The sequence below is a fragment of the Vibrio eleionomae genome (genome assembly GCF_009874545.1).
In the GTDB taxonomy this organism is placed as follows: Bacteria; Pseudomonadota; Gammaproteobacteria; order Enterobacterales; family Vibrionaceae; genus Vibrio; species Vibrio nitrifigilis.
In genome coordinates, this window is record NZ_WEKT01000034.1 from 1 (window position 1) to 52,243 (window position 52,243).

At 42.9% G+C, this 52,243-nt stretch carries 47 protein-coding genes and 11 tRNA genes; 12 read left to right on the forward strand and 46 right to left on the reverse strand.

Features of this window, described 5'->3' with window-relative positions; all coding sequences use genetic code 11:
- The 9 genes from F9817_RS15795 to fkpA all read right to left on the reverse strand — a co-directional run.
- Positions 1-150 (reverse strand): GTP-binding protein (locus tag F9817_RS15795; RefSeq protein WP_345789737.1); only part of this gene is annotated, 150 nt, incomplete at its 3' end.
- A 107-nt stretch (positions 151-257) separates the two neighbouring features.
- The gene (fusA, locus tag F9817_RS15800) at positions 258-2,354 is read right to left on the reverse strand and encodes an elongation factor G (protein WP_161157134.1); all 2,097 of its coding nucleotides are present in this window, start codon (positions 2,352-2,354) and stop codon (positions 258-260) included.
- A 78-nt stretch (positions 2,355-2,432) separates the two neighbouring features.
- Positions 2,433-2,903: a 30S ribosomal protein S7 gene (gene rpsG / locus F9817_RS15805; protein ID WP_161157135.1), complete on the reverse strand. Its 471-nt coding sequence runs from the start codon at positions 2,901-2,903 to the stop codon at positions 2,433-2,435.
- Between the two features lie 98 nt (positions 2,904-3,001).
- Positions 3,002-3,376, reverse strand: a complete 375-nt coding sequence (gene rpsL / locus F9817_RS15810; protein WP_004399892.1) for a 30S ribosomal protein S12 — start codon at positions 3,374-3,376, stop codon at positions 3,002-3,004.
- Between the two features lie 170 nt (positions 3,377-3,546).
- Positions 3,547-3,822 carry a sulfurtransferase complex subunit TusB gene (gene tusB, locus F9817_RS15815; protein WP_161157136.1) on the reverse strand — a complete coding sequence of 92 codons (276 nt, stop codon included), beginning with the start codon at positions 3,820-3,822 and terminating at the stop codon, positions 3,547-3,549.
- A gap of 9 nt (positions 3,823-3,831) precedes the next feature.
- On the reverse strand, positions 3,832-4,188 hold the full coding sequence (gene tusC / locus F9817_RS15820) for a sulfurtransferase complex subunit TusC (protein WP_161157137.1): 357 nt from the start codon (positions 4,186-4,188) through the stop codon (positions 3,832-3,834).
- Positions 4,185-4,595, reverse strand: a complete 411-nt coding sequence (gene tusD, locus F9817_RS15825; RefSeq protein ID WP_427916713.1) for a sulfurtransferase complex subunit TusD — start codon at positions 4,593-4,595, stop codon at positions 4,185-4,187. Before tusD ends, tusC begins: the two co-directional genes overlap by 4 nt.
- A complete protein-coding gene (locus F9817_RS15830) occupies positions 4,592-5,314 on the reverse strand; it encodes a helix-turn-helix transcriptional regulator (RefSeq protein ID WP_161157138.1) in 723 nt (240 codons plus the stop codon). The genes tusD and F9817_RS15830 overlap by 4 nt, the downstream gene beginning before the upstream one ends.
- Before the next feature lie 180 nt (positions 5,315-5,494).
- On the reverse strand, positions 5,495-6,292 hold the full coding sequence (gene fkpA, locus F9817_RS15835) for an FKBP-type peptidyl-prolyl cis-trans isomerase (RefSeq protein WP_161157139.1): 798 nt from the start codon (positions 6,290-6,292) through the stop codon (positions 5,495-5,497).
- A gap of 134 nt (positions 6,293-6,426) precedes the next feature.
- On the opposite strand from fkpA, the gene F9817_RS15840 reads away from it, so the two are divergent.
- Together F9817_RS15840 and F9817_RS15845 are read left to right on the forward strand one after the other, a co-directional pair.
- A complete protein-coding gene (locus F9817_RS15840; protein ID WP_161157140.1) occupies positions 6,427-7,410 on the forward strand; it encodes a WD40 repeat domain-containing protein in 984 nt (327 codons plus the stop codon).
- 2 nt (positions 7,411-7,412) lie between these two features.
- A complete protein-coding gene (locus tag F9817_RS15845; RefSeq protein WP_161157141.1) occupies positions 7,413-7,640 on the forward strand; it encodes a SlyX family protein in 228 nt (75 codons plus the stop codon).
- A 15-nt stretch (positions 7,641-7,655) separates the two neighbouring features.
- Here F9817_RS15845 and F9817_RS15850 read toward each other — a convergent pair whose 3' ends face one another.
- From F9817_RS15850 to tsaE, 9 genes are all read right to left on the reverse strand, one after another.
- On the reverse strand, positions 7,656-7,841 hold the full coding sequence (locus tag F9817_RS15850; protein WP_161157142.1) for a DUF2065 domain-containing protein: 186 nt from the start codon (positions 7,839-7,841) through the stop codon (positions 7,656-7,658).
- Positions 7,842-7,921: 80 nt separating this feature from the next.
- A complete protein-coding gene (hflC, locus tag F9817_RS15855; protein WP_161157143.1) occupies positions 7,922-8,905 on the reverse strand; it encodes a protease modulator HflC in 984 nt (327 codons plus the stop codon).
- A gap of 2 nt (positions 8,906-8,907) precedes the next feature.
- Entirely contained in the window at positions 8,908-10,119 is a 1,212-nt protein-coding gene (hflK, locus tag F9817_RS15860; protein ID WP_161157144.1) for an FtsH protease activity modulator HflK, read from the reverse strand.
- A gap of 45 nt (positions 10,120-10,164) precedes the next feature.
- Positions 10,165-11,454 (reverse strand): ribosome rescue GTPase HflX, encoded by a 1,290-nt coding sequence (gene hflX, locus F9817_RS15865; protein ID WP_161157145.1) that lies wholly within the window; start codon positions 11,452-11,454, stop codon positions 10,165-10,167.
- Between the two features lie 39 nt (positions 11,455-11,493).
- Entirely contained in the window at positions 11,494-11,757 is a 264-nt protein-coding gene (gene hfq, locus F9817_RS15870) for an RNA chaperone Hfq (protein WP_161157146.1), read from the reverse strand.
- 194 nt (positions 11,758-11,951) lie between these two features.
- Complete coding sequence (gene miaA / locus F9817_RS15875) at positions 11,952-12,884, reverse strand: tRNA (adenosine(37)-N6)-dimethylallyltransferase MiaA (RefSeq protein WP_161157147.1); 933 nt, start codon at positions 12,882-12,884, stop codon at positions 11,952-11,954.
- On the reverse strand, positions 12,881-14,884 hold the full coding sequence (gene mutL, locus F9817_RS15880; protein WP_161157148.1) for a DNA mismatch repair endonuclease MutL: 2,004 nt from the start codon (positions 14,882-14,884) through the stop codon (positions 12,881-12,883). The genes miaA and mutL overlap by 4 nt, the downstream gene beginning before the upstream one ends.
- A 43-nt stretch (positions 14,885-14,927) precedes the next feature.
- Positions 14,928-16,649 (reverse strand): N-acetylmuramoyl-L-alanine amidase, encoded by a 1,722-nt coding sequence (locus tag F9817_RS15885; RefSeq protein WP_161157149.1) that lies wholly within the window; start codon positions 16,647-16,649, stop codon positions 14,928-14,930.
- A complete protein-coding gene (tsaE, locus tag F9817_RS15890; protein WP_161157150.1) occupies positions 16,643-17,107 on the reverse strand; it encodes a tRNA (adenosine(37)-N6)-threonylcarbamoyltransferase complex ATPase subunit type 1 TsaE in 465 nt (154 codons plus the stop codon). The genes F9817_RS15885 and tsaE overlap by 7 nt, the downstream gene beginning before the upstream one ends.
- A gap of 216 nt (positions 17,108-17,323) precedes the next feature.
- Between tsaE and queG the strand changes: the two genes are divergently transcribed.
- The gene (gene queG / locus F9817_RS15895) at positions 17,324-18,436 is read left to right on the forward strand and encodes a tRNA epoxyqueuosine(34) reductase QueG (RefSeq protein WP_161157151.1); all 1,113 of its coding nucleotides are present in this window, start codon (positions 17,324-17,326) and stop codon (positions 18,434-18,436) included.
- A 550-nt stretch (positions 18,437-18,986) separates the two neighbouring features.
- Here the strand turns inward: queG and F9817_RS15900 are convergent.
- The 8 genes from F9817_RS15900 to orn all read right to left on the reverse strand — a co-directional run bounded on the left by F9817_RS15900 (position 18,987) and on the right by orn (position 20,571).
- A tRNA-Met gene (locus F9817_RS15900) sits at positions 18,987-19,063 on the reverse strand.
- 73 nt (positions 19,064-19,136) lie between these two features.
- Positions 19,137-19,213, reverse strand: a tRNA-Met gene (locus F9817_RS15905).
- A 60-nt stretch (positions 19,214-19,273) separates the two neighbouring features.
- A tRNA-Gly gene (locus tag F9817_RS15910) sits at positions 19,274-19,349 on the reverse strand.
- A 35-nt stretch (positions 19,350-19,384) separates the two neighbouring features.
- Positions 19,385-19,461, reverse strand: a tRNA-Met gene (locus tag F9817_RS15915).
- A 60-nt stretch (positions 19,462-19,521) separates the two neighbouring features.
- Positions 19,522-19,597, reverse strand: a tRNA-Gly gene (locus F9817_RS15920).
- A gap of 35 nt (positions 19,598-19,632) precedes the next feature.
- Positions 19,633-19,709, reverse strand: a tRNA-Met gene (locus tag F9817_RS15925).
- Positions 19,710-19,764: 55 nt separating this feature from the next.
- A tRNA-Gly gene (locus F9817_RS15930) sits at positions 19,765-19,840 on the reverse strand.
- 185 nt (positions 19,841-20,025) lie between these two features.
- Positions 20,026-20,571, reverse strand: a complete 546-nt coding sequence (gene orn, locus F9817_RS15935) for an oligoribonuclease (RefSeq protein ID WP_161157152.1) — start codon at positions 20,569-20,571, stop codon at positions 20,026-20,028.
- 147 nt (positions 20,572-20,718) lie between these two features.
- Here orn and rsgA point away from each other — a divergent pair, with 147 nt between their 5' ends.
- From rsgA to F9817_RS15960, 5 genes are all read left to right on the forward strand, one after another.
- Positions 20,719-21,780: a small ribosomal subunit biogenesis GTPase RsgA gene (gene rsgA / locus F9817_RS15940; RefSeq protein WP_161157153.1), complete on the forward strand. Its 1,062-nt coding sequence runs from the start codon at positions 20,719-20,721 to the stop codon at positions 21,778-21,780.
- Positions 21,781-21,913: 133 nt separating this feature from the next.
- Positions 21,914-22,774: an archaetidylserine decarboxylase gene (gene asd / locus F9817_RS15945; protein ID WP_161157154.1), complete on the forward strand. Its 861-nt coding sequence runs from the start codon at positions 21,914-21,916 to the stop codon at positions 22,772-22,774.
- A 277-nt stretch (positions 22,775-23,051) separates the two neighbouring features.
- On the forward strand, positions 23,052-23,930 hold the full coding sequence (locus F9817_RS15950) for a DMT family transporter (protein ID WP_161157155.1): 879 nt from the start codon (positions 23,052-23,054) through the stop codon (positions 23,928-23,930).
- 173 nt (positions 23,931-24,103) lie between these two features.
- Positions 24,104-25,636, forward strand: a complete 1,533-nt coding sequence (gene gpmM / locus F9817_RS15955) for a 2,3-bisphosphoglycerate-independent phosphoglycerate mutase (protein ID WP_161157156.1) — start codon at positions 24,104-24,106, stop codon at positions 25,634-25,636.
- A gap of 205 nt (positions 25,637-25,841) precedes the next feature.
- Positions 25,842-26,978: a murein hydrolase activator EnvC family protein gene (locus F9817_RS15960; protein ID WP_427916714.1), complete on the forward strand. Its 1,137-nt coding sequence runs from the start codon at positions 25,842-25,844 to the stop codon at positions 26,976-26,978.
- Here the strand turns inward: F9817_RS15960 and F9817_RS15965 are convergent.
- From F9817_RS15965 to nudC, 4 genes are all read right to left on the reverse strand, one after another.
- A complete protein-coding gene (locus F9817_RS15965; RefSeq protein WP_161157157.1) occupies positions 26,975-27,937 on the reverse strand; it encodes a DHH family phosphoesterase in 963 nt (320 codons plus the stop codon). The two genes, F9817_RS15960 and F9817_RS15965, sit on opposite strands and share 4 nt — an antisense overlap.
- Before the next feature lie 131 nt (positions 27,938-28,068).
- Entirely contained in the window at positions 28,069-28,704 is a 636-nt protein-coding gene (locus F9817_RS15970; RefSeq protein WP_161157158.1) for a TetR/AcrR family transcriptional regulator, read from the reverse strand.
- 118 nt (positions 28,705-28,822) lie between these two features.
- Complete coding sequence (gene hemE, locus F9817_RS15975; RefSeq protein WP_161157159.1) at positions 28,823-29,896, reverse strand: uroporphyrinogen decarboxylase; 1,074 nt, start codon at positions 29,894-29,896, stop codon at positions 28,823-28,825.
- A gap of 237 nt (positions 29,897-30,133) precedes the next feature.
- Positions 30,134-30,913, reverse strand: a complete 780-nt coding sequence (gene nudC, locus F9817_RS15980; protein ID WP_161157160.1) for an NAD(+) diphosphatase — start codon at positions 30,911-30,913, stop codon at positions 30,134-30,136.
- A gap of 179 nt (positions 30,914-31,092) precedes the next feature.
- Between nudC and rsd the strand changes: the two genes are divergently transcribed.
- Complete coding sequence (gene rsd, locus F9817_RS15985; protein ID WP_161157176.1) at positions 31,093-31,581, forward strand: sigma D regulator; 489 nt, start codon at positions 31,093-31,095, stop codon at positions 31,579-31,581.
- Positions 31,582-31,717: 136 nt separating this feature from the next.
- On the opposite strand, the gene rpoC is transcribed toward rsd, so the two are convergent.
- From rpoC to F9817_RS16050, 13 genes are all read right to left on the reverse strand, one after another.
- Positions 31,718-35,920, reverse strand: a complete 4,203-nt coding sequence (gene rpoC / locus F9817_RS15990; RefSeq protein ID WP_161157161.1) for a DNA-directed RNA polymerase subunit beta' — start codon at positions 35,918-35,920, stop codon at positions 31,718-31,720.
- Between the two features lie 98 nt (positions 35,921-36,018).
- Positions 36,019-40,047, reverse strand: a complete 4,029-nt coding sequence (rpoB, locus tag F9817_RS15995) for a DNA-directed RNA polymerase subunit beta (protein WP_161157162.1) — start codon at positions 40,045-40,047, stop codon at positions 36,019-36,021.
- Between the two features lie 247 nt (positions 40,048-40,294).
- The gene (gene rplL, locus F9817_RS16000) at positions 40,295-40,663 is read right to left on the reverse strand and encodes a 50S ribosomal protein L7/L12 (RefSeq protein WP_161157163.1); all 369 of its coding nucleotides are present in this window, start codon (positions 40,661-40,663) and stop codon (positions 40,295-40,297) included.
- A 63-nt stretch (positions 40,664-40,726) separates the two neighbouring features.
- A complete protein-coding gene (gene rplJ, locus F9817_RS16005) occupies positions 40,727-41,218 on the reverse strand; it encodes a 50S ribosomal protein L10 (RefSeq protein ID WP_161157164.1) in 492 nt (163 codons plus the stop codon).
- Positions 41,219-41,488: 270 nt separating this feature from the next.
- Positions 41,489-42,190 (reverse strand): 50S ribosomal protein L1, encoded by a 702-nt coding sequence (gene rplA, locus F9817_RS16010; RefSeq protein ID WP_161157165.1) that lies wholly within the window; start codon positions 42,188-42,190, stop codon positions 41,489-41,491.
- A gap of 4 nt (positions 42,191-42,194) precedes the next feature.
- Entirely contained in the window at positions 42,195-42,623 is a 429-nt protein-coding gene (rplK, locus tag F9817_RS16015) for a 50S ribosomal protein L11 (RefSeq protein WP_161157166.1), read from the reverse strand.
- Positions 42,624-42,753: 130 nt separating this feature from the next.
- Positions 42,754-43,302: a transcription termination/antitermination protein NusG gene (gene nusG / locus F9817_RS16020; RefSeq protein WP_161157167.1), complete on the reverse strand. Its 549-nt coding sequence runs from the start codon at positions 43,300-43,302 to the stop codon at positions 42,754-42,756.
- Positions 43,303-43,321: 19 nt separating this feature from the next.
- Positions 43,322-43,702, reverse strand: a complete 381-nt coding sequence (gene secE, locus F9817_RS16025; RefSeq protein WP_161157177.1) for a preprotein translocase subunit SecE — start codon at positions 43,700-43,702, stop codon at positions 43,322-43,324.
- Positions 43,703-43,933: 231 nt separating this feature from the next.
- Positions 43,934-45,268 carry an elongation factor Tu gene (gene tuf / locus F9817_RS16030; RefSeq protein WP_161157168.1) on the reverse strand — a complete coding sequence of 445 codons (1,335 nt, stop codon included), beginning with the start codon at positions 45,266-45,268 and terminating at the stop codon, positions 43,934-43,936.
- A gap of 105 nt (positions 45,269-45,373) precedes the next feature.
- A tRNA-Thr gene (locus F9817_RS16035) sits at positions 45,374-45,449 on the reverse strand.
- A 13-nt stretch (positions 45,450-45,462) separates the two neighbouring features.
- Positions 45,463-45,537 (reverse strand) — tRNA-Gly (locus F9817_RS16040).
- Positions 45,538-45,572: 35 nt separating this feature from the next.
- Positions 45,573-45,657: transfer RNA gene (locus F9817_RS16045), tRNA-Tyr, on the reverse strand.
- Between the two features lie 37 nt (positions 45,658-45,694).
- Positions 45,695-45,770 (reverse strand) — tRNA-Thr (locus tag F9817_RS16050).
- 208 nt (positions 45,771-45,978) lie between these two features.
- On the opposite strand from F9817_RS16050, the gene coaA reads away from it, so the two are divergent.
- A complete protein-coding gene (gene coaA / locus F9817_RS16055) occupies positions 45,979-46,902 on the forward strand; it encodes a type I pantothenate kinase (protein ID WP_161157169.1) in 924 nt (307 codons plus the stop codon).
- Positions 46,903-46,965: 63 nt separating this feature from the next.
- Here the strand turns inward: coaA and birA are convergent, their stop codons facing one another.
- Complete coding sequence (gene birA / locus F9817_RS16060; RefSeq protein ID WP_161157170.1) at positions 46,966-47,928, reverse strand: bifunctional biotin--[acetyl-CoA-carboxylase] ligase/biotin operon repressor BirA; 963 nt, start codon at positions 47,926-47,928, stop codon at positions 46,966-46,968.
- Between the two features lies 1 nt (position 47,929).
- Positions 47,930-48,970, reverse strand: coding sequence for a UDP-N-acetylmuramate dehydrogenase (murB, locus tag F9817_RS16065; protein ID WP_161157171.1), 1,041 nt, complete (start codon positions 48,968-48,970; stop codon positions 47,930-47,932).
- A 65-nt stretch (positions 48,971-49,035) separates the two neighbouring features.
- Between murB and F9817_RS16070 the strand changes: the two genes are divergently transcribed.
- Together F9817_RS16070 and pssA are read left to right on the forward strand one after the other, a co-directional pair.
- The gene (locus tag F9817_RS16070; protein ID WP_161157178.1) at positions 49,036-49,467 is read left to right on the forward strand and encodes a GNAT family N-acetyltransferase; all 432 of its coding nucleotides are present in this window, start codon (positions 49,036-49,038) and stop codon (positions 49,465-49,467) included.
- A gap of 90 nt (positions 49,468-49,557) precedes the next feature.
- Positions 49,558-50,898 carry a CDP-diacylglycerol--serine O-phosphatidyltransferase gene (pssA, locus tag F9817_RS16075; RefSeq protein WP_161157172.1) on the forward strand — a complete coding sequence of 447 codons (1,341 nt, stop codon included), beginning with the start codon at positions 49,558-49,560 and terminating at the stop codon, positions 50,896-50,898.
- 266 nt (positions 50,899-51,164) lie between these two features.
- Here the strand turns inward: pssA and F9817_RS16080 are convergent.
- Positions 51,165-52,191, reverse strand: a protein-coding gene (locus F9817_RS16080) for an IS630 family transposase (RefSeq protein WP_161157173.1) whose coding sequence is annotated in 2 segments (ribosomal slippage) — positions 51,165-51,740 and positions 51,742-52,191 — 1,026 coding nt in all. Because the reading frame shifts where the segments join, the coding sequence is not laid out codon by codon here.
- Positions 52,192-52,243 lie beyond the last annotated feature (52 nt).

Sequence of the window (52,243 nt, forward strand, 5' to 3'; positions counted from 1 at the left end):
GATTGACGCAAAGTCACGTGCTGAACCGCCGTATACTTTAGACAGTACAGTACAGATAGCTGCAGTTAGAGTTGTTTTACCGTGGTCAACGTGGCCGATAGTACCAACGTTTACGTGCGGTTTCGTACGTTCAAATTTTTCTTTAGACACGATCGTGTTCCTTCCTAGTTATGATTCACCTTGAGTAACGTACACCCAAGGCGCGCCAGAAATTGCTATTTTATGCGCCAACGCTCGTTAGCGCAATAGATTCATTGTTAACCGCGCTCAGCAACGATTGCTTCAGCAACGTTTTTAGGCACTTCACCGTACTCACAAAACTCCATAGAGTATGTTGCACGGCCCTGTGTCGCAGAGCGAAGGTCAGTTGCGTAACCAAACATTTCCGCAAGAGGGACTTTAGCATGAATAATTTTCAGCCCGACAGGCCCTTCATCCATACCATCGATAAGGCCGCGGCGACGGTTAAGATCACCAACAACATCACCCATCCAATCTTCCGGAGTGGTTACTTCAACTTTCATTAGCGGTTCAAGAATAACTGGGTTTGCTTGCAGCGCACCTTTCTTAAACGCCATCGAGCCAGCGATTTTAAACGCCATCTCGTTAGAGTCAACATCGTGGTATGAACCATCGAACAAGGTCGCTTTAACATCCATAACAGGATAGCCAGCAAGAACACCATTGTTCATTTGTTCTTCGATACCTTTCGCTACCGAACTGATGTATTCCTTAGGAACGACACCACCAACGATTTCGTCAACAAAAACAAACCCTTCGTCTGGTTCAGACGGTTCCAGTTTAAGCCAAACATGGCCATACTGACCTCGCCCGCCCGATTGACGAACAAACTTGCCTTCTACTTCGGTGGATCCACGAATAGTCTCGCGGTAAGCAACCTGAGGTTTACCCACGTTACAATCAACACTGAATTCACGTTTTAGGCGATCAACGATGATATCAAGGTGAAGTTCACCCATACCAGAAATCAACGTTTGGCCTGTATCTTCATCCGTTTCAACGCGGAAAGAAGGGTCTTCAGCAGCCAGTTTACCCAGCGCAATACCCATTTTTTCTTGGTCAGCCTTAGAACGAGGCTCTACAGCGATTTGAATAACCGGTGTAGGGAATTCCATACGTTCTAGAATTACTCGATGGTTTGGCTCACAAAGTGTGTCACCCGTAGTCACATCTTTTAGGCCGATTGCCGCAGCAATATCACCTGCGTAAACTTCTTTGATTTCTTCACGTTTGTTAGAGTGCATTTGCACAATACGGCCAAAGCGTTCACGTTTTTGTTTCACTGAGTTGTACACAGCATCGCCTGATTTTACAACACCAGAATAAACACGCATAAACGCCAACGTACCAACAAACGGGTCTGTTGCGATTTTGAATGCTAGTGCAGAGAATGGTTCTTGGTCATCAGCATGACGCTCAAGCACATTACCTGACTCATCTTCACCTTTAATAGAAGGGACATCGATTGGCGATGGCAAGAATTCAATCACTGCATCAAGAGCAGCTTGAACACCTTTGTTTTTAAATGCACTACCACAAGTTGCCAATACAATTTCATTATTAAGCGTACGTTGACGAAGACCTTGTTTGATCTCCTCTTCCGTTAGCTCACCTTCTTCAAGGTATTTATCCATTAACTCGTCGTTTGCTTCTGCCGCAGACTCCACCATGTGGGTGCGCCATTCTTCAGCAAGTTCAACGAGATCTGCTGGAATATCTTCATGGGTATAAGTCATACCCTGATCGGCTTCATTCCAGTTAATGGCTTTCATCTTGATTAGGTCGATGACACCTTTAAACTCATCTTCCGCACCAATGTTTAACTGGATTGGAACTGGGTTTGCACCAAGACGATTTTTAATTTGGTCTACAACGCGTAAGAAATCTGCACCTGCACGGTCCATCTTGTTAACAAACACCATGCGTGGAACGTGGTATTTGTCAGCCTGACGCCATACGGTTTCGGATTGAGGTTCAACGCCCGATGCACCGCAGAAAACAACCATTGCACCATCAAGCACGCGAAGAGAACGCTCTACTTCAATAGTAAAGTCAACGTGTCCTGGGGTATCAATGATGTTGATGCGATGTGGTTCAAACTGTTGGTCCATACCACTCCAGAAGGTAGTAGTCGCAGCCGAGGTAATTGTGATACCACGTTCTTGCTCCTGCTCCATCCAGTCCATGGTTGCTGCACCATCGTGAACTTCACCGATTTTATGAGAAAGGCCAGTGTAGAACAGAATACGCTCAGTTGTGGTTGTTTTTCCTGCGTCTACGTGAGCACAAATACCGATGTTACGATAGCGCTCAATAGGAGTTTTCCTAGCCACGATTGTATCCTCTTACTAAGGTTAACCTTAGGATCTAGAAATGTGCTGCGAGAGAACCTCGCAGCACAGAAGGTATTATTACCAACGGTAATGAGCAAACGCTTTGTTTGCATCTGCCATACGGTGAACGTCTTCACGTTTCTTAACAGCAGTACCTTTGTTTTCAGCCGCGTCTAGCATTTCTGCTGATAGACGTGCAGCCATAGATTTTTCACCACGCTTGCGCGCAGCTTCAACCAACCAACGCATAGCAAGTGCGTTACGGCGAACCGGACGTACTTCTACAGGCACTTGGTAAGTTGAACCACCAACACGGCGAGATTTAACTTCTACCGCAGGGCGTACATTTTCAAGAGCTTCTTCGAATACAGCTAAGTGATCTTTACCAGATTTCTCAGCCATAGTGTCTAGTGCAGTGTAAACAATTTTTTCTGCAGTAGATTTTTTACCGTCAACCATAAGGATGTTAACGAATTTTGCCAGCAGTTCAGATTTGAACTTTGGATCTGGAAGGATCTTACGCTGACCAATAACGCGACGACGTGGCATGGATATTCTCCGTTGTCTTCTTCAGGTTATCCAAAACTTTTCAGTTTCTTCAAAAATTAATAAATAAATTAGTGTTTGGCCTTACTTAACGGAATCCATTAAGACTTAGGACGTTTCACACCGTATTTAGAACGACCTTGTTTACGGTCATTTACGCCTGCACAGTCAAGTGCACCACGTACAGTGTGGTAACGCACACCTGGAAGGTCTTTAACACGACCACCACGGATTAGAACAACTGAGTGCTCTTGAAGGTTGTGACCTTCACCGCCGATGTACGAAGTTACTTCGAAACCGTTAGTCAGACGTACACGACAAACTTTACGAAGTGCTGAGTTAGGTTTTTTAGGTGTAGTAGTGTAAACACGAGTACATACACCACGTTTTTGTGGGCACGCTTCTAGTGCAGGCACGTTGCTTTTAACAACTTGCTTTGCACGTGGCTTACGTACCAACTGGTTAATAGTTGCCATTAAATAGCTCCTGATTTACTTAAAGTAAGCTTTGTGAAAAATCTATCCCTACCTAAATAGGGACGCAAAATTCTATGCAGCAGCAGAGGGAGTGTCAAGAAATATACAGATCTTTTTTGCGTGTTCTTTAAGGCTGAGTGTCAGTTAAACGCAACACCTTAAAAAAAACACTACCAAGTGGCTGAGTTAACATGGGTTACAGTTAAGTCTACAAAGCCCGCCATATCAACGATGTCCAGCGTTTTTGCTACTTTATGTTCCCAGCCTCTAGCCATTAGATCCTCTTGTAAAACATAAACTCCGACACAAGATTTAATACTCGCATAAGCTTGAGATTTCTCATGTGCAGCATAGATGGCACCTTCTACTAATAAGAGAGCATCTTCTTCTCGTAACAGAGAAATAACAAGAGGCAATTTTTCGATGCTTTTGACGATATGTAACATCTGATTACCTTAATAACTTAAAACATTGTCGAATTGACTTAACTTATCAGCCAACTCTTGAGGAGAAAGGCATTCACCATCAATAATCAATTCACTTTGTGCAATGCCCCATTGCTGCAAACTCTCACTGCAAATATAACGTTGCTCAAGGTCATATAAATCTAACAGCTTAAAAGCACTGGAATAATTACGGCTCAAAATATGCTCTGGCTGTTGGTCCTTAAGCAACTGTAAGACACCTTCACCAACAAAAAATAACGCAATATCTTCGCTATAGTTGGATGTAGCAAGGATGGCATCTAACCCTTCTCGCCCCGAAGTCACTTGATGTGGTGCTTGATGAAAGATAAACGCGACTTTATTCAAAATTGCACCACTCTGTCCTGTGTTAATAGCGACTCCGCCAAACTACCTAGCCCTGTTTGTTCAAAACCTTGAGCCAGATTACTGTTGGACAATTGATGTAACTGTTGTTCAGCTTCACTAACAATTCCCCGACGCAATGCTGCTGCCACACATGTTTCGAGCCTTACGTTATGTTTTTGCGCTAACGACTGCCAAGCTGCTACAAGGTCAAACTCATCATTTGCGGGTACGGTCAACGCACTACCATTATTGACTCCATCTTGATAGAAAAACACACCCTTTAAGGTGTGTCCTTTTTCAATCAAAGCGTTGGCAAATAAGTAAGCACTACGTGACGTTTGGGTTCCATAAACCGGACCATTTACCACTAAGCAATAGTTCAGTGATGTCGATGGGCTTTCACTCACTTTTCATCTTCCTCAGTTTTACGCTGACGAATATATAAATAGACAGTGTGTTTAGAGATGTTCAAACGATCAGCGACCCGATTTATTGCATCTTTAATATCGAAAATGCCTTTATCAAATAACTCCATCACAATCTGGCGGTTTTTGGTGTTATTCGATACCGATTTATCCGCATTGATCTCTTCAATTGTACGCTCAACGGTTTGGTCCACCAGCTCTTCAACATCACTAGCAAAGTTAACGTTAGAGGCAGCTTCTTGTGCTTCAGGTGTTGGCAAAAACGAATTCAGAATTTGTGAGAATGGCGCATCTAGGTTTACGTTGACACATAATAAGCCGATCACACGGTTATCCCCATTACGGATGGCTACCGTGATGGACTTCATCAATACGCCACCTTTAGCCCGAGTAAAATAAGAACGCGAAAAGTTTCTTTCCGAACCTTCAATATCCTTTAGCATTTTTAATGCTAAATCAGTGATTGGCGATCCCACCTGACGACCGGTATTTTCACCGTTCGCAATTTTTACCGCAGAGGTATTCAGATCTTCCAGTGAATGCAAAACGATTTCACAAAAAGGACCAATCAGACTGGCGATACCGTCTACCACAGCTTCGTAGGATTTAAGAATCACTTTGTCATGTTCAGAAAAAGGCTTCACATGCACCGATTCCATCTCCAGAAGCAGTTCAGAGTTAATGGTTTCTGTGGTTGTCACTGTTTTTGACCTTAGAACAATAATTCAACAATTTAGGGTAAGTTTATCAGAAAATTTTAATATTTTGCTGCGCTATATTACCAACTAGTGACCTAGAACAATTTTAATGTTCTTATCAAGATAGATAACTATAAAAAAAGGGCTTGATAAACAAGCCCTTTTCTCTATTTTGTCTCTAAATTATTTTTTAGTACTTGGTACTGCTGCTTTGTGCTCTGGCTTAGGGTTGACTTTAAGTAACTCCACTTCAAACACCAACGTAGAATCTGCTGGAATTTTTGGTGTTGCTTGTTTGCCATAAGCCAATTTTGGCGGAATCACAAACTCATATTTAGCGCCTGGTTTCATTAGTTGAACACCTTCAGTCCAACCAGGGATCACGCGATTTAGCGGGAAAGTAGCTGGCTCACCACGGTCATAAGAGCTATCAAATTTCGTTCCGTCAATCAAAGTACCTTTGTATTGAACTTGAACGGTATCCGTTGCTTTAGGTGATGCGCCTTTACCTGGTGTCAGAACTTTATACATCAAACCAGATTTAGTCGTTTTCACGCCGTCTTCTTTTGCAAACTTAGCACGGTAGTCATCACCTTTCTTCTGGTTAGCTGCTGCTTCATCCGCTTGCTTTTTCTTCATTTTTTCAGCAACGCGCTTATCCAGATCTTTAAGCACTTTACGTGTCTCATCATCTTTCATACCCGCTTTACCAGCAAATGTATCTTCGATACCTTGCAGAACGATATCTTTGTTAAGCTCAACACCAATCTCTTTTGGTTTTTCTAAGCTAGAAGATAGGTAGTTAGCAAAAGAAACACCGATAGCGTATGCCGCTTTATCATCGTCTGATTTAAAGTTAACTGCACCTTGCGATTGCTCAGCAGCTGGTTTAGTGTCCGATTTTTTTTGTTCATCTTGCTGGCAGCCAGCTGCTAACATAACGGTAGCGGCAAGCAGTGACACTTTAAATAATGATTTCATTAAATTCTCCAATTTTTCGGCAGTCCTATTGGGATTGTGCACAAAAATGAGGTTTGCAGTGGTGCACAACACACAGTTGTACCAATATAACTTGATGTTATTCGATTGTCTTGATACTTAACGGATTATTAAACTTGAAACAGTTAATTTCTCATTTCATCCTGTATCTGTTTGTCATAGTGACGTTAAATGGATGCTTTTTCACAAGCCACTCTGTCGAAGAGTGGGATCTTGAACCCAATGGTTCGACGGCTTTTGGTCTAAGTCGTGATGGCCGTTTTGCTCTTATTTATTCAAAAGAACATCAGCTATTACTGTGGGATCTTACCCAACGTAAACAGCTAGCCGATTTAGGTGCTCAAGACCAAGAAGCAACCACTGTAACCAATATCCGCATTTCTGATAATGATCGCTATGCCATTACAGCCTCCCAAATCAACTTTGCTGTTTGGGACTTAGGAATGACACAAGCCAAAGGACTTTGGTCTATCTCAGATGGCCTAATTCGTGACGTTGATATCTCAAGTGATGGTCAACAAGTCTTACTCGGTTTATCCAATGGAAAAGCAATCTACGTCGACTTAGTCACCGGGCGCCGCTTAGAGTTCCTTGCTCACCGCGAAAAAGTGAATACTGTCGCTCTATCTCCCAACGGTCACTATGCCTTAACCGGTGGTAACGACCATAATGCGTTCTTATGGGATACCCACACCGGCCAGATCATATTAACCTTTGAACATGAACACAGAGTGAATAGAGTCGCATTGCAGCGTGACGGTTTATATGCCTTCACCTCAGATGATGGTAAAGATGCCTATATCTGGAATTTAAAAACAGGAAAGAAACAAGCTCAATTGAAAAGCTTTTCCCGTCAACTTATTTTCAGCTCAGCTCGTTTTTCTGATGATGGTCGTTACTTAATCACTGGTACACCGTCAAGTCGAGTCGAAATTTGGAATACGCAAACAGGAAAACGCCTCGATAGTTTCGACACAAAACCGAGAAAAGATGCGCGCCCACCAAGGGCGGTAGTGTATGATGCGGCTATTGATAAACAGCAACGCATTATCTCAGCAACATCAGCAGGTATAGCCGAAGCTTGGCAGTTTGAAGAGTAACAATGAAAGACGAACAGATAACTAAACTAGAACAACGTATCGATGATTTGGAATGCCAAATGGCCTTTCAAGAGCAAACGATTAGCGATCTTAACGATGCTTTGACTCAACAACAGTTACTCATCACCAAAATGCAAGATCAGATGAAGTACATGGTTGGTAAAATTAAGTCGATGAGCACCTCGAACTTGGCGGATCCATCTGAAGAGACTCCTCCACCCCATTACTAAATAGTTCTTGCTTCGTTACAGGAAAAAGTGGGCAATCACGATACCGGCAACCACTAAACACCCGCCCATACGACGTAGTTGATGATCGGATTGTTGGCTAATTTGAGCAATCATTTGACGCCAACCGTTGGGCGCAATTAATGGCCCTAGCCCTTCAATAATTAACACGACACCTAAAACCCCAAAGATGGTTGTTGCCATTACTTTCTACCTGTCACAAACAAAAAAGAGAGGCTCCCACAGGAGCCTCTCTTTTTCAACTTAAAACAATGAATACGGTACTATTTCGCAGTAGCGCCTTTCGGATCCTTCATGTATTTGAAGAAATCACTACTTGGATCAAGTACTAACACATCATTCTTATCATTAAACGATTTTTCGTACGCCTGAAGCGAACGCAAGAACGTAAAAAACTCTGGGTCTTCATTGTAAGCTTTAGCATAAATTTTTGCCGCTTTAGCATCTGCTTCACCGCGAGTAACTCGAGCAGTTTTATCCGCCTCAGCTAAGATCGTCGATACTTCAAGTTCTGCTTGAGCACGTATCACTTCCGCTTTTTCACGGCCTTGTGAACGGTGCTTACGTGCAACGGATTCACGTTCAGCTCTCATACGACGATAGATTGATTCACTGATTTCATCAGGTAGGTTGATTTTCTTCATACGGAAATCAACAACATATACACCTAAATCTTTTGCAGCACTCTTACGAGTGTCAGTCAGTACATCAGCCATGATTTGATCACGCTGACCATCAACCTCTAATGCTTCTTTTGCTGCTTCAGTTGTCACTACGTCAGCATCTGAACTTGCAGGAAGCACATCATCATTACGAGGACCTGAAACAATCTGCTTAATTTCACGAGCACCAATTTCAGAACGTAATACGTCCGTTACCTTACGTTCAAGCAACGCTTCTGCAGTTAATGCATTACCGCCGCCTGTTGCTAGGTAATAACGACCAAAGTCTTGGATACGCCATTTTACGTAAGAATCGATGATGACATCTTTTTTCTCTGCCGTAACAAAGCGGTCTGCTCTACCATCCATTGTTTGAATACGAGCATCTAGTGTTTTCACTCGATCGAACAAAGGCAATTTAAAATGAAGTCCAGGATTATAAATTTGCGCAACTGAACTTTCATTTTCTTTAAGCACTTTACCGAATCGAATTACAATGCCTCGTTCACCTTCTGGAATAACGAACATCGACATTAACAGCAACGCTAAAACAACGACAACTGCAGGGATAAGTAATTTACGCATGCTTAGTATCTCCCTTGACGTGTATCGTTACTACGAGATGCGGAATCTGACGCATTCTTCTTACTATCAGAGTGTTGTGACTCAGCTTTTATTTGGTCATAAACAGACGTTGAATCGGTGTTATCCGTTTTCTTCGTTGTTGGTTTGCCCGCATTTTCCATGATCTTATCAATTGGTAAGTACAACATGTTACCACTCGATTTAGAGTCGACCATGACTTTAGAAGTACTTGAGTACACTTTTTCCATCGCGTCTAGGTATAGACGTTCGCGAGTAACTTTAGGTGCAGCTTCATATTCAGGAAGCAATTGTTCAAACTGAGCAACCTGACCAATAGCGCCATTAACAACACGTTCGCTGTAACCCTGAGCTTCCTTCTTCAAACGTTCTGCACGACCGGTTGCCTTAGGTAAGATCTCATTTTTGTATGCTTCAGCTTCACGAATAAAGCGTTCTTCATCTTCTCGAGCAGCAATAGCATCATCAAACGCATCTTTCACCTGCTCAGGTGGACGTGCTGATTGGAAGTTCACATCAACTATCGTGATACCCATATCATAAGTATCGATAATATCGTTGAGTGTCTCTTGAGTGGTTTGACGAATCTGTTGACGTCCACTCGTCAAGATACTATCCATCAATGAGTCACCAATCACTGCACGCAGCGCAGAATCAGTTGCCTGACGCAAACTATCGTCAGCATTGGTCACAACAAATAAGTATTTGTAAGGATCCGAAACTCGATACTGAACATCCATAGAAACGGTCACAACATTCTCATCTTTTGTTAACATCAGTCCTGATGCACGAAGAGAACGAATTGCCTGAACGTTAACTGGAGTCACTTGATCAACAAAGCGCGGACGCCAGTTTAGACCAGGATCGACAATACGATCGTATTTACCGAGCCGCAGGACAACCCCACGTTCAGCTTCACCGATGGTATAAAAGCCAGCAAAGAACCAAATGAGGACAGCGATAAGAGCGATGACACCGATACCGACTGCTCCGCCATTAGAAAACGAAGGTCCTTTACCGCTCCCCTTCTTACCAAACTTGCCCCCGAGCTTTTGACTTAGCTTATTGAACACTTCGTCTAAATCTGGAGGACCTTGTTCACGGCCACCGTTGTTACCACGATTATTGTTACCCCATGGGTCATTATCGCGGCCACCATTGTTGCCGTTGTTATTACCAGGCTCATTCCACGCCATTAGAAAGCTCCATCATTTGATATGACGTTATACTCTAGCAGTCATTTAAGTAACTATAAAGTCAGATAAAACTGCCTGTTCTCTTTTCTCTAGTCTAGACCAATCTGCCTGTTGCATACGAACTGTAATTAACAAATTGCCTTCTGGATCATATTCTTCTGTTTTAATCGAGTTCATTTCGAAGAAAGTGCTACGGATACGCCCTTGATGTTGCGGCGGTATCTTCAAGTCATATTGAACCATTTGTTTTGCTAAACGTTCGCTCAATGCATCGAACAGCAAATCAATGCCATCACCGGCCATGGCAGATACGTACACGGCTTTTGGCACACCTTCCTCATCACGTTCAATACGTGGCTGTTGGTGATCTAAACTATCAATTTTATTCATGACTAATAAAGTTGGAACTTCATTCGCTTCAATCTCTACTAGTACATCATTTACCGCTTCTATGTTCTCACGAAAGCGGTCATCACTGGCATCAACAACATGTAACAAAATGTCAGCTTCTTGCGTTTCTTGTAACGTAGCTTTAAAAGCCGCGACAAGATCATGGGGTAGATGTCGAATAAAACCTACCGTATCAGCCAAAATAGCTGGACCTATTTCATCCAACTCAATTTTACGTAGCGTCGGGTCCAATGTGGCAAACAGTTGGTCTGCTGCATATACCCCAGCTTCTGTGATACGGTTAAATAAAGTCGATTTACCGGCGTTGGTGTATCCCACTAACGAAAGCGTAGGGATCTCTGCTCGGTTTCGTGCTCGACGCCCTTGTTCTCGTTGCTTTGCTACCTTGTCTAAACGACGTAAGATAGCTTTTATACGTTCACGCAGTAAACGTCGGTCAGTTTCTAACTGGGTTTCACCCGGACCACGCAAACCAATACCACCTTTCTGACGCTCCAAGTGCGTCCAACCACGGACAAGGCGAGTCGATAAATGGCGTAATTGAGCCAATTCAACTTGTAATTTACCTTCGTGAGTTCGTGCGCGCTGGGCGAAAATATCAAGGATTAGACCTGTACGGTCAATCACTCGACATTGACATAACATTTCTAAGTTACGTTCTTGAGCGGGAGATAGTGCGTGGTTAAAGATAACAACATCAGATGCAGTACGGTGCACTGCATCTGCGATTTCTTGGGCTTTACCTTCACCAACATAATACTTAGGGTGCGGAGATTGGCGACTACCGGTAACAACCTGCATCACTTCTACTCCGGCAGAAGAAACTAGCATTTCACATTCGCTAAGATCTTCCCATTCACCCTCTTGCGTGAAGTTGATATGAACAAGTACGGCTCGCTCCCCGGCTTCATAACGGTCAAACAAGCGATCAACTCCTTAATGTTTGAAAAGTATTAATATTAATTAGTCTTCTGTTTTGTCAGATGGACGATCCTGTGCAGGACGCTCAGCACTGTGATGACTAACTGGACGAGCAGGTACCACAGTTGAAATTGCGTGTTTGTATACCATTTGATTTACAGTGTTTTTCAGCAAGATCACAAATTGATCAAATGACTCAATCTGACCTTGTAGTTTGATACCGTTCACTAAATAGATTGATACAGGGATACGCTCGCGACGTAGTGCATTTAAGAATGGGTCTTGTAGAGATTGCCCCTTAGCCATTTTTTTTTCCTTATTTTGTATTTTGTAGTAATTATTTAGCTAGTGGTGCACTAAAGTTCTGTGCGGCCTTCACATCTGAGCTAAACGAATGAAAACACCCTAATCCGTTTGTTGGGGCACATAAGGCCGACTTCAAGTAACGGATCCTTTACAGGGCACATTACGCAAAAGCGATCCCATTATACACAGCTTAATCAACTAGATGCTATTGCATTTGAAACAGTTTCTAAAGCTTGATCAATGTTTTCGCTATCTAACCAAGTTAAATCATCCCAGCTGCGTAACCAGGTGATCTGTCGCTTGGCCAATTGACGGGTAGCACAGACACCACGAAAGATCGCTTCGTCTAAACTACCGTTTCCGTCTAAATAATCCCACATCTGACGATAGCCTACACAACGAATCGAAGGTAAGTCTGGGTGAAGATCTTGTCGCTCATGTAGCGCTCTAACTTCTTCTTCAAATCCCGCTTCGATCATTTTTTCAAAACGTAGTTCTATACGACGATGCAGTTCAGCCCTTTCCTTGGGAGCAATTGCAAACTGCTTAACACGATAAGGTATAGCATCTCCTTTCGTTTCAGTCAGTTCAGTTAAAGTTTTACCTGAAATTCGATAAACTTCCAACGCCCGTGACAATCTTTGTGGATCATTTGGATGAATTCTATCCGCTGATACAGGATCGATCGCCTTCAGCTCATCGTGCAAGATCGACCAGCCCTTAGTCAATGCTTCTTGCTCGATTTGTTGACGAATTTTGGGATCTGCTGCGGGTAATGGAGACAAACCTTGTAACAGAGCTTTGTAATAAAGCATGGTTCCGCCCACAAGTAACGGAATTTTTCCTTGGTTTACAATCTTTTCCATTTCATCCAATGCGTCTTGCCGAAAGTCTGCCGCAGAGTAGGAATCTTTTGGATCGAGAATATCAATCAATCGATGCGGGGCTTGCTCTAACTCTTCAGCCGTCGGTTTAGCCGTACCTATATCCATCGTTTTATAGATCAAAGCAGAATCAACACTAATGATCTCAACAGGAAATCGTTGTCTTAACCGAATCGCAAGATCTGTTTTCCCCGATGCGGTCGGTCCCATGAGAAATAATGCTAGAGGTAGTTGTTTGGTCATGAATTCAATGCTGCAATAGTCGCTGAAAAATCTACAGATCGGACAAAATGGCTATCGTGCAAAGGTAATTCACCTTGCCACAACTGCTCAATTTCTGAAATCAACTGAATACCTTCTGATAGAGTGTAGTCAGTTTTATCCAGTTTCACATAATTGCTCAACCAAGTGGCTAAACTATCACGATCTAACCGCTTTTCCGTCTGATCCAGTGTTGAAGAGGCGTAAGATAACAGATCTGGTACTAAATTTTGTAGATTTTGCTGCCTTAATGGTTGAGGGACTCCCATTACCATAATGCTTTGCTTGGAGCGTATTTGAAGATCAATACCGAAAGTCATTAATAACTCATGATAAATCTCAATGGCAGCCGCTTCACTTGGAGACACTTTTACCGCCAACGGAACAAGCAGCGGTTGGCTTTTTAGCGCACCTTGTCCCACATTCAATTGACCACGTGTTTTTAGCCAGTTGGCGTGATTCAATGAAACAAGCACACAACCTTGAGGCGTTCCCATCACCAAATACTGCCCTTTGACAACCGTTATAGCTTTGCCTAATTTTTCGATTGGTAGCGATTGTTCTTGATAATCACTCACAATATTAGACGCCAACTCTTTCAATTGTGGAGTCTGCAATAACTGTTGATAAACACGCACTTCATTTGCTGAAGGTGAATCCGAATTGTACTTTTCGCGCCCCTTTTTCGCCCCACTCGCATTCGGTTGTTTAGAGCTACGATAAGGCATCTCATCGCTAAAACTCTTTGCCGGCGGCTCAGCAATAGATGTATCGGTTACATCTTGCATCTGAACCTGAGGCTTGGACGTTTGGATTGAAGAGTGCTGCTCTTTAGGCTTCTGATAGTCTTTTTGCCCAAGATAAGCTGGGGTTTTATCAGCCTGCCAATGGCGAGGATCGCCTTGTTCACGGGTCGAGTCAGGCATATCAGAGTCATGAGGCTGATAAAACGCAGCTTCATTATGTGCTGGCGCATCGATATGCTGACCTTGAGCTAAGGCACTAGTCAAAGCTTGATAGATAAAATCATGAACTAAGCGGGCTTGATGAAAACGCACTTCATGCTTAGCTGGATGGACATTAACGTCGACCTGATGCGGATCAACCTCAATAAATAGCACATACGTTGCGTATTGATCAGGCTTCAGACTGGTTTCGTAACTTTGTCTAATCGCGTGGTTGATCAGCTTATCTTTCATCATGCGGCCATTCACATAGCAGTACTGTAAATCGCTTTGCTGGCGAGCACCTTCAGGTGTCGTGATCCAACCCGAGAGTTTAAGACCTTGATGCTCTAGATCAATCCGCAGCATATTGCGCACAAATGCATTGCCACAAACCGCCCCAATCCGCTTTTCTTCCTGTAATCGAGTTTTCGTTGCCCGATATTGGCGCACCATTTTTCCGTTATGACGTAGATTCAAGGTAACATCAAACCGGCTAAGGGCAATACGCTTAATTAGCTCATCAATATGAGTAAATTCGGTTTTTTCTGTGCGTAGAAATTTACGCCGCGCTGGCGTATTAAAAAACAGATCGAGAACTTCAACTGACGTTCCAACAGGATGGGCGGCAGGTTGCAACTTGACAGCCATATCACGCCCTTCACTGTACGCAGACCACGCTTCTTCTTGTGTCGTTGTACGAGAAGTTAATGTTAAACGAGCAACAGAGCTAATACTCGCTAACGCCTCCCCGCGAAATCCCAAACTCATAATAGCTTCTAGATCATCAAGATTATGAATCTTCGATGTCGCATGACGACTTAACGCGAGTGATAACTCATCTTTAGGAATACCCGAACCATTATCGCGAATGCGAATAAGCTTAGCGCCTCCTTTTTCAATATCGATGTCGATACGAGTAGCGCCTGAATCCAAACTGTTTTCCACCAGCTCTTTAACGACGGAAGCTGGCCTTTCCACCACCTCTCCAGCAGCGATTTGGTTTGCTAAACGAGCGGGTAAAATTTGAATAGCCATAATGGTTTCTATACTTAAGTTATTTGCAAAGCCTCTAACGACTCTACTTATTCGGAATAATTAATATCTGCCCGATAGCCAATGAGTCTGAACGCAAATGGTTGGCAGTTCGAATACTGTTCACACTCACGTTATATTCATTGGCAATTTTCCCTAAAAAGTCACCACGTGAGACTTTATGTTTACGCAATGGCTTATCTTTCAAGCTCACGGTGATTTTAAGCTTTTGACCCACATTCAAAGAATTACTGCGCAACTGGTTTTCCCGCTTGATATCAGCAACGGATACTTTGTATTTTTGAGCGATTCGACCTAAATACTCGCCACGACTTACAGTATGAATAATGGTTTCAGTCTCAACTGGGTTCTCAACCTGAGGCACTTTTAAAGATGTTTCTCCTCCAGGAATTTTTAAGATTTGCCCAACTGATAAAGTATTGGTTTTTAGTTTATTCTCATTTTTTATTGCCGATACAGACATACCATAACGCTGGGCAATCACTGACAGTGAATCGCCACTTTGTACCCGGTAATTATGTGTTTTATTACGATTAGCAAATAACGTCCCTACTGGAGGATTATCTTTAAAATATTGCACTACCGCTGTCGCAACAGCACGAGCAAGCTTATCTTGGTGACTCCGTTGAAACAGCAATCTCTCTTCAGTAGGATTGGAAATAAAGCCTGTTTCAACCAACACTGATGGAATATCAGGAGATTTCAAAACTGCAAGACTAGCATTTACTGGTTTACTTCGATGTAAATGCGTCACTTGCGCTAAATTGTGAACGATGTCAGAAGCCAATTTATAGCCTTCTTTTTGCGAATGGCTAAATTGTAAATCCAGCAGGGTTTGACTCACATTTCGATCGCGATTGTTTTTCGCTAGCACCGCCCCAGCCCCACCTAATAACTCAGATTGCTCTTCGTGGTTTTCTACCCAACGAGCTATTTCAGTGTTCGCACGACGAGTATTTAACACGAAAACTGATGCACCACGTGGTTTAGGGGAGTTAAATGCATCCGCGTGAATTGAAACGAGTAAATACGCCCCATGTTGGCGAGCAATCTCAGTTCGTTTATTCAAACTGACATAATAATCGCCTTTACGCGTTAGAATCGCTTTCATACCGGGAACACGATCAATTAAGTTGGCTAGCTTTTTGGCAATACTCAGCGTGACATTCTTTTCAAATTTATGTCCCGGACCAATCGAACCAGGATCTTCTCCGCCGTGACCAGGATCCACCGCGACGATAATATCCGCATTGCCCGCTAACTGAGAAGCATCACGACTCACCTTTAACTTTTGAATCGGATTGTTGTTAGATAACGCTTGCTGCTTTTTAGTTTTGTTTGGTAAATCGATGACCAAACGGTGCCCATACTGACCACCAGGCGTTGGAGGAAGCTTAAATATATTAGCTGAAATATGCTTTTTTAATTCCAACACCAGCCGATAGGTCCCTTTCTTTGGTGATGAACTTGACCGTATTTTGGTTAATATTGCGCTATCAGTGACCTTCATTGGCAACTTGGCTTTTAACGACGTATCTTGTAAGTCAACCACCAAACGACTTGGACTGCTTAAAGTAAAATAGCTAAATGTTACTTCGGACTTAACATCCATCACTACTCGAGTCTCATCAGGTGAGGGCCAAACCCTAATACCTTCTAATACATTGGCATACACCGAAGAAGTGAAAACAGTGATAAAAAACGTTATTAATAAAACGATGGTACGGAAACGATTAACAATCAACATAACTCCAACTGGCTTAATAAAGCACATCCATATTCATTGTTTGCCGTAAGTTCGGCCTGACGTTGCTCACCATCATAACGAATATCGATAGTGATATCTGGTTGCGGTAACATCCCCTGACCTTTATCTGGCCATTCCACCAGACAAATAGCATCTGGAGTGAAATAGTCCCGAATCCCCATAAACTCAAGTTCTTCAGGATCGGCCAAGCGGTAAAGATCAAAGTGGTAAACACTCCATTGTTCTAATTGGTATGGCTCCACTAAAGTGTAGGTCGGGCTTTTTACATTGCCGTTGTGCCCTAAAGATTGAATAAAGCCACGACTAAATGTTGTTTTTCCAGCACCAAGATCGCCATAGAGATAGAGAGTGGTTTGTTGAGAACATAAGCGTGACAACGCCGTTCCCAATGCAACTGTGTCTTTTTCATTCTTTAATGTAAAGGTCTTGGTGTTCATGTAATACTTTCTCAAAAAATGCCTAATGGCGGAAAATGCCAAAGAACCAGAATAGTAAACTGTAGTGGAATTGATTAACAAGAGATCTTCTGTAAGCAAACAGAAAAACATCCCTAGTTTCATGTCAAAACGCTATGATCAACTTACTAGATCCTTGATATAGGATCCGTTAAAATCCACGCCCTTTACATTTCCCTATTAACTAGTAGATACCTGATGGACTATCAAGCGCTCGCCAAAAAAATAAAATTTTGGGCTCACGAATTAGGGTTCGCCAAGGCTGGGATCTGCGATGTTGATCTTACAGAGCACGAAGCACCTCTCCAACAATGGCTTGATAAAGGTTATCACGGAGAAATGGATTGGATGGCACGACATGGCATGATGCGCGCAAGACCAGCAGAACTATTACCTGGTACATTACGAGTCATCAGCGTTCGTATGGATTACCTTCCACCGGATGCTCATTTCGCCTCAAACCTCAATAATGCCAGTGAAGCTTATATTAGTCGATATGCTCTGGGACGAGATTACCATAAGCTGGTACGAAATCAGCTCAAAAAGCTGGGGGAAAAAATAAAAGCAGAAACAGGAGAACTGGGTTTTCGACCGTTTGTTGACTCTGCTCCAATATTAGAACGCCCCCTAGCTCAAAAAGCAGGACTAGGATGGACTGGCAAGCACTCATTAATTTTAGACGAAGGTGCTGGCTCATGGTTCTTTCTTGGCGAGTTACTCGTTGATATACCACTACCTATCGATACCCCATCAGAAAACCAATGCGGTAAATGTACTGCTTGTATGACATCCTGCCCAACGAACGCTATCGTCGAGGAAGGAATTGTTGATGCACGACGTTGCATCTCGTATCTGACTATAGAATACAGCGGTGTTATTCCGGAAGAATTTCGACCACTGATGGGTAACCGTATTTATGGCTGTGACGATTGCCAATTAGTCTGCCCGTGGAATAGATTCGCGCACCTAACAGAACAGAGTGATTTCCATCGACGCCAAGCTCTCCATGATCCTGACTTACTCGCATTATTTGCTTGGGATGAAAAAACATTTTTAAAAAATATGGAAGGTTCAGCCATTCGCCGTATTGGGCATGAGCAATGGCGCCGCAATATTATTATTGCAATGGGTAACGCACCGTACAGTCAGCAAATTATTGAAACATTGGAGCAAGCCAAAGGCCATTCAGAGCTATTAGACCCACATATTGATTGGGCACTGACCCAACAACAAGAACAATTGCCATTTAAAGATCGAAAGAAAGCTCGCCTTATTCGTATTGTAGAAAAAGGACTACCGAGAGATGCTTAATAAAGTCGATAATTTTCTCGTTATTTAACTTGACAACAAAAACAAAATCAAAGTGTGGAAAAAGTTTTTATGATGCACGTTTTTCCTACCCCACCAAAAGTTAGTCACAACAGCAGGAAATGATTAGGATCAAGTGTTTTTTAGTTAATGATCGTTTTCTTACAGATTTGAGACAATTAAAAAAACAAATAAATTAATAAAAAACAACAAGTTAAGCAAGAATTCTTCCAATTAAAAAAACTGATATACCAAAAAAGATCCTAGACATACAACCATTTTCCAACACACAAAAACACTTTATACACCAAGTTATCCACAAGGATATTTTGTGGATAAGTCTGTTGATTATACGTATAGAAGTTATGGAAGTTCTGTAAGCACAACGCTTCTAGCAGTGGACTAATTTCTTAGAACTCTGTAGAAGAACTGACTCAAGGGGAATGATGCTTCACAGCATTAAGAAAGAGCATTCACGGTGAGAACTTAAATCTAGCACAACCAGATAGACTGGAAAAATTCTCTTTGTGATCCACATAACAATGTGGGAAGTTGGTTGCGGGGGCCAGATTTGAACTGACGACCTTCGGGTTATGAGCCCGACGAGCTACCAAGCTGCTCCACCCCGCGTCCGTATATTGTGCATCGTTGAAGTACGATGAAGACTCTCTTCTTTTACAAGAAGGAAACTGGAGCGACACANTGGTTGCGGGGGCCAGATTTGAACTGACGACCTTCGGGTTATGAGCCCGACGAGCTACCAAGCTGCTCCACCCCGCGTCCGTATATTGTGCATCGTTGAAGTACGATGAAGACTCTCTTCTTTTACAAGAAGGAAACTGGAGCGACACACGAGGTTCGAACTCGTGACCTCAACCTTGGCAAGGTTGCGCTCTACCAACTGAGCTAGTGTCGCATTCACAACCCGTCTCTCGACAAATCGTTGGAATGTGGTTGCGGGGGCCAGATTTGAACTGACGACCTTCGGGTTATGAGCCCGACGAGCTACCAAGCTGCTCCACCCCGCGTCCGTATATTGTGCATCGTTGAAGTACGATGAANACTCTCTTCTTTNANAAGAAGGAAACTGGAGCGACACACGAGGTTCGAACTCGTGACCTCAACCTTGGCAAGGTTGCGCTCTACCAACTGAGCTAGTGTCGCATTCACAACCTGTCTCTCGACAAATCGTTAGAATGTGGTTGCGGGGGCCGGATTTGAACCAACGACCTTCGGGTTATGAGCCCGACGAGCTACCAAGCTGCTCCACCCCGCGTCCGGTGTCATCGTTAAAGTACGATGAAAACTNTCTTCTTTNANAAGAAGGAAACTGGAGCGACACACGAGGTTCGAACTCGTGACCTCAACCTTGGCAAGGTTGCGCTCTACCAACTGAGCTAGTGTCGCAAAGTAACAACGAGTATTCCCCGTCGTTAGGGCTGCGAATTATAAGAGCATTTTTTTGTGATGCAAGTCCTTACATGCAAAAAAAGAGATTTTTTTTCATAAGTGATGAAAAAGCATACAAAAAAGATTCAATACCAACCTAGCAGCCCAAGGAAACACCCTAAGATTGGATCTTAACGTGATCTTTAAATAGCGAACACGTGCTGACGATAATACTTTAACTCTGCAATGGATTCTCTAATATCATCCAGAGCTAAGTGACTACCTTGTTTAGAAAAGCCATCTAACACTTCAGGTTTCCAGCGACGAGTTAGCTCTTTAATCGTACTCACATCAACATATCGATAATGAAAATACTCTTCGAGTAGTGGCATATGTTTATATAAAAATCGACGGTCTTGGCCAATACTATTGCCACAAATAGGAGATTTACCTTTTGGCACCCATTTTTCTAAAAAGGCAATGGTTTGCTCAACGGCTTGTTCTTCGGTAACAGAACTTGCGCGAATGCGATCAACTAAACCACTTGCTGTATGAGTTGTGGTACACCATTCATCCATCTTCGCCAACTCTAATTCTGGTTGGTGAATAGCAAGTACGGGGCCTTCAGCAAGAATATTCAACTCGCTATCAGTCACGATACTCGCAATTTCAATTATTTTGTGCGTTTCAGGATCGAGGCCTGTCATCTCCAAATCGATCCAGATAAGATTCTGTTCGCTATATGACATAGATAGGTGCCTATATGGGATTATCATTAAAAAAGGTACTATACATAAATTCGAAGTACCAAGATACTGCGCTATCTTGGATTTCACCGCGTCAGCTGTTATACATGCAGCCGACAACATTACATTCTCAAGATAAAGATACGCATAGTGGCAAAAAGAAAAAAGCTGACTAAAGGCCAAGTACGGCGAGTAAGAAGCAATCAACATAAGCGACTCAAACAGGAAGAGACCGTTCAATGGGATGAATCCATGCTAGAGAACGCCAAAAACGGTTTGGTGATTACCCGTTTTGGTCAACATGCGGATATTGAAGATCTCGATACTGGCGAAGTACACCGTTGTAATATGCGACGTGGCATTGAAACATTGGTATCTGGTGACAAGGTAATTTGGCGCCCGGGTATTGAAACCCTAGCTGGAATTTCTGGTGTAGTCGAAGCAGTAGAACCTCGTTCTTCGGTATTAACTCGCCCCGATTATTATGACGGTTTGAAACCCGTTGCCGCTAACGTTGATCAAATGGTGATCATTTCCTCCGTATTACCAGAATTATCACTCAATATTGTAGACCGATACCTAATTGCCTCTGAGACACTGGCTATCGAACCACTTATCGTATTGAATAAGATTGATTTACTTAACGATGAATTGGCTGAACTGTATCAAGAATGGCTAAGCATCTATAAAACGATAGGTTATCGAGTCCTATACGTCAGTAAAGAGACCGGTGAAGGCATTGAAGAATTAGAGTCACTGCTACGTGATAAAATTAACATCTTCGTAGGCCAATCTGGCGTTGGTAAATCGAGTTTGGTGAATGCTCTGATGCCTAATACTGATTGGATAGCCGAAGAAGGTGAAATCTCGGAAAACTCGGGCTTGGGCCAGCATACAACAACGGCGGCTCGTCTATATCATATTCCTTCAGGTGGCGATTTAATCGACTCTCCAGGAGTGCGCGAATTTGGTTTGTGGCACTTAGAGCCTGATGATATTACCGAAGCTTATAAAGAGTTTCGTCCTTATTTAGGCGGCTGTAAATTTCGCGATTGTAAACATGGCGACGACCCTGGCTGCTTAATTCGTCAGGCCGTTGAGGATGGTGAGATCAGCGCGATTCGTTTTGATAATTACCATCGTATTATCGAAAGTATGGATGAAAATAAAGCCAACCGTCAGTACTCAAAAAGCAAAAAAGCTGACCTTTAAGTCGAGCGATTAAGCTTTATTTGAGCGACATTACGATTAATTTTGAAGGGCACGACATAGACAAAGACTGACATTTTTTGGTTTTTTCAGTACTATTTCGCGCCCAGATGACAAGACATTGGAATGACAAGCAATGGATAAAATTAAAGTTGGACTCCAATATTGGATTCCACAACATGGTTTAACCCGTTTAGTCGGCAAGCTTGCTTCAGCAAAAGCAGGACGTCTAACCACCGCAGTAATCCGTTGGTTTATCAAACAATATAATGTGAATATGGATGAAGCATTACATTCAGATCCAAAACACTTCAACACATTTAATGAATTTTTTGTTCGTGAGCTGAAACCAGGTGTACGACCTGTTATTGAAGATGAAGACGTCTTAACTCACCCAGCTGATGGCTGCGTAAGTCAATTTGGTTACATGAACAATGGCAAGCTCATTCAAGCAAAAGGTCATGATTTTTCTGCTCAAGAACTTTTAGGCGGTGATGCCGAATTAGCTAAAGAGTTTATTGATGGTGACTTTGCAACGATTTATTTATCCCCAAGTGACTACCACCGAGTGCACATGCCATGTGCTGGTACATTACGCCAAATGATTTACGTACCAGGCGATCTATTTTCAGTGAACCCACTGACCGCTGAAAATGTCCCAAACCTATTCGCACGCAATGAGCGTGTTGTTTGTATCTTTGATACAGAATTTGGCCCGATGGCACAAGTATTGGTAGGTGCCACTATCGTTGGTAGCATTGAAGTTGTTTGGGCAGGAACCATCACTCCACCTCGCGGTAACAGTGTTTATCGTTGGAATTACCCAACTGAAGGCGAAAAAGCCATTCATCTAGAAAAAGGTCAAGAGATGGGTCGCTTTAAACTGGGATCAACGGTGATAAACTTATTCGCCCGTGATGCTGTTCATTTCGATGAAAGCATGCGAACAGGCAGCACGACTCTAATGGGAACAGCTTACGCCCATAAAGCACAGTAATGCAGTAATAACAAATCTAGAACGATTAGGCTCGAGTATTGCTCGGGCTTTTTTATACCCAAGTAACTTCAAAATGCTGTTTTAGCGAGAATGGTTTCGCTCTTAGGTAAGGCACTGATTTGAAGATATAGTCATCCTACGTTGAAAGTCAGTAACATAGCCTAGGAGCGAATAAAACTCGCTCTTCGGACACTCATCAATAACCCCTACTACTTTATCTTAATAAGTGGCATATTTAGCCTCAATTTCTTCTCTATTCATTGTTATAGGATTCTCTATGGGTTATGAGTGGCTTGCGTTAGCCGCTGCCTTACTATGGGCAATTGCGGGGTTGATGTCTGTTGTTCCTTCTCGTCATCTTGGCTCATTTGCCTATAGCCGCTGGCGTATGGGATGTACATCGCTGATGCTAGGTGGATTTGCACTATTCACAGGAGGGTGGAATAGCGTAGCCAGTAGTGATGTTTTTCCTATGGCATTATCTGGCTTCATTGGCATTTTTATTGGTGACACCGCTTTATTTGCCTGTTTAAATCGAATGGGTCCGAGGCAATCAGGGTTGCTGTTTTCCTGCCATGCTGTCTTTTCGGCCACACTCGGTTATTTTTTATTTGGCGAAAGTATGACAAAACTGGAACTGCTCGGCTCAGTATTGGTTTTTTCTGGTGTCTTAATGGCTATTTTCTTTCGTGGTAAAAAGCATTCTCTTGATACGGTCAGTGGTCATATTGGTATTGGCATCACACTCGGTATTACTTCTGCTATCTGCCAAGCTCTTGGCGGTATTATTGCCAAACCTGTCATGGTAACGGCAATCGACCCCATCGCCGCCTCTGCAATTCGGATGATTGCTGCCTTCGCGGCTCATAGTGCCCTTCGACTTACCGGTTATCGAGCATCTCGCGCCCCTAACCCAATGACTAAGTCTATTTTTGGTATTACTTTAATTAATGGTTTTCTTGCTATGGCTGTGGGAATGACTCTTATCATGTATGCACTAAAAGATGGCAATGTCGGTATGGTCGCTTTATTGTCCTCTACCACACCAATTATGTTATTACCGATTATTTGGCTTTATACCAAACAACGTCCCAATCGATATGCTTGGGTTGGTGCAGCCGTTGCAGTTATAGGAACCGGTATTTTGGTGTATTAAATCCGTAATATCCTTACAACATCAATGGTTAATATTTCGCATTTTTTTGACCGTAAGCTCAGGTTGATTGCATTGATAGATAGAATCATTGATCTTAACCTACAGCTAAGGGTAAAAAGTGTAGTAAAATTACGCTAATTTCAATTCTTTTTGAATTTGACGAGGTCAATATTATGTCTGCTAAAAAGCCTATGGCTCTAGTCATCCTTGATGGATGGGGTCACCGCGACGACAACGCAAGTAACGCAATTAATAATGCAAATACCCCGGTTCTTGATGGGCTAGCTGCAAACAACCCAAATACTCTCATTAATGCTTCGGGCTTAGATGTTGGTCTACCTGATGGCCAAATGGGTAACTCAGAAGTTGGTCACACAAATATTGGTGCTGGTCGTGTCGTATATCAAGATTTGACTCGTATTACCAAAGCAATTTCTGATGGCGAATTCCAAAAAAATGAAGCACTTATCAATGCTATCGACTCTGCAGTAAGTGCAGGTAAAGCAGTACATATCATGGGATTAATGTCACCTGGTGGCGTTCACTCTCACGAAGATCATATCTACGCAGCCGTTGAACTCGCCGCAGCTCAAGGTGCAGAAAAAATTTACCTCCACAGCTTCCTTGATGGACGCGATACTCCACCACGCAGTGCAGAAGCATCACTAAAACGTTTTGATGAACTTTTCGCAAAACTAGGTAAAGGTCGAGTTGCTTCTCTTATCGGTCGTTACTACGCAATGGACCGTGACAACAACTGGGATCGCGTTCAACACGCTTATGACCTTATGGTTGAAGCGAAAGGTGAATACACAGCTGATTCAGCCGTTGCTGGTCTTGAAGCCGCTTACGCTCGTGATGAAAACGATGAGTTTGTTAAAGCAACCGTTGTTTGTGCACAAGGCCAAGAATCATCTGCGATTGAAGATGGCGATGCGGTAATCTTTATGAACTACCGTGCTGACCGTGCGCGTGAAATCACTCGTACTTTTGTACCTGCATTTGAAGGCTTTGAACGTGCTAAGTTCCCTGAAGTGAAGTTTGTTATGCTGACTCAATACGCGGCAGACATTCCTCTCGCTTGTGCCTACCCACCAGCTGAACTTCATAACACTTACGGTGAATGGTTAGCGAAAGCAGGCAAAACTCAATTACGTATTTCTGAAACTGAAAAATATGCTCACGTGACTTTCTTCTTCAATGGCGGTGTTGAAAATGAATTTGATGGCGAAGATCGTCAAATCGTCGCATCACCAAAAGTTGCTACTTATGACCTACAACCAGAGATGAGCTCTGCTGAACTCACTGATAAATTAGTTGCTGCTATTAAATCAGGTAAATACGATGCCATCATCTGTAACTACCCTAACGGCGACATGGTGGGTCACACTGGTGTTTATGAGGCGGCAGTTCAAGCATGTGAAGCTGTTGATGCTTGTATCGGCCGTGTAGTTGAAGCCATCAAAGAAATGGATGGACAACTGCTAATTACAGCCGACCACGGTAACGCAGAAATGATGGTAAACCCTGAAACAGGCGGCACCCATACTGCACACACTAACTTACCAGTACCTCTTATCTACGTAGGTAACAAAGACATTGAATTTAAAGAAGGCGGTAAACTTTCTGATTTAGCACCAACAATGTTGGCTCTAACGGATCAAGAAATCCCTTCAGAAATGACTGGTAACGTTCTTTACAAATAAGCACCGCTATCATCAATCAGATTCGAAGCCTCCTAATTGGAGGCTTTTCTCACTGCTAAATATCACCTATCAACCGCACGACTACCTCTCCAATATGCAGATAATGACAAACTTTTTGCATGCATCGCTCGCCTCCCTTCATCCATTGGGTATACTGTTTTTCCTATACGTTTAAATCAACATAAGCTCAGCCATGATGTTCAAGATGCTCCTTTCTCCCTGCGCACCACAATTAAATCGAAAACACCTAGTCAGTTTTCTACTGAGTTTTTGTGTACTCACTCCGAGTCTCTCTTTCGCCGCCTCTCAGCAAGAGTTAACAGGTGTTACCAATGAGATTCAGCGCCAAAAATTATCCCTTTCCAAACAGCAAAAAATGTTGGATGAGCTGCAGAATGAATTGAAACACCAAGAGTTAGATATCGCAGCGCAGAAAAAACAGATTCAAGAGACTGAGCAACAACAAGCGAAAGCGAATCGAAATATATCCAATTTAAGTAAGAAGATTCTGCAGTTAGAAAAACAGCGTAAAGAACAAACAGAATTGCTGACAAAACTAATGAAGACTTACTACATAACCAAACGCGCCACTGCCAGCGGTAATCTGCTCAATACAGGTATCGAAGAAGACCGTATTAGTCAGTACTACCAACATTTAGCTAAAGCTCGTACCGATGCGATCAAAAAACTCGAGGGGACGCATCAGGAATTAAATAATACCGAACATCAATTAAAGCGAGAGCGCGACCAGATCACTACGTTACTGAAACAACAAAATGCGAAATATAAACGTCTTGCACAAGCTCAAGACAAACGTCGTCATACACTGGGAAAAATTAAACACAATATATCTGGTGACAAGGTGTATTTAGCAGAACTGCAACGTAATGAAACTCGCCTTAAAGCAGAAATTGCCAAAGCAGCCAAACGCAGTTCGGTACCAATGGATGGGTTATCAAGAGAAAGGCATAAACTTCCTTGGCCCGTTACTGGATCTTTATTACATCGCTACGGTGAACATCAAAGTGGCCAGATAAACTGGAAAGGCATTGTCATTAAGGCCAAATATGGCGAACGAGTGAAAGCGGTCTATCCTGGTACGATTGTATTTTCTGATTACCTACGTGGTTATGGATTAATGGTACTCATTGATCATGGTAAAGGTGATATGACGCTCTACGGTTTCAATCAAACCTTAACGAAAAAAGAAGGCGATAAAGTTTCCGCAGGAGAAACCATCGCCCTAGCCGGTGATACTGGGGGACAAACCCAACCGTCAGTCTATTTCGAAATTCGCCGTAATAGCCAAGCTCAAAACCCTTTAAACTGGCTTAAGCGCTAACTCGAATAATAATCACGAACCACTTGGATAAATTGATCGACTTCTTCGCGAGGAAGTCGATTAATCCCACCTGCTGCTTCGCGCCCTCCTCCTGTTACAAATTGTGCACAAAGCCCACCAGCACCTTGCTTATTCGTCAACGGTGCTCGTAGTGAAACAGTAAACGCTGTGCCATTCTCCAGTTCGGTCAGTACAATATGTGCTTGGTTTTCTGACTGATTGGCTAGTGTATTACCGTAAACACCGCTAATGCGATAAGACGCTGGCTCATCAGGTAATTGAAATACCCTGACAAACGGCTCATCAACGAGAGCGGACTGCCCCATAGCTAACGCCATATCCGCTTGATATCCAGTACGCAATTGATAAAGAGGAGATTGAGGATCCGCAAACAAGTCAAATGGAGAAAGGTAACAGGTAAGTGCTTTGAACAATTCAGCTGGATGATAATGAAGATCATCAACATGGCGTCCATAACCGTTGTAGTTAATCAATGTTCCTATTTCTTGTAACTGCCCTGCTTGCTCTGAATTAAACCCTGCTTGCAAGGCTAGCTTATCTGCAACCGACATTAAATTATCACCGTAAGCCGCAGCAATGGCCCACGCATGAAATTGTCCATTGAGATAACGATCGATAATTAGCGCGGTGCACACATTCGCATCTAAGTCGATATAAGCTTCAAGCTGAGGGTGTGATGGGATTTCCCCAGACTGGTGATGATCAGCATAAAAAACAGACGCTCCGATTTGCAACACGTGTTGCAAAGCCGCCGAATTCTTGGCCATTGATATATCTAATACGGTAATAGAATCTTGTGATTGTGGTTGAACTTGCTTTAAAAGCTCAATATCACGCTTAATCCCAGTGACCAATTTTGCTGATTTAGGCTGAGCTAATCTCAACTGGAGAAGAGCGATGATGCCATCAGCATCACCGTTAAACACATCATAATGCATAGAACAGAATCCACTTTCGTCTAATGGAAAGAAATATTCATCTGACTAAATTATCAGTCATTTGTTACGCATTATACGTTAGCAATAATCACTCACTTTTCCCAAGGAGGAAAGGTTATATCTCATTGCTTTTATGCATGCATGGCTTTAACGCCCTCTTCCATCAATTGCAGCTGCTCATATCCCGTTTTCGTTGCAGTAGGCTTCACGACAGAAATTATTTGCAATACACCTTGGTGAATCACTTCTTCAGTAATTCTGGTCTCATGAGACATAGCTGATTGATACGCTAACCAAGAAGAAGCAACAATATGCAGAGTGGTCGCCGTTTTTTGCAAATCCGCTTCAGCGATATCAAGCAAATTGATATCAACAAACGCCCGAATAATATCTACGAGATTCTTCTGTAGCGTATCTTGAACCGCAATATAATCCGTATGTAATTCCTCGTCACGTTGCAAAATATCAGGAAGATTGGCGTAAAAGAAACGATACTTCCACATCAGAGCAAACATGGACTCCAAATAATGATTAAGCAAAGTCAAACTTTCATACTGTCCTTGTACAGGAGTAAAGCGCTCGATCAACTCAGCTGAATACAGATTAAAGATTTCACGTACAATTTCTTGTTTATTACGAAAATGGTAATACAAGTTACCCGGACTAATATCAATATGCGCTGCGATATGATTGGTTGTCATATTGCGCTCGCCATTTTCATTGAATAACTCTAATGCCGCATAAACAATTCGATCTCTTGTTTTCATAGAGTACGATTTCCTTATTATGAGCGTGTATCTTTGTTATCCGTACTAGTTAATTCACTAATAGGAAACAGAGAAAAACGCTGCACACACATCGATGGTGGCACAACGTTGATAAATATTATTTACTCAGATGGAATGGTTTAGACAGTTCATGGACAGCATCAACAAACACACCCGCATTCTCAGGTGGCACATCAAGATGGATACCGTGGCCTAAATTAAACACATGCCCTGTATCAGCATGACCAAATCCTTCTAAAATAGTAGACACTTCTTCACGAATACGCTCTTTGGATGCATACAACATGGAAGGGTCCATATTTCCTTGTAGAGCCACTTTATCGCCAATACGAGCCTTGGCATCAGCAATATTGATTGTCCAATCCAACCCAATAGCATCACAGCCGGTTGCTGCAATCTGCTCTAACCACATGCCGCCGTTTTTCGTAAATAAAGTTACAGGCACACGACGACCTTCATTTTCACGCATTAACCCATCCACAATTTTGTGCATATATTGCAATGAGAAATCATTGTAATCTCTCGGAGTCAGCACACCACCCCAAGTATCAAATACCATCACAGATTGAGCTCCGGCTTTGATCTGCGCATTTAAGTATTCAATGACGCTATCCGCTAACTTATCCAAAAGCAGATGCAGTGTTTGAGGATCGCTATACATCATTTTTTTGATTTTCGTGAAAGCCTTCGAGCTTCCACCTTCAATCATATAGGTTGCTAACGTCCATGGGCTGCCGGAAAAACCTATAAGGGGCACTTCACCTTGTAAATCTTTGCGGATTTGACGTACCGCATTCATCACATATTGCAATTCACCTTCTGGATCAGGAATACCAATTTTATCTACATCAGATTTACTGGTAATAGGACGAGAGAATTTAGGCCCCTCACCCGCTTCAAAATGTAACCCTAACCCCATGGCATCAGGAATAGTTAAAATATCCGAAAATAAAATAGCGGCATCTAATGGAAAGCGACGTAGTGGCTGAAGAGTGACTTCAGAAGCTAACTCAGCATTACGACAAAGCGACATGAAATCTCCCGCTTGAGCACGAGTTTCACGATATTCTGGCAGATAGCGGCCTGCTTGGCGCATCATCCATACTGGAGTGCAATCTACTGGTTGCTTGAGCAAAGCGCGAAGATAGCGGTCGTTTTTTAATTCTGTCATTCCGTCTTCCATTGATTGTAATAATAAGGCTGATAATTTTGCCGAACATTCTAACATTGTTCGGTCGCGAAAGTCGTAATGCTAATTCAGTTTATCCCTAAATAACGAGCGTCCAAACAGCGGTATTCGAGTGTTCCATCACTCACCCATGTGAACAATAAATGCCATGTTGGTGTTCCAAGGTCCAAATGGCAAATATATGTTATTTATGGTTAAGGATAGCAGGATAAGAATTGCTTACCGATGATCTTTATCGATGTCTTTTAGGGTCTGCTCAATCAGTTCACGAGCGATGGTCCCCTTAGGAGCCAGTTCTGGTAGTTTTGCGGGACTAAACCAATCAGCATCACTCAGTTCGGTATAATCCGGCTTAACATCACCACCAGCATACTCTGCCAAAAATCCGGCCATTAAATTAGATGGGAATGCCCAAGGCTGACTTGCCATATAACGGATATTTTTGACTTCAAGACCCGTTTCTTCTTTTACTTCTCGAGCCACACACTCTTCTAGAGTCTCACCAACTTCGACAAAACCGGCAATCACAGTGTACATTCCGGTTTTATGTCGCGGGTGCTGAGCAAGTAGGATTTGGTCATCCTTGCGCACCGCAACAATAATACAAGTTGAGATGCGAGGATAATGCAGTGTACGACAGTCTTGGCACTGCATCGCATTCTGACTGTGATTAAAATAGGTTCTACCACCGCAATGCGGACAGAAACGCTGAGTTTGAGTCATGTGACCATACTGAACCGCTTTACTAATGAGATGGAATAATTCCGTATTTATGGTCAGTAAACTTCTCAATGGCGTAAGTTCAACATCAAACTCCAGGTCACTTGCATTTAGCCAATAAACAGGATGTTGCTGATACTCTCCGATCTCAACAGCGTTGGAAACCGGCAAATTTAATGCTTGAGCTGTACCAAAAGGGATACCTTCGTCAACACTCCATAAGTCAGATCCTGAAACAACACACCAATAAGCGGATTTCTCGTCACCATTTTTTAACATATGAACTCCTCGCTGGTTGCAGTTCCTTCATTTTACTGGCAATCTGAATTCATGCCAGAATTTGTAGTTATTCAATTAATGTTCTATAAATTCTTGTATAACAAATAGGTTTTTTTCGAATTTAGACCTATGAGCCAAGGAAGATCATCGCTGTGATGATGAATCATGAGGGCATAGCCATGCTGAAAAAACTGAAAAAAACGCAAGAACAGTGGGGCGGTTCCAGTGACGTCATTGACCATTGGTTAGCCAAAAGACAAGAATTAATCGTCGCCTTCTGTAAGCTTGCTTATCTTCAGCCAAGTGCCGCAGAGGTCTCTATCGCTGAGCTCCCATCCCCAACAGAACTCCAAGTATTCTGCCAAGATCTGGTTGATTATATCTCTGAAGGTCACTTCAAAATTTACGATATGGTCATGAACAAATGGCATGCCACAGGGTTTCACGCTACAGAGGAAATGGATTCCACCTACGGTGATATTATAGAAACCAACGAACCACTACTGAGCTTCACTGATAAATACTCAGCCATCGCGGATGACGACGATCTAGAAGATTTAGATCATGATTTATCTGAAGTAGGTGAAGTACTAGAACAGCGCTTCAATATTGAAGATTATTTAATTCAACTTATCGCTGATAGTTTAGCGGTTCCTCCGGGTGCATAAGCCCAGAATTCCCTGTTGGCTTTATAGATAAGTATCTTTATACCCAAGTAACTTCAAAGTACAGTTTCAGCGAAAAAATAACAAAACCATAGAAAACAAAAAAGGCACCCGAAGGTGCCTTTTTTATCGCTATTGATTACTCGTCAGAAGAGAAACCAGCGTTTAGCAGTGCAGCTAGGTTATCTGTTGCTTGTTCAACAGAAGGACCTTCTTTCTGTGCTTCGCGCTTAGCTTGGCGCTCTTGGTGGTATGCGAAACCAGTACCAGCTGGAATCAGACGACCAACAATTACGTTCTCTTTCAAGCCGCGTAGTTCATCACGTTTACCAGATACAGCCGCTTCAGTAAGAACGCGAGTTGTTTCTTGGAACGATGCAGCAGAGATGAATGACTCAGTTGCAAGAGATGCTTTAGTGATACCTAATAGTTCACGTTCAAAACGTGCAGGTTCTTTACCTTCAGATTCTAGCTGACGGTTAGCAATCTTAACTTGAGTGTATTCAACCTGTTCACCCGGTAGGAATTCAGAATCCCCAGCATGAGTGATAGTACACTTACGTAGCATTTGACGAACGATAGTTTCAATGTGCTTATCGTTAATCTTAACGCCTTGTAGACGGTATACTTCCTGCACTTCGTTAGTGATGTACTGAGTCACAGCGTGAACGCCACGTAGACGAAGAATGTCATGTGGAGCTTCTGGACCATCAGCAATTACGTCACCACGTTCAACACGTTCACCTTCGAACACGTTCAACTGACGATGCTTAGGAATCATCTCTTCGTAAGAGTCACCACCATCACGAGTGATAACTAGACGACGTTTACCTTTTGTTTCTTTACCGAATGACACAGTACCTGTGTGTTCAGCAAGAATTGCAGGCTCTTTAGGCTTACGAGCTTCGAACAAGTCAGCAACGCGTGGAAGACCACCGGTGATATCTTTGTTACCGCCAGATTTTTGTGGAATACGTGCTAGCGTATCACCCACACTTACTTCTGCGCCATCTTCGATATTCACGATCGCTTTACCAGGTAGGAAGTATTGTGCTGGCATATCAGTACCAGGAATCAATACATCGTTACCTTTCTCATCAACAAGTTTGATAGCTGGACGCATATCTTTACCTGCAGATGGACGAGCAGCTGGGTCTGTTACTTCACTTGAAGATAGACCAGTCAAGTCATCAGTTTGACGAGAAACAGTTACACCATCAATCATATCAACGTATTGGATACGACCTGCCACTTCAGTGATGATTGGCAATGTGTGTGCTTCCCAGTTAGCAACTAAGTCACCAACTTCAACTGCTGCGTTATCGCCTTTGCTTAGGTGAGAACCGTAAGCCAGTTTGTGTTTCTCTTTAGTACGACCAAATTCATCAATGATAGTTAGCTCAGACGCACGAGATGTGATTACTAGCTTACCTTCTTTGTTCGTTACGAACTTAGCATTGTGAAGTTTGATAGTACCTTTGTTCTTAGCTTTGATGCTGTTCTCTGCTGCTGCAGTCGATGCTGCACCACCGATGTGGAACGTACGCATGGTTAGCTGTGTACCAGGTTCACCGATAGATTGAGCAGCAATAACACCTACTGCCTCACCTTGGTTAACCAAGTGACCACGAGCTAGGTCACGACCGTAACATAGTGAACAACAACCGAAGTCAGAATCACAGGTAACTACTGAACGTACTTTAACCATGTCGACGGTGTTTTCATCAAGAATTTGACACCATTTTTCGTCAAGAAGCGTATTACGAGGAACCAATACATCTTCAGTACCTGGTTTCAATACGTCTTCTGCAACAACACGACCTAGTGCTAGTTCAGTCAATGCAACTTTAACATCACCACCCTCGATGTGAGGAGTCATGATAACGCCTTCATGAGTACCACAATCGTGTTCAGTAACAACCACGTCTTGTGCCACGTCAACTAGACGACGAGTCAAGTAACCTGAGTTTGCTGTCTTCAATGCTGTATCCGCAAGACCCTTACGAGCACCGTGCGTTGAGATAAAGTACTGAAGTACGTTTAGACCTTCTTTAAAGTTCGCTGTGATTGGCGTTTCGATGATTGAACCATCTGGACGAGCCATCAGACCACGCATACCAGCAAGCTGACGAATCTGCGCGGCAGAACCACGTGCACCAGAGTCGGCCATCATGTAGATGCTGTTGAATGATTCTTGCTCTTCTTCTTCACCGTCACGGTTGATTACCGTTTCAGTAGAAAGGTTAGCCATCATCGCTTTCGCTACGCGATCGTTGGTTGAAGCCCAGATATCGATCACTTTGTTGTAACGTTCACCCGCAGTTACCAGACCAGACTGGAACTGTTCTTGGATTTCGCGAACTTCTTCTTCTGCTTCAGCGATTTCAGTGTATTTAGCAGGTGGTACAACCATATCGTCGATACCAACAGAAACACCAGAAAGTGCTGCGTAAGCAAAACCTGTGTACATGATTTGGTCAGCGAAGATAACAGTATCTTTCAGACCTAGCTTACGGTAAGCCACGTTCAACAGGTTAGAAATTTGTTTCTTACCAAGTTTTTGGTTGATGACTGAGAAAGGCAGACCTTTCGGTACGATTTGCCACAACATCGCACGACCAACAGTAGTGTCTACCATTGAAGTGTTTGTAGTGCTGTTGCCATCATCATCAATCACTGTCTCAGTGATACGTACTTTAACTCGAGCGTGTAGTGTCGCAGTCTTAGTGCGGTACGCTTTTTCTGCATCAGCCGGACCGGAGAAGTACATGCCTTCGCCTTTGTCGTTGATTTTAGAACGAGTCATGTAGTACAGACCCAATACAACGTCCTGAGAAGGTACGATGATAGGATCACCTGACGCTGGCGACAGAATGTTGTTTGTCGACATCATCAGAGTACGAGCTTCAAGCTGTGCCTCTAGAGTTAGAGGTACGTGAACCGCCATTTGGTCACCATCGAAGTCCGCGTTATACGCCGCACACACCAATGGGTGTAGCTGCATCGCTTTGCCTTCGATTAGAACTGGTTCAAACGCTTGGATACCAAGACGGTGAAGTGTTGGTGCACGGTTAAGCATTACTGGGTGTTCACGGATAACTTCATCCAGAATATCCCATACTACCGCTTCTTCACGCTCTACCATTTTCTTAGCAGCTTTGATTGTAGTCGCAAGACCACGAGTCTCTAACTTGCTGTAGATAAATGGTTTGAACAGCTCAAGTGCCATCTTCTTAGGCAGACCACATTGGTGTAGGTGTAAGTATGGACCAACTGTGATTACAGAACGACCAGAGTAGTCTACACGTTTACCAAGAAGGTTCTGACGGAAACGACCTTGTTTACCCTTGATCATATCAGCAAGAGATTTCAGAGGACGCTTGTTCGAACCTGTGATCGCACGACCACGACGACCGTTATCAAGAAGCGCATCAACAGACTCTTGCAGCATACGTTTTTCGTTACGTACGATAATGTCCGGAGCAGCTAGCTCTAGAAGGCGTTTCAAACGGTTGTTACGGTTGATCACACGACGGTATAGATCGTTCAGATCAGACGTCGCAAAACGACCGCCATCTAGTGGAACTAGAGGACGTAGATCTGGCGGAAGAACTGGAAGAACGGTCAAGATCATCCATTCTGGTTTGTTACCAGAAGTAACGAACGCTTCTACCAATTTCAAACGTTTAGTGATTTTCTTACGCTTAGTTTCAGAGTTAGTGGTTTGTAACTCTTCACGCATCTGTTCAGCTTCAGCAACTAAGTCCATGTCTTGCAGAAGATCTTTGATCGCTTCTGCACCCATCTTAGCTGTGAACTCATCACCCCATTCTTCTAGGCGATCCAGATACTCTTCTTCGGTAAGCATCTGACCTTTTTCAAGATCAGTCATACCAGGTTCTGTCACTACGTACATTTCGAAGTAAAGTACACGTTCGATGTCACGTAGCGGCATATCCATTAATAGACCGATACGAGATGGTAGTGATTTAAGGAACCAGATGTGAGCAACAGGAGAAGCAAGTTCGATGTGGCCCATACGCTCACGACGAACTTTAGTTTGTGTAACTTCTACGCCACACTTCTCACAGATAACACCACGGTGTTTCAGACGCTTATATTTGCCACAAAGACATTCGTAGTCTTTCACTGGACCAAAAATACGCGCACAGAACAGACCATCACGTTCAGGTTTGAACGTACGATAGTTGATAGTCTCAGGTTTTTTAACTTCACCAAAAGACCATGAACGGATCATATCTGGTGAAGAAAGACCGATTTTGATCGCGTCAAATTCTTCAGTCTTGTGCTGTGCTTTTAGAAAGTTTAATAAGTCTTTCACAATCAGCTCCTGTAAGGAGTTAAAAGGAGCTTGCCGCTAAGCAAGCACCTTTCTACCGAAAACCTACTAAGCAGCCCTCAATGGGCTACTTTTCAGGTTTACTCTTCGTCTTCTAGCTCGATGTTGATACCTAGTGAGCGAATCTCTTTCAACAATACGTTGAACGATTCTGGCATACCAGGTTCCATAGAGTGAGTACCATCTACGATGTTCTTATACATCTTAGTACGGCCATTCACGTCATCGGACTTAACTGTCAACATTTCTTGTAGAGTGTAAGCAGCACCGTATGCTTCTAGTGCCCATACTTCCATCTCACCGAAACGCTGGCCACCGAACTGAGCTTTACCACCAAGTGGTTGCTGAGTTACTAGGCTGTAAGAACCGGTTGAACGAGCGTGCATCTTGTCATCAACAAGGTGGTTCAGTTTAAGCATGTACATGTAACCAACAGTTACTTGACGCTCAAACGCATCACCAGTACGACCATCAAACAGAGTCAACTGACCAGATTCAGGCAAATCTGCAAGTTTAAGCAGTGCCTTAATGTTTGGCTCAGATGCACCATCGAATACTGGAGTCGCGATAGGCAGACCATTACGTAGGTTCTCAGCCAATGTACGAACTTCATCATCAGATAGGCTAGCAATGTCTACTTGCTGGCGAGTGTTGCCAAGGTCGTAAACTTTTTGCAGGAACTCACGTTGTTTAGCCAGTTCTTGCTGCTCTTTAACCATCGCATTGATCTTGTCACCGATACCTTTCGCAGCAGCACCTAAGTGAACTTCAAGGATCTGACCGATGTTCATACGAGACGGTACACCCAGTGGGTTCAGTACGATATCAACTGGGCGACCAGTTTCATCGTAAGGCATATCTTCGATTGGGTTAATCTTAGAAATTACACCTTTGTTACCGTGACGACCCGCCATTTTATCACCAGGCTGGATACGACGTTTCACAGCTAGGTAAACTTTAACGATCTTCAGTACACCAGGAGCAAGATCATCACCTTGAGTGATCTTACGACGTTTAACTTCGAACTTCTTATCGAATTCCGCACGTAGTTCGTCGTACTGCTCTGCCAACTGTTCTAGTTGGTTTTGCAGTTCATCACTTTCTAGTGTTTGCTCTAACCATTTCTTACGATCAATGCTGTCTAGTTGAGCTTCGCTGTAACCGCCTGCAAGAAGAAGTGTACGAACACGAGCTAACACACCGCCTTCCAAGATTTGGAATTCTTCTGTTAGGTCTTTCTTCGCTTCTTTCAACTGCATTTGTTCGATTTCAAGCGCACGTTTGTCTTTCTCTACGCCATCGCGAGTGAAGACTTGTACGTCGATAACCGTACCTGTTACAGAACCAGGAACACGTAGAGATGTATCTTTAACATCAGATGCTTTTTCACCGAAGATTGCACGTAGCAGTTTTTCTTCAGGCGTTAGCTGAGTTTCACCTTTTGGCGTCACTTTACCAACTAGGATGTCACCACCCTTAACTTCAGCACCAATGTAAACGATACCTGACTCGTCTAGTTTAGACAGAGCAGCTTCACCTACGTTTGGAATGTCCGCAGTAATCTCTTCTGCACCTAGCTTAGTATCACGAGCCACACAAGAAAGTTCTTGAATGTGGATAGTGGTAAAGCGGTCGTCTTGAACAACTTTTTCAGACACTAAGATTGAGTCTTCGAAGTTGTAACCGTTCCAAGGCATGAACGCGATACGCATGTTTTGACCAAGCGCAAGTTCACCCAAGTCGGTTGATGGACCATCAGCCAGAACATCACCACGAGACACTGGTTCACCTGGCATCACACATGGACGCTGGTTGATACAAGTGTTCTGGTTAGAACGTGTGTATTTAGTTAATGTGTAAATGTCGATACCTGCTTCACCAGGAATCAATTCATCTTCATTTACTTTTACTACGATACGTGAAGCGTCAACTGACTGAACCATACCACCGCGTTTCGCAACTGCAGTAACACCTGAGTCAACTGCTACGTTACGTTCAATACCGGTACCTACAAGAGGTTTGTCCGATTTCAGTGTAGGAACTGCCTGACGTTGCATGTTCGCACCCATCAATGCACGGTTCGCATCATCGTGTTCTAGGAACGGGATAAGCGAAGCAGCGATAGATACTACTTGGTTTGTTGCAACGTCCATGTAGTTAACATGTTCACGTGGGTGAAGACCAGATTCACCTTTCTGACGAGCAGTGATTAGCTCATCAGCAAATGTGCTTTCTTCAGTCAGTTTCGCGTTCGCCTGTGCGATAACGAATTGACCTTCTTCGATAGCAGATAGGTAATCGACTTCATCAGTAACAACACCGTCTACAACTCGGCGGTACGGAGTTTCTAAGAAACCGTACTCATTACAACGTGCAAACGCTGATAGCGAGTTGATCAAACCGATGTTTGGACCTTCAGGTGTTTCGATAGGACATAGACGACCGTAGTGAGTTACGTGTACGTCACGTACTTCGAAACCAGCACGTTCACGAGTCAAACCGCCAGGACCTAACGCAGAAATACGACGTTTGTGCGTTACTTCTGATAGCGGGTTGTTTTGGTCCATGAACTGAGACAGCTGTGAAGAACCAAAGAATTCTTTAACGGCTGCAGAAATTGGTTTCGCATTGATCAGATCTTGTGGCATCACGTTGTCTAGATCGCCTAGGCTTAGACGTTCTTTAACAGCGCGTTCTACACGTACAAGACCAACACGGAATTGGTTTTCTGCCATTTCACCTACGCTACGGATACGACGGTTGCCAAGGTGGTCGATATCGTCCACTTCGCCTTTGCCGTTACGAATAGCAATAAGTTTACGCATAACTTCGATGATATCAGTTTCATCGAGTGTGCCTTGCTCACCGGCGTCTTCACGACCGATTGAGCTATTGAACTTCATACGACCAACGGTAGATAGATCGTAACGCTCTTCAGAGAAGAACAAGCTCTCAAATAGGGCTTCAGCCGCTTCTTTTGTTGGCGGCTCGCCAGGGCGCATCATGCGGTAGATTTCTACTAATGCAGAAATGCGGTCAGTTGTGCTGTCTGTACGAAGCGTATCAGACATAAACGGACCGTGGTCTAGATCGTTCGTAAATAGAACTTCTAGTTTCTTGTAACCTGCTTGAGATAGGTTAGCTAGCGCTTCTAGGCTGATTTCTTGGTTAGCCGCTACGATAACTTCGCCTGTCGCTTCGTCAATGTAATCTTTAGACGAAACTTTGCCTACGATGTACTCAACAGGTACATCGATGAACTTCACGCCGTCTTTTTCTAATTGACGGATATGACGTGCAGTTACGCGACGGCCTTTTTCTACGTAGACTTTACCTTCAGCTTCGATGTCAAACGTTGCAGTTTCGCCACGTAGACGCTCAGGTACCAACTCCATGTATAGAGTCTGGTCTTTAACTTCAAAGTTAATTTTCTCGAAGAAGAGATCAAGGATTTCTTCTGTCGATTTACCTAAGGCACGAAGAATGATAGATGCAGGTAATTTACGACGACGGTCAATACGTACGTATAAGTTATCTTTCGGATCAAACTCGAAATCTAACCATGAACCACGGTAAGGGATAACACGTGCGTTATAAAGAACTTTACCTGATGAGTGAGTCTTACCCTTATCGCTGTCGAAGAACACGCCGGGGCTTCGGTGCAGCTGGGATACGATAACCCTCTCGGTACCATTGATTACGAAGGTACCATTTTCAGTCATGAGTGGAATTTCACCCATGTAGACTTCTTGTTCTTTAATATCCTTGACAGTACCTGCAGGCGCGTCTTTATCAAAGATCACTAAACGCAATTTAACGCGTAGTGGTTTTGAATAAGTTACGCCGCGAATTTGACATTCTTTAACGTCAAATACTGGCTCACCAAGACGGTAGCTAACGTATTGCAGCTCTGAATTGCCGTTGTAGCTCTGAATAGGAAATACAGAACGAAAAGCGGCTTCAAGACCGTATTGTCCTTCAGGATCCTGTTCGATAAATTTGTCGAACGAATCGAGCTGGATCGATAGCAGGTATGGAATGTCCAAAACTTGTGGACGAGTACCAAAGTCCTTACGGATGCGCTTTTTCTCGGTATAAGAGTAAACCATGGGGTTCCTCAGCTCGCTGATAAGTGACCCAAACTGTCCGCCTTGGCAGTTATTCTGTAGCAAAGGGTTGGGACAGTGACTAATGGCTGTTTACTGTAGTGACGAGTTATTGCGAAAGAATAAGTCGTTTTTTGCTCGGATATCGACGCCTAAACAGCGGGAAAACTCATCGATGCCCTACAGCGCAAAAAGGCCGGTGGTTATTAAACCACCAGCCAATAGCCTTTACGGCTATGAAATCAAGTAATTACTTAACTTCAACAGTCGCACCAGCTTCTTCAAGTTGTGCTTTTAGTGCTTCAGCTTCTTCTTTAGCAACACCTTCTTTAAGAGGAGCAGGAGCACCGTCTACAAGACCTTTAGCTTCTTTAAGACCTAGGCCAGTAGCACCACGTACTGCTTTGATTACAGCAACTTTGTTGCCGCCAGCAGCAGTTAGGATAACGTCAAATTCAGTTTGCTCAGCAGCAGCTTCGCCTGCAGCAGCGCCGCCAGCTACAACAGCAGCAGCAGCAGAAACGCCGAATTTTTCTTCCATCGCTTCGATTAGTTCAACAACTTGCATTACAGACATTTCTGCAACTGCGTCTAGGATTTGCTCGTTAGTAATAGACATAACAATTCTCTTTTAAGTCAACAATAAGTTTATTTTGCAACCAGTAAAAAGCAAGCTTTATTATTAAGCAGCAGCTTCTTTTTGATCGCGAACAGCAGCAATAGTACGTACCAATTTGCCAGCAGAAGCTTCTTTCATGCACATCATTAGGCGTGCGATTGCTTCGTCGTAAGTTGGTAGTTTCGCTAGTACTTCTACGTCAGCTAAAGCACCTTCAAATGCAGCAGCTTTGATCTCAAATTTGTCATTCTCTTTAGCGAAGTCTTTGAAAAGACGCGCTGCAGCACCTGGGTGCTCGTTAGAGAAAGCGATCAAAGTTGGACCTACGAATTGGTCTGTAAGACATTCGTAGTCTGTGCCTTCTACTGCGCGACGTGCAAGCGTATTACGAACAACTTTTACGTAAACACCAGCTTCACGAGCTTGTTTACGTAGAGAAGTCATAGCAGCAACTTGAACACCACGAGAGTCAGCAACAACTGCAGAAAGTGCACCACTGGCCGCTTCGTTGACTTCAGCAACAATTGCTTTTTTGTCTTGAAGATTTAAAGCCATTTGGATTAACTCCTGGTTGTCGTTACACCACTCACTATTATCACAACAGTGAGAGCTAATTAGGTGCATTCCCAGAAGAAAGATATAAATATAGAGCTTTCGTCAGTTCGGGCACCATCTACGTAGGTACGATTAAGTCATCTATTCGATAACGCCTACGGTCTTGGACGGAGACTGCTTCAATTTCGAGAACCGAATCAGCCCCAACCACAAATATTTAGGCGCAGAATTATACATCAATTTTGCGCCTAAGCAAATGTATTAAGCTTATTAAGCTACAGTATTCAAGCTACCTTGATCTACTGATACACCAGCACCCATAGTTGTAGAGATGCTAACTTTCTTCAAGTAAACACCTTTAGCTGCTGATGGTTTTGCTTTCTTAAGTGCAATTAGAAGAGCTTCTAGGTTCTCTTTAAGTTGCGCAGTTTCGAAAGACGCTTTACCAATAGTGGTATGAACGATGCCGTTCTTGTCGTTACGGTAACGAACCTGACCAGCTTTAGCATTTTTAACTGCTTCAGCAACGTTAGGAGTTACAGTACCAACTTTAGGGTTTGGCATAAGGCCACGTGGACCTAAGATAGTACCAAGTTGACCTACAACGCGCATTGCATCTGGAGATGCAACAACTACGTCAAAGTTCATTTCGCCTTTCTTAACTTGTTCAGCTAGGTCTTCCATACCCACTAGGTCTGCGCCAGCTTCTTTAGCAGCTTCAGCATTTGCACCTTGAGTGAATACAGCAACGCGGATTTCGCGACCAGTACCGTGTGGTAGTACAGTTGCACCACGTACGTTTTGGTCAGATTTACGAGCGTCGATACCTAGGTTAACAGCAACGTCAACAGACTCTACGAATTTTGCAGTTGCTAGTTCTTTAAGAAGTGCAACAGCTTCGTTGATTTCGTACTCTTTAGTTACATCCACTTTTTCGCGGATAGTACGCATGCGCTTAGTTAGTTTTGCCATCGTATTAACCCTCAACCACTAGGCCCATTGAACGAGCAGTACCCGCAATAGAACGTTTCATTGCTTCGATATCAGCACCAGTCATATCAGCAGCTTTAGTTTCTGCGATTTCTTGGATTTGAGCGTCAGTGATTGTGCCCACTTTATCAGTGTTTGGACGACCAGAACCAGACTTAATGCCTGCTGCTTTCTTAAGAAGAACAGCTGCTGGTGGAGTCTTAGTGATGAACGTGAAAGAACGGTCATTGTAAACAGTGATAACTGTTGGAATTGGTAGACCTTTCTCTACAGATTCTGTTTTCGCGTTGAACGCTTTACAGAATTCCATGATGTTCACACCACGTTGACCTAGAGCAGGACCAACTGGTGGACTTGGGTTTGCCATACCAGCTGCAACTTGCAACTTGATATAAGCTTCAACTTTCTTAGCCATGATATTTCCTAAATTTTGGGTTCTAACGCTAGTTCGACTGAACAGCTCCCCGTTTTACAATAAAGACCTGTAAAAAGGCGCGAAATTATAATCAGATTTCGCGCCTTAAACAAGCCTAAAAGCTGTTTTTTTAATCAAGTTTTTCAACTTGACCAAATTCAAGTTCAACTGGTGTTGCACGACCAAAGATCGATACAGACACTTTCAAGCGACTCTTCTCGTAATCCACTTCTTCAACAGTACCGTTAAAGTCAGCAAATGGACCATCGTTAACACGTACCACTTCACCCGCTTCAAACATAGTTTTAGGACGAGGAGCTTCGTTAGCTTTTTCAAGACGGTTAAGAATGGCGTCAGCTTCTTTATCAGTAATTGGTGCTGGACGATCAGACGTACCACCGATGAATCCCATTACTCGCGGTACACTACGTACTAAGTGCCATGATTCATCATTCATGACCATTTGCACTAATACATAACCAGGGAAGAATTTACGTTCGCTTTTACGACGCTGACCAGCGCGCATTTCGACAACTTCTTCAGTAGGTACAAGAACCTCACCGAAAAACTCTTCCATTTCATGCATTTTAATATGCTCACGTAGTGACTGAGCAACACGACCTTCGAATCCTGAGAAGGCTTGAACTACATACCAACGTTTTTTTGGTGCTTCACTCATGTTTCTAACCCTCTCTTCTTTAAATTCCAGTCGCAAAGGCTACCAAACGAACCATAATGCCGTCGATGCCCCAAAGCACAAGTGCCATTACAACACTTACTGCTAAAACAATTAATGTAGTTTGCATTGTTTCTTGACGCGAAGGCCAAACAACTTTCCGGATCTCCATACGGGATTCCTGTGCAAAACTGATCGCAGCTTTACCTTTTACGGTAAGTGCGGCTACACCAAGTGCCGCAGCGATAAGGACGATAACGCCCGCAGCTCTGATGACTACAGACATATCACTATATAGGTGATTACCCACAACAGCGGCGGCTAACAGAGCAAAAGTGACAACCCACTTGAAAATCTCTGCCGCACTTGAGCTATCAGGAGTTTCAGCATTTTTTGCTTTCATAAACCAACCTGTCACAAGTCTACTTTAGACGACAACAACCCCGCTGTTGCAGGGCAAATCCTTTTTCAACACTTTGAGCGTTGAATATAACACTTTGGGCCAAGAATTGCTCTTAGCCTTTAGAATTCTGCTCGTGATTGCTTAATTTTCACTCAAATCAAACAATAGCACTTAAAAAGGGCATCAAATGATGCCCTTTATAGTAGTGTTTCGTCAAATAATTAATGCAAATTAAGCATCAATTTTAGCTACAACACCTGCACCTACTGTACGACCGCCTTCACGGATCGCGAAACGTAGACCTTCGTCCATCGCGATTGGGGCGATTAGTTCTACAGTCATTTTAACGTTGTCGCCTGGCATTACCATTTCTACGCCTTCTGGTAGCTGGATGTCACCAGTTACGTCAGTTGTACGGAAGTAGAATTGTGGACGGTAGCCTTTGAAGAATGGTGTGTGACGACCACCTTCATCTTTAGACAGTACGTATACTTCTGATTCAAACTTAGTGTGTGGAGTGATTGAACCTGGTGCCGCTAGTACTTGACCGCGTTCAACTTCGTCACGTTTAGTACCACGTAGTAGTGCACCAACGTTTTCACCCGCACGACCTTCGTCTAGAAGTTTACGGAACATCTCAACACCTGTACAAGTAGTTGCAGTTGTGTCGTGAATACCCACGATTTGAACTTCATCACCTACTTTTAGGATACCGCGCTCGATACGGCCAGTTACTACTGTACCACGACCTTGGATTGAGAATACGTCTTCGATTGGCATTAGGAATGGCTGATCGATTGCACGTTGTGGTTCTGGAATGTAAGAGTCTAGCGCTTCAGCTAGTTCTACAATCTTCTCTTCCCATTGTNCTTCACCTTGTAGTGCGCCAAGTGCTGAACCTTGGATTACTGGTAGGTCGTCGCCTGGGAAATCGTATTCTGTTAGAAGTTCACGAACTTCCATTTCTACTAGTTCTAGTAGCTCTTCATCATCAACCATGTCACATTTGTTCATGAATACGATGATGTAAGGGATACCAACCTGACGGCCTAGTAGGATGTGCTCACGAGTTTGTGGCATTGGGCCATCTGTTGCAGCAACAACTAGGATACCACCGTCCATCTGTGCAGCACCTGTGATCATGTTTTTAACATAGTCAGCGTGTCCTGGACAGTCTACGTGCGCGTAGTGACGAGTTGGAGTATCGTATTCTACGTGTGAAGTTGCGATTGTGATACCGCGTTCACGTTCTTCTGGAGCGTTATCGATTGACGCAAAGTCACGTGCTGAACCGCCGTATACTTTAGACAGTACAGTACAGATAGCTGCAGTTAGAGTTGTTTTACCGTGGTCAACGTGGCCGATAGTACCAACGTTTACGTGCGGTTTCGTACGTTCAAATTTTTCTTTAGACANGATTGACGCAAAGTCACGTGCTGAACCGCCGTATACTTTAGACAGTACAGTACAGATAGCTGCAGTTAGAGTTGTTTTACCGTGGTCAACGTGGCCGATAGTACCAACGTTTACGTGCGGTTTCGTACGTTCAAATTTTTCTTTAGACATGAGTTGTCCCTCTAGGTACGGATTTAGGTGGCTATATCAATATGACCACGCAACCAATAATTATCGGTAGAAAGTATATATTAAAAGGAAAAGTTTGCTTAGAGCTGGTGCTGATAGGCAGAATCGAACTGCCGACCTCATCCTTACCAAGGATGCGCTCTACCGACTGAGCTATATCAGCACACAATAATGAGTGGAGCGGGCAGCGGGAATCGAACCCGCATCATCAGCTTGGAAGGCTGAGGTAATAGCCATTATACGATGCCCGCAACACGTAACTCTTTTTGCTATTTCCTATTTAATATGGTGGAGGGGGACGGATTCGAACCATCGAAGGCGGAGCCGGCAGATTTACAGTCTGCTCCCTTTGGCCACTCGGGAACCCCTCCAAAATTTTTCGTCCACTTTCACTACTATAGGAGAAAATGGTGCCGACTACCGGAATCGAACTGGTGACCTACTGATTACAAGTCAGTTGCTCTACCTACTGAGCTAAGTCGGCATAAGTGGGGCGCATTCTATTGAATGATCTAAGTCCTTGCAACCCCTAAATATAAAAAAAATCCCTAAAATTTAGCTATTTTTACTTATTAGACGGTTTTTTATCCAGTTTTTTATTCAATTATGAAATATGCCGCGAATGTCGTTTGCAATCTTCTCCCTGTATTGTATGTTGCCTTTTCGCATGAAAATGAAATGTTGAGAATGCTATGAGTCCGTATTTATCTTTTGATCGTAACCAGTGGGCCAATTTACGTAATTCGGTTCCAATGACGCTATCTGAAAGCGATTTAAAAGAACTGCAAGGTATCAATGAAAAAATGACGATGGAAGAAGCCGTAGAAATCTACCTTCCTCTTGCACGTTTATTGAATTTGTATGTGGCAGCCAGACAAAGCCGCAATACGGTCTTAGAGCAGTTTCTTGGCAACAAGGAGAAAGCGCCACCTTTTATTATTGGTATCGCTGGTAGTGTTGCGGTTGGGAAAAGTACCACAGCTCGCTTATTACGTGCTTTGCTTTCGCGCTGGGGTAACCACCCCAAAGTAGAATTGATCACTACAGATGGATTTCTTTATCCTAATCACGTACTCCAGCAGAAAAATATCATGCATAAGAAAGGTTTCCCTGAATCTTATGATATTCGCAAATTGGTGCAATTTGTATCTGATGTCAAAGCAGGAGAACCTCATGTGGTCGCTCCGGTATACTCACACGTAACCTATGATATTACAGACGAACAAAAAGTCGTTGATCGTCCAGATGTGTTGATAATAGAAGGTTTAAACGTATTACAAAGCGGTATGGATTACCCTCACGCGCCTCATACTGTATTTATTTCAGACTTTTTAGATTTTTCTATTTATGTGGATGCAAACAGCCAACAAATAGAAGAGTGGTATGTTGATCGTTTCATGAAGTTCCGCCACAGTGCATTCAAAAAGCCTGGCTCTTATTTCAGCCACTACACCCAATTGTCGGAAATTGCTGCAATAGAAAAAGCCCAGACAATTTGGGATACCATCAATGGCAAAAACCTACAACAAAATATTCTTCCGACGAAATACCGAGCTCATTTGATTTTAAGGAAAGGAAAAAATCATATGGTCGAAGAAATATTGCTCCGTAAATAACATCCTATTACTCAAAAAGAGGCAGACATGCCTCTTTTCTATTTTTCGAAAATTAATCGGGTTCTAGTCATTTCTACGTAGTGAAATTTCTCCACCGATATAGCTTTTAATACCATCGGCAGTTTCCAGTAACACTCCTCCGTGACTATCTATACCTCGTTCAATGCCTTCAACCTCTTTATCTCCCATAATGAGTCTTACGGGACGATCAAGAAAATTATCTACCTTGTTCCAACGTTCAACAAAGCCATCCATACCATTTAGTTCATAGTCTTTTAAAGATTGGTTAAGACATTTAATAAAGGAAACCACCAATTGATTGCGATCAATTTGATCATTACCGATCACTTCAGAGAGACTAGTCCATGGCTGATCAATGTTTTTGTCTTTATCTTGCATCAGCAGGTTCATTCCCATCCCGATGACTAGGTGAGCAGCGCCTCCGGTTTGGCCAGACATTTCCACCAAAATTCCCGCTAACTTTTTGTCTTCAAAATAAAGATCATTTGGCCACTTTAATTTAACGCCCTCTATACCCAAGTTTTGTATTGCTTCAACAATAGCAACCCCCACGACAAGGCTAAGCCCCATTGCAGCAGCAATGCCCGCTTCTAACCGCCAATAAATCGAAAAATATAAGTTCGTACCGAATGGTGATAACCATTGACGGCCACGACGCCCTCTCCCTGCTGATTGATACTCAGCGATACAAACACTGCCTTTTTCGATTGTGGCAGTCTTCTCAATTAGATACTGATTCGTTGAGTCAATAACTGGATGCACTTCGACATGATTGTCTACCTGTTGCTGAATCGTTGTTTGATCAAGCAATATAAATGGCTGAGCTAATTGATATCCTTTGCCTTGTACGCGAAAGACATCAACGCCCCACTCTTGGATGCCTTTAATGTGCTTACTGATCGCTGCTCGTGAAATACCAGCCTGTGCTCCTAGTGATTCTCCTGAGTGAAAGGCCCCATCAGATAGGGTTTTTAACAATTTCAATTTGACGCTATGGTCTTTCACTCTATTTCTCCACTAATTGATTGAGATATGTTTCTTTTTCTGCGGCCATAAACCGGACTTCATGTTCCAGCTCTACACCATAAAGCTGATGTACTGTATTACGAATTTTTGCTGCCAAATTGATTACATCACTTGCAGTTGCTTGCCCTGAACGATTAATAATAACCAGCGCTTGATTGGGATGAACTTGAGCACCGCCAATACTTTCCCCTTTTAATCCTGCTTGATCAATTAACCATCCTGCTGCAAGTTTGACACCGACATCAGTTGTATAAGCCACCATATCAGGGTGCTTTTGTTTAAGATACTGATACTGCTCTTGGCTAATTACTGGATTTTTAAAAAAACTTCCGGCATTTCCTTGCTGGTTGGGATCAGGTAATTTTGAGCCACGAATATGGCAAACCTGCTGATAGACTTGCTCTGGAGTGCATTTATCCCCAAGTTCTTTTAAAGGTCCGTATTGTATTTTGGGGTGCCATTGCTTGCTCAGTTTTAACCCTAAAGCAACAATAACCGCCTTTTGATATAAATGATGCTTAAAGATAGAGTCTCTATAGCCAAACAAACACTCTGGGTTATTAATTCGTTTTACTGTCAGGGATTCTAAGCATAAGTAATCCACATATTCACATACATCTTTCAACTCAACGCCATAAGCGCCTATGTTTTGAATGGGTGCGCTTCCAGCGCATCCTGGTATCATTGCTAAGTTTTCTAAACCTGCAATTGACTGTTTGACCGACCATTCGACTAATTGTGGCCAATCTTCTCCAGCAGCAACATGTAGATAGTGATAACAATTATCTTGGCTATGAGAGATACCTTTAATACGGTTGATTAGCACTAAACCTTTATAAGGTTCGGTGAACAGCATATTACTGCCTTTACCTAACATAAGTTTTTCAACATTATGGTATTGGTGGTCAGCATATACTGATTTGAGATCCTCAAGCGACTCTATGATCGCCAACTGCTGACATTTTTGGTCAATCCCGAAGGTATGATAAGGTTTGAGCGATGTATTATAGTGAAATTGCATGGCATTCTTTTAAACTATTAAACTTTACGCATTCTACAACAGTTAATGCATTAGAACAGAAGCAAATGTCCACTCTACTATTTGAAACTCTCGACCCTATCAAGATTCCGTTAATTAAACGTTTCTATAAAGAACATTATCCAGGGACCAAGCCTAAAAGTGATGAACTCACAATTGTCGCTTATGATGACTCCGTACTTGTTGGCGTCGTTCGCTTTCGTCATGTCGGTCAATTGAGGTTGTTAACGGGTATGGCGATTTCTAGTTCGAAAAGAGGACAAGGTATTGGCCAACAACTGCTGGCTTATTGTGTTGAGCATATCTTGCAAAATGACGATTACTGTTTCGCTTACAGTCACCTTAAAGACTTTTATCAAAATGGTGGTTTCAAAAAAATATCACCAGAACAACTACCGGCTGACCTCAAAACGCTTTATCAGCGCTATACTCAACACGGTAAGGATCTCATTCCTATGCACTTTCGTTACGATCGTTAGTAGAATGTTGTCCTTTTCTAGCTATTTATGTTTTGAATTTGGTAGAATGCCCAGTCCGCAATTTTGCACATATAAAGGTAAAGCATCCCTATGATTGCTCGTAGACATCCCGTCAAAAAGCTTCCAGCGATTGCGCTATCTCCAGAGAACGTTAATGTCCTTCTCTCTGCGAAAGAATTTCGCGCACAACTGATCGAATCTATACGCAATGCAACTAAGCGTATCTATATCGTCACGTTATATCTGGAGAACGATGAAGCTGGCAGAGAAATCCTAACGGAAATATATGAGGCAAAACAGCGTAATCCTGGACTTGATATTAATATCTGCGTTGATTGGCACCGCGCCCAACGTGGTTTGATCGGCAAAGGTGAAACAAAAGGCAATGCAGCGATGTACGCTGAATTCGCTGAAAAATACGAACACTCAATTCCTGTTTATGGTATCCCTGTTCGGGGACGTGAGGTTTTTGGTGTTCTGCACCTTAAAGGCTTTATTATCGATGATAGTGTTATATACAGTGGTGCTAGTTTAAATAATGTGTACCTCCACTATGGAGATCGTTATCGATTTGATCGCTATCATGTTCTTGAGAACACTCACCTAGCAGATTCAATGGTGAATTTTATCCGCCAAGAAATGATTGCTCATCCCGCTGTTTACGATCTTGCAAAAGAAGATAAGCCAAAGACAAAAGATATCAAAATAGATATCCGTCAATTCCGAGCGTCCTTAAGTCAATCTTATTACGAGTTTACCCCACAAGAAATCAATGAATCACAAGTAGCTGTCACACCTTTAGTCGGCGTTGGCAGACGGCGTAATTTTCTTAATCAATCCATCATTCAGATGATTGCTCAAACGAAAGAAGAAATATTCATCTGTACACCTTACTTTAACTTCCCTAAAAGCGTTTCTAAGGAAATTAAAAAAGCGATTCGTCGTGGGGTTAAGGTGGATATTGTTGTTGGTGACAAAACGGCTAATGATTTCTATATATCACCTGAGCAAGAATTTAAAACTATAGGTGGTCTCCCTTATCTATACGAGATCAATTTACGTCGCTTTGCCAAAATTAATGAAGCTAATATCGCTAGTCGTAAACTTTCTGTACATCTATGGAAACACGATGACAATAGTTTCCACCTGAAAGGTGTGTGGGTTGATAAACGTTATATGCTGCTAACAGGTAACAATATTAATCCTAGAGCATGGAAACTAGATTTAGAAAATGGACTTTTCATTAGAGATGAGAACCAGCACCTCCTAGAGCAGTTTGAAAAAGAGAAAGCGAATATATTGCAGCATACTCAACTTATTTGTACTTATAAGCAAGTAGAAAAGCTAGAGCATTATCCTGCACCGGTTCAACGTTTAGTAAGAAAGATTACGAGAGTAAAAGCTGATCGCGTACTTAAACAAATACTCTAGCGACAGTTTCAATAAAATAAAGCCGCGTCAGCGGCTTTTTCTTTATCTATCTCAAGCCAGCGGAGATAGATATCGCATGAGAATCATCCCACCGCAATACTAATACCAATCTCACTAATTAACTGGTCAATATGGTCCAATCTCTAAAGCAGAGCGACATGACTCTGCTTTTGTCTGCACAAAAACGATTCCAAGCACTACACAACTTGTCGACAATATCGTCGTAACATTCAAAACACCTATTGGCTANATACCAATCTCACTAATTAACTGGTCAATATGGTCCAATCTCTAAAGCAGAGCGACATGACTCTGCTTTTGTCTGCACAAAAACGATTCCAAGCACTACACAACTTGTCGACAATATCGTCGTAACATTCAAAACACCTATTGGCTATTTCGTTCTGACGCAACCAACTCCATACCTGCTCTATTGGGTTGAGTTCGGGTGAATAAGGAGGTAGATGAATGACAGTCAAGTTCTGGAATGAATCCGCTAGATAGCTTTGATGCCAACTGGCTTGATCCATGATGACGACAGCATGCTTGCCTGTGGGGGTTGATTGAGAAATGAGTCTGAGTTGTTCCTTCATTGCTTCCATGTTGCTCATAGGAACAACAATAGCTTCAGTTTCTCCGGTATTAATGCACACCGCTCCAAATAGGTACGCATACTCAAATTGCTGTTGTTGTACCGCCCTAGGACGANTCCCTTTTTTTGCCCAGATTCGGGTTGTTGTGTTGCGCTGGCCAAATCTGGCTTCATCTTGAAACCAGATTTGAACATCTTTTAAAGCAACATGTCCAGGGATCTTAAGGATCGTTTCTATTGGGAATTTTTTTAAAAGCTTCTTGCGCTTCTACAGATTGCTTTGGGTGCTTTGAACGAGTTGTTATCCAAACTAAATTAAGCTTTCTCAATATCTTATAGATGCCTGATAAGCTGTAAGATAGGCCAAATTCCTCATGGATGAATTCAATGATATCAGTCCCTTGTAGTCTTCCACCTTCAGGTTTAATCGCATTGGAAGTAATGTACAGCTTTAACAGAGATAGCTGCTCTTCAGTCAGTCGTGGAGGACGGCCTGTATGCTGCTTTTCTACTAAACCTTCAACACCAGTCTTTAAATAAGTCGCAACCCAGTTATTGACACTGGTACGGCTGACTTTTAAATATTTGGCGATCTCAGTGCGGCTTTTTCCATCCACGAAATGAGATATAGCAAGAAGTCTCGTACGCATCCTCGCATCGGATGTTTCACGAATAAGTTTTGGGAAGTCAGGGGTGTTCATATCAGCTCCTATTGAAGCTGATATTAGATCATAAAATTAGTGCGATTGGTAT

Coding starts and splice junctions, on each gene's coding strand:
- rpsG (WP_161157135.1), bottom strand. CDS start 2,903: ATGCCACGTCGTCGCGTTATTGGTCAGCGTAAGATCCTTCCAGATCCA.
- rpsL (WP_004399892.1), bottom strand. CDS start 3,376: ATGGCAACTATTAACCAGTTGGTACGTAAGCCACGTGCAAAGCAAGTT.
- tusB (WP_161157136.1), bottom strand. CDS start 3,822: ATGTTACATATCGTCAAAAGCATCGAAAAATTGCCTCTTGTTATTTCT.
- fkpA (WP_161157139.1), bottom strand. CDS start 6,292: ATGAAATCATTATTTAAAGTGTCACTGCTTGCCGCTACCGTTATGTTA.
- F9817_RS15845 (WP_161157141.1), top strand. CDS start 7,413: ATGAAAGACGAACAGATAACTAAACTAGAACAACGTATCGATGATTTG.
- F9817_RS15850 (WP_161157142.1), bottom strand. CDS start 7,841: ATGGCAACAACCATCTTTGGGGTTTTAGGTGTCGTGTTAATTATTGAA.
- hflC (WP_161157143.1), bottom strand. CDS start 8,905: ATGCGTAAATTACTTATCCCTGCAGTTGTCGTTGTTTTAGCGTTGCTG.
- hflK (WP_161157144.1), bottom strand. CDS start 10,119: ATGGCGTGGAATGAGCCTGGTAATAACAACGGCAACAATGGTGGCCGC.
- hfq (WP_161157146.1), bottom strand. CDS start 11,757: ATGGCTAAGGGGCAATCTCTACAAGACCCATTCTTAAATGCACTACGT.
- miaA (WP_161157147.1), bottom strand. CDS start 12,884: ATGACCAAACAACTACCTCTAGCATTATTTCTCATGGGACCGACCGCA.
- mutL (WP_161157148.1), bottom strand. CDS start 14,884: ATGGCTATTCAAATTTTACCCGCTCGTTTAGCAAACCAAATCGCTGCT.
- F9817_RS15885 (WP_161157149.1), bottom strand. CDS start 16,649: ATGTTGATTGTTAATCGTTTCCGTACCATCGTTTTATTAATAACGTTT.
- tsaE (WP_161157150.1), bottom strand. CDS start 17,107: ATGAACACCAAGACCTTTACATTAAAGAATGAAAAAGACACAGTTGCA.
- queG (WP_161157151.1), top strand. CDS start 17,324: ATGGACTATCAAGCGCTCGCCAAAAAAATAAAATTTTGGGCTCACGAA.
- orn (WP_161157152.1), bottom strand. CDS start 20,571: ATGTCATATAGCGAACAGAATCTTATCTGGATCGATTTGGAGATGACA.
- asd (WP_161157154.1), top strand. CDS start 21,914: ATGGATAAAATTAAAGTTGGACTCCAATATTGGATTCCACAACATGGT.
- F9817_RS15950 (WP_161157155.1), top strand. CDS start 23,052: ATGGGTTATGAGTGGCTTGCGTTAGCCGCTGCCTTACTATGGGCAATT.
- gpmM (WP_161157156.1), top strand. CDS start 24,104: ATGTCTGCTAAAAAGCCTATGGCTCTAGTCATCCTTGATGGATGGGGT.
- F9817_RS15960 (WP_427916714.1), top strand. CDS start 25,842: ATGCTCCTTTCTCCCTGCGCACCACAATTAAATCGAAAACACCTAGTC.
- F9817_RS15965 (WP_161157157.1), bottom strand. CDS start 27,937: ATGCATTATGATGTGTTTAACGGTGATGCTGATGGCATCATCGCTCTT.
- F9817_RS15970 (WP_161157158.1), bottom strand. CDS start 28,704: ATGAAAACAAGAGATCGAATTGTTTATGCGGCATTAGAGTTATTCAAT.
- hemE (WP_161157159.1), bottom strand. CDS start 29,896: ATGACAGAATTAAAAAACGACCGCTATCTTCGCGCTTTGCTCAAGCAA.
- nudC (WP_161157160.1), bottom strand. CDS start 30,913: ATGTTAAAAAATGGTGACGAGAAATCCGCTTATTGGTGTGTTGTTTCA.
- rsd (WP_161157176.1), top strand. CDS start 31,093: ATGCTGAAAAAACTGAAAAAAACGCAAGAACAGTGGGGCGGTTCCAGT.
- rpoB (WP_161157162.1), bottom strand. CDS start 40,047: ATGGTTTACTCTTATACCGAGAAAAAGCGCATCCGTAAGGACTTTGGT.
- rplL (WP_161157163.1), bottom strand. CDS start 40,663: ATGTCTATTACTAACGAGCAAATCCTAGACGCAGTTGCAGAAATGTCT.
- rplJ (WP_161157164.1), bottom strand. CDS start 41,218: ATGGCTTTAAATCTTCAAGACAAAAAAGCAATTGTTGCTGAAGTCAAC.
- rplA (WP_161157165.1), bottom strand. CDS start 42,190: ATGGCAAAACTAACTAAGCGCATGCGTACTATCCGCGAAAAAGTGGAT.
- rplK (WP_161157166.1), bottom strand. CDS start 42,623: ATGGCTAAGAAAGTTGAAGCTTATATCAAGTTGCAAGTTGCAGCTGGT.
- nusG (WP_161157167.1), bottom strand. CDS start 43,302: ATGAGTGAAGCACCAAAAAAACGTTGGTATGTAGTTCAAGCCTTCTCA.
- secE (WP_161157177.1), bottom strand. CDS start 43,702: ATGAAAGCAAAAAATGCTGAAACTCCTGATAGCTCAAGTGCGGCAGAG.
- coaA (WP_161157169.1), top strand. CDS start 45,979: ATGAGTCCGTATTTATCTTTTGATCGTAACCAGTGGGCCAATTTACGT.
- murB (WP_161157171.1), bottom strand. CDS start 48,970: ATGCAATTTCACTATAATACATCGCTCAAACCTTATCATACCTTCGGG.
- F9817_RS16070 (WP_161157178.1), top strand. CDS start 49,036: ATGTCCACTCTACTATTTGAAACTCTCGACCCTATCAAGATTCCGTTA.
- pssA (WP_161157172.1), top strand. CDS start 49,558: ATGATTGCTCGTAGACATCCCGTCAAAAAGCTTCCAGCGATTGCGCTA.